The sequence below is a fragment of the Scatolibacter rhodanostii genome (assembly GCF_900197595.1).
In the GTDB taxonomy this organism is placed as follows: domain Bacteria; phylum Bacillota; class Clostridia; order Oscillospirales; family Acutalibacteraceae; genus Scatolibacter; species Scatolibacter rhodanostii.
The window spans coordinates 865,073-922,743 of the sequence record NZ_FZLO01000001.1; the positions used below are offsets into that span (position 1 = coordinate 865,073).

Genomic DNA, 57,671 nt, shown 5'->3' on the forward strand with positions numbered 1-57,671 from the left:
TTGCCCCTGCTAAGTCAGCAGAAAAGCCTTCATATTTTTCAAGCTTCACCATATCCATTCCCACGGATTTGATAATACGATAACCGCCGATTGAAGTACCCAATGCCATAACAGCAGAGCAAAGCACCATTAACCAAATCGGTATGGTAAAATCATGCACCTGACTGTTACCCTTTGCCAGAAACACTCCTAATAGGAAAACGCCCATAAACTTCTGTCCGTCTTGTGCGCCGTGCATAAACGCCATGGCCGCACCGCCACCAATCTGTGCTCCGTTAAAATAGCGATTGGTCTTGGTCCTGCTCACTCCCTTAAATAACAATTGGACCAGCTTAACAACTGCCCAACCCATACCAAAACCAAGCACAAGAGAAAGAATCAGGCCATAGACCACCTTAATCCATTCTTGACCGTTAATGCCCTTCATACCGCCTTGCAGCGCAATAGCAGCACCTGAAAGTCCGGCAATTAAAGCATGGCTTTCACTGGTTGGAATACCAAACCACCAAGCTGCCACCGCCCAAATTACAATGGCAAACATCGCTGCACAAAGAGCGGTTAAAGACTCATGTGCATCACCACTGAAATCTACCATGTTATAAATGGTTTGAGCAACTTTGGCATTCAGTCCTGTCATGACTAAAACACCTAAAAAATTAAATACGGCCGCCATTAGAATAGCGGGCCCCGGTGCCATTGCCCGTGTTGAAACACAGGTCGCAATCGCGTTGGGTGCATCTGTCCAGCCATTCACCAAAATAACTGCCAGCGTGAGCACAACTACAATTGCCAATGACGGATTACTGACGATAGAACTTAAAAAATCCTGCAAAGAAATCGTCATGTCTGCTGTCCTTCCTCTTTTATCTTCTCAAATATCCTCTTGTCTTTAAACGGCAAGAAAAGCATGCGAAAGAAAATCTCCTCTGACTTTCGCATTCCTTTACATAGGATAGCATTTATCGACTCTATTTGGCAAGTATTTTTAAAGAATATCTTAATTTTTCTTATAATTTTAACTTTTATTTAACTTTAAAAGTTATTATTTTACTTATATTTTATTTTAACTTTACACAAATTTTACAATCATGATTTAGCGTTATTTTAAAGCATATTTGCTCTCTTTTTTATCATTCAATCTCTTCGCTTTTTTGCTTTATTTATTTTGATAATTCTGATTATAATGATTACGGCCACTAAAACAATGATAACAGGAATTACATTGAACTGATTATAAACAGCTTGATTATAATGCACATAATAAGTAGGAATTTCTGCCTCAGACTCTGGGTTTAAATCAGATACAAGGCTAATAAGGACACGTACATATTTCTTCCTAACATCTAACTGAGAGCTATATAATTCAGCACCGTCAAGCTGTATAAACGTGTCTAAATCTCGAACAAACTGCCAATCTTCTTCCCCGTTTTTCACATACAATTTAGCTTCTTTCACTTGTAGCGGCCACAAATAATCATCAATTGTCATGGCAAATGTATCATTCCAAGAAAATTTTAATGCATCCAGTGTATAAAAATCAATTACAGTATATGCTTCGTTTTGTGAAGTAAAGGTATACGCCTTGGCGTCAACACTGTCCGCTATGCTATCCAAGTCTCTGCTCGCATTAATAATAAGCTTGTCTTCTATTTGTTGTGTATCTGTTGGGACGTTTTGTGCTATAAATTCACTGGCAATATTGTCAACAGACTGATTTACAGAGGAGGCTGCTTTTACAGGTAAATCGCTTAGAAAAAATCCACTCCATAATACTAACATACATAGTATCAGCTTATTCTTCATCATTTATTTTCCTCCCTATAAAAAGATTGGCTTTGGGTTTATCCCAAGCCAACCTTTTGTGTAATGCGTAAGTAAAATATAGTTCTTGCAACTTTTATGTTATAAGTTATATTATCGCATATATTTTTCCATTTATCAATGTGATTCTAAGTTTACTGTCTGAAAAAGCAAAAAGGATGTTTAAAGATTTGATAACATGGTTTTTCTTCATTAAAAAGATAATAGCGTAATAAATCATCCAAAAAGATAGCGACAAATGATAAAGGAATCCATAATATTGAATACAAAACAGATATCTGACCGAGAAAGTTTCCCGGCAAATTAGTATAATCCCAAATACCAAGCCCCATCCAAATATTTAGAATTAATCCGGCTGTTAGTTCTAGCAAGGTAATCATTACAACAGCCACCAAAACTTGCAAAAGCAAATCCATTTCCCACGGGAAGATTTCATTGAGAGAACCAATCAGCAAAAAGCAAAATCCTCCCAAAAGTCCCATCGTCCAGTGTGAATAACCTCTCCAAATTACCTCAATGGTGATGTAAAGCATAAACCCAACACAGAAGAAAAACAGATTTTTGCCTGTCTTAGGTTTTTGTACTGTTTTTTTCATCATCAACACTTCCCTTCTATGCTATACATATGCAAAGGATTAAGGATTCTTGTGAATTAATTGAATTTTAAAAAGAAAAGTTTTGCGGGCAATATGCTGTTAAACCGTCATTTTTAAACTCTTTTTTGCATATACTAAAAAGAACAAAGGCGTTCATTTTCGGAGGATTTTTAATCCTTTTGAAAAGAGCGCCTTTTTATGTGAAAGAAATGAGGTTTATTATGTGTGGAATTGCAGGATTTTGTAACTATACTGTTGATTTAATGAACAGCAGACAATATTGGCAAAAATCGCTCGTCGATATGCGCCTTGCCATTGCTCACCGTGGCCCAGACAGTTCTGGCGAATATTTGCGCCAACATATTGGTTTATCACACGCAAGGCTTTCTATTCGTGATTTAATGCTAGGTTCACAGCCCATGATACGCAGTCGCTTTAACCAAGAATATGCCATTGTCTATAATGGAGAAATTTACAATACTGACGAACTTATATCACCGCTTAAACAGGCCGGCTATCAATTTGAAACCACCTCTGACACTGAAGTTATCCTCTATGCCTACATGGAATATGGCGCCGATTTTGTTGAAAAATTAAATGGAATTTTTGCTTTTGCTATATGGGACGAGAAAGCGAATACCTTGTTTTTATATCGTGACAGGTTAGGTGTAAAGCCTTTATTCTATACAGTTCAAAATGGTTTTCTTGTCTTTGGTTCTGAACAAAAAGCTTTGTTTTCTCACCCAGAGATTACTCCTGTTATTGATAAAAACAGCATGTGTGAAGTCTTAGCACTGGGGCCGGCAAGAAAACCAGGCAGCGGTGTTTTTCGCAATGTCCATGAAATTAAACCCGGTCATTATGCTGCCTTCACCTCTGATGGGCTAAAAGAAATTCAGTATTGGGATTTATCTGCCAAAGATCATACCGATTCTTATGAGCAAACAGTCGAAACGGTATCGTTCTTAGTGCGAGATGCTATAGAACGCCAAATGATTTCTGACGTACCCGTTTGCAGTTTCCTTTCTGGCGGAATCGATTCCAGCATTGTTACAGCTGTTGCCTATCAATTCATGAAAGAAAACGGCACAAATCTCAATACATTCTCATTTGATTTTAAAGGAAATGATGATTTCTTCCAATCCAATGCCTTCCAGCCAGAACGCGATGTCACGTTTGTAAAAGAAATGCTAAAGCACTATCCGACCAACCACCATTTTTTAGAATGTGATGAAGAACACCTTGCTGCTTTGCTCCCTCAAGCTGTTGACGCCAAAGACTTGCCCGGCATGGCCGATATTGACTCTTCCCTGCTTTATTTCTGCTCTCTCGTCGCCAAGAACAACAAAGTATCTCTCACCGGAGAGTGCGCTGATGAAATTTTCTGCGGTTATCCTTGGTTTTATCGAGAAGACTTGCTCACAGCCAACACGTTCCCTTGGTCTCTTGATTTTCAAGCGCGCACTTCTCTTTTACGCCCTGAAGTCACCAAAAACCTCCATCTCTCTGATTTTATTCAAGAACAATATCAGAACACGCTTGCCGCTGTTCCTTACGCTTCAGGTGAAAAAGAAGCTGACATAAAATGCCGAGAAATCACTTATCTGAATATCAAATGGTTTATGCAAACACTTTTGGACCGTATGGACAGAACCAGTATGTATAGCGGTTTAGAATCACGTGTGCCCTTTGCTGACCATCGAATTGTGGAATATGTTTTTAATGTTCCATGGGAGATGAAATACAAAAACAACGTGGCAAAATCACTTTTAAGAGACGCCTGCCATGATTTACTTCCTGACTCCATTCTTAATCGAAAGAAAAGCCCTTATCCCAAAACCTATAACCCAAATTATGAACGGGTACTTGCCCACGATTTCTTAGCTATTTTAGAAAATCCTCACTCCCCCATTCTAGAATTTATAGACAAAGAAAAATCAATTGCCTTTGCAAGTGCTCCTGCTGAATATGGAAAACCATGGTTTGGGCAGCTTATGGCTGCTCCGCAAATGATGGCTTATATGATTCAAACCAATTATTGGCTCGAAAAACACGGTGGATATCAGCTATAAAAAAACAGGGACAGTTCACGGCGAACTGTCCCTGTTTCTATTTGCTTATCTTAGTTATTTCTTTTGCTTTTTGATATTCGACAAATTGTCTGGCTACTCGAGGACTTCTCCCCCCTTGCCTAGAAGCATGCGCTTCAGCGGCTTGCAGCAAAGCTGTACCTGCTAGCTGAATGCTATTTTGAACTGCCAAATGCTCCACAATTTCAGCGTACAAATCTTTGTCAGGGCGAAGAAAAGTTATCGTAAGCCCAAAGCGAGCAGACAAACTAGCCGATTCCTCTACCGTATCGCCAACATGAACGTCGTCACCTTGTCGTTCTGAAAAGCTTTGCTTGACCATATGGCGGCGATTACTGGTTGCATAGATAACAATGTTTTTAGGTCTAGCGGCAACCGTACCCTCTAAGATGGCCTTAAGGTCGGTAAAGTTTTGATCTGCCGAAGAAAACGATAAATCATCAATAAACAGAATGAATTTCAGCGGATTTTTTGCTAATCTATCCATTAGTGCTGGTATCAGATACAACTGATTTTTACGAATTTCAATCAGACGCAAGCCTTGCTCTTGATATTCATTGACAAGCACCTTTACTGTGCAGCTCTTGCCCGTTCCGGCATCGCCATAAAGTAAAATATTATTTGACGGCAAATTTTTGAGCAATGCCTCTGTATTAATTGTAATCTGCTCTCTTTCCCTTTCATATCCTGTCAAGTCAGAAAGCTTTTTTTCCTCTGGATGTTCTACCGGCAACAGCTGCCCGCTATCGCTAAGCGTAAACATATGGTATTGAGTGAATATGCCATACCCTCTGGTATGAATTTCTTGCAGTCGTTTTGTATATTCAGCCCCAAAATCATGTTTTGTATTCTCAAATTCAGGAAAATGACCTTCCTGCAAGGGAGCCATTTCCACTGGAGATAAAGAGGAAATGGCTGTGAACAAAGCTAGTTCTTGTTCTAGTGATTTTTGTAGAGCTACAGAAAGATTTTTCCCCTCGGCTTTTTCTATAACTGCCGGATTTTCACTTTCCATAACTTTTGCGTAGAGGTAATGGCCTAAGTCACAGCCATTTTTATAAAGTTCTGATACAAAATCAGAATAGGCATCTAATTTTGTGGTTAGATGATATTCATCAGTATCTAGATACTGCAGTAATTTTGCCATCACGGGGTTCGTGAGCAACCCCCGAAAAACAGCTAAAGAATGTAACCCATTTGAAAAATTTTGCACTTGTTTATACCTCTCTTTTAAATCGCACAGCACGCATTTGTCTCTGGTGATTTGACAATTATGAAACCTGCTTTTGCCAATCCTGCTTCAATATCTTTAATCTGCTGATGATCACGCGTCTCTAATGCCAATTTAATGAAGCAACTGTTGATAGCCATATCAGGATTACTTCTATCATACTGCACACTCACCACGTTGCCGCCATTCTCAGAAATAATTCTTGAAATACCTTCAAGCTGCCCTGGTTTGTCTACCAAGGCAATGGTTAGTGTCGCATTACGTCCGCTGTTAACAAGACCTCTGGTGATGACACGACTCAAGATATTAACGTCTATATTGCCACCCGAAAGCAGACACACTGTCTTTTCACTGTTGAGTTTTAACTTTCCGGACATCACAGCTGCAACGGAAACTGCACCGGCACCCTCAGCCACCAATTTTTGTTTTTCCATGAGAAATAGAATGGCACTGGCGATTTCATCTTCTGTCACTGTAACAATTTCATCTACATACTGCTGCACCATCGCAAAAGTAGTATCTCCCGGATGTTTCACAGCTATTCCGTCTGCAAAAGTAGCCGAATGACGTAAAGTGACCGGCTCTCCTTTTTTGATAGAACGCTCCATAGAAGCCGCTTTTGCTGCTTGCACGCCATAAACCTTGCATTTGGGAAAAAGAGTTTTGATGGTAAAAGCAACACCGCTAATCAACCCGCCTCCACCAATCGGTACAACCACAGCTTCTACATCAGGCATTTGGTCAATAATTTCAAGGCCGATGGTCCCCTGTCCGGCAATAACATCTTCATCGTCAAATGGATGAATAAAAGTTAGCCCATTTTGCTGCTGCAACTCTACTGCATAGGCATACGCATCATCATAGGTGCCGGGAACTAAAACTACCTCTGCCCCATAGCTTTTCGTGGCTTCTACCTTTGAAATAGGTGCGGAGTCCGGAATACAAATCGTCGCTTTAATCCCTTTTTTCTGGGCGGCCAGAGCCACTCCTTGCGCATGATTACCTGCCGAACAAGCGATAACTCCTCTTTCTTTTTCTTCGTCGGTAAGCTGTGATAATTTATAATAAGCACCACGCACTTTAAAAGAACCCGTCACCTGTAGATTTTCGGTCTTAAGCCAAATATTGCCCGCTTCATTCATTCCCTTTGCCGCAATTAAATCTGTTTTGCGAGCTACTTCTTTGAGTACATTGGCAGCATGATACACCTTGTCAATCATCAACATTTTATCATTTCCTTTCTTAATGCCGAGCATAAAAAAACTCGTCTCTTCTATATTAGAAGAGACGAGAAAATTCCCGCGGTACCACTCTTATTGCCCTAAAGGCCAACTCTGCACATCAAACAATGTGCCTGCCCTATAACGACGGCCAACCGTTCCGTTCTACTCACAACTGTTTTCGGCGGAAAGCTCCAAGGGGATATCACCAAATGATTTCTGCTGTTTTTCACCAACCAACAGCTCTCTGCAAGAAATTACATCTCGTTTTGTCCTTTTCACAGCTTTTATCTTGTGAAAATCATATCACCACAGATGAATAAAGTCAAGCTTTTCTACTCTATTCTAAAAACTTTATCGCTTTAACAGGCTTTGATACAAACTAATGTATTCATCTGCCGACTTTTTCCAGCTATTATCACACTGCATAGCATGGGCAACATACTCTTTCCATTTCTCGGGCTGGCTGTTATAGTCGTGAAGGGCACGGTGCAGTGTATTCACCATATCGCCTGTACTATAGGATGTAAAGGTATAGCCATTTCCTTTTCCATCTCCTACATCTGAAATTGAATCATTCAGACCGCCTGTCTTACGCACAACAGGAATTGAACCATAACGCAAGGCAATCATCTGCGAAAGTCCACAAGGCTCACTCTTGCTGGGCATGAGAAACAAATCAGAGCCAGCATAAATTTTTCGAGAAAGTGTGGGTACAAAGCCTACATAAATAACAAAGCGCTCTGGATATTTTTCCTGCATCCAGCAAAAATGCTCTTCATATTCTTTGTCGCCGCTGCCTAAAATGGCAACTTGTGCATTCGAATACTGCATAATGTTGTCAATTCCTTCTTTGACAAGGTCAAGACCCTTATGGGAAACCAAGCGAGTCACCATGCCAATCAGCGGAACTTTATCATTCTGCTGAAGACCCAATTCTTTTTGCAGCTCTCTTTTGTTGTCAGCTTTTTTTTGCAAGCTTTCTGTGGTAAATGGAGAGTGAATTACTTTATCTGTCTCGGGGTTATAGCTTTCGACGTCAATGCCGTTTAAAATACCGGAAAGCTTCCATGCCCGCTCTTTTAAAATAGAATCAAGTTTGTGAGAAAACCATGGGTCTAAAATTTCTTTTGCATATGACGGGCTAACGGTTGAAACCCAATTGGAGCATTCAATAGCACCTTTCATCAGGTTCACACTGTTGTCAAACTCAATCAAGTCTTTATCATGATAGGGAATTCCCAAAACGTCTTCAATCAAGTCCATTCCATATTGTCCTTGATATTGAATATTGTGAATGGTAAAAAGCGTTTTAATGCCGGAATACCACTCGCTATTTGCATAAAACAAGCGATAGTAAACAGAAACTAACGCTGTTTGCCAATCGTTGGCATGAATCACATCGGGTTTAAAATCGACATAAGGCAGCATCTCTAAAATCGCCCTTGAGAAAAAAGCAAATCGCTCGGCGTCATCGAAGTGACCGTAGATGCCACCTGTCCTCTTGAAGTAATATTGATTATCAATCAAATAATAAATTACATCACCCACACGAGCCTCATAAACACCACAATATTGTCGCCGCCAAGCCACCGGCACACTGATGCTGGTCACAAATTTCATCTTATCTTTCATTTCCTGAGAAATAGAATCATATAGCGGCAAAACCACACGACAGCTCACTTTTTTAGAGACAAGCGCTTTTGGTAAAGAGCCTGCAACATCGGCAAGTCCTCCTGTTGCTAAAAACGGAAGAGCCTCACTGGCACAATACAAAACTTTCATGAATCTAACTCCCTCCTTAACCAAGATAACATTAAACCTTACTGCCTTTCACGATATAAACAGGGTAGGTTGTGTGTCCCATAATGGTTGCGTTATCTGTAAATTCTACGTTTTTATCGGCCACCACAAAGTCAAGGCGGCTGTTTTCACCAACAATTGTATCTTGCATAATAACACAGTTTTTGAGCCTTGCTCCCTTTTTGACTTTTACCCCTCTAAACAGAACACAGTTCTCTACTTCGCCCTCAACCACACAGCCGTCGGCTACAAAAGAGTTCTGAATCACTGAACCAAGTCCATAACGAGTGGGCATATCGTCTCTCACCTTAGTATATACAGGACGAGAAGGGACAAACAACTGTGAGCGCACTTTAGGGTCCATGAGTGCCATACTGGCATTAAAATAAGCTTCAAAAGAAGTGATTGGATAAGCTGCACCCGTGAATTCATAGGCACAAATTTTCATATCTTTCACACCACGCTGAATGATATCTCTGTCAAAATCATAGAGATTGCGGCTCATGCAGTCGTCGACAAGTTCAATCAGCTTTTCTTTAGCAATGAGATACATTCCCATACCATAATTGCAGTCGAAATGACATCCTCTTTTAAGGTAGATTTCTCTGACGACATTGCTGGGATCTATGGTAAATACCGTATTCTTGTCCGTATCAGGCGAATTACCGTGGCGATAGACTACTGTAATATCAGCGTCATTTTTAGTGTGAAAGTCGTATAGCTCACGATAGTCAATGTTCGCTACGATATCGCAATCGCTAAGCAAGACATATTCTTCAGTTGCGGCGTGTAAAAAACGTTTAATCGTCGAAAGTGATTCTACTTTTCCTTCTGTACGAGAGATTTTAGCCCCAAAAGGAGGCAAAAGAGAAAGCCCCTTTGTCTTGCGTGACAAGTCCCATGCCTTGCCTGAGCCAAGATGATCCATAAGTGATTGATAGTTTTCCTCCGTCACAACACCAACCTGATTGATTCCTGAATTCACCATATTGGAAAGCGCAAAATCAACCAAGCGGTAACGTCCGCCAAACGGAACAGAGGCCATGACTCTATTTTCTGTCAAGGAGCGAATTCGCTCTTCGTGCACATAGGCAAATAAAATTCCGATTACATTGGTTCCGTGCATTATTCTTCCTCCTCATCTGCATCGAGCATGGCTTTGGGAGCAACCACAGTTTCAGGTGCAAGCCGATAATTTGGGCCTACCACTGCAACACCCCAATTGTCTTTGTCTTCCATATCCTCGGGGCGCTTGCCCACCACTGCATTTTTACCAACCACTGCGTTTTCGCCGATAATTGCATACTGCACCCTAGCATTTTCTTCAATCACCGCACCAGGCATGATGATGGAATCTGCCACTACTGCGCCGGCAGCAATATAAACACCTGATGATACCACGGAGAAATCGACTTTGCCATAGACATTGCAGCCTTCTGCAATAATAGAATTCTGTACACTGGCACTGGCAGATATGTAATGAGGCGGCAGCACTTCACTGCGAGAATAAATTTTATTGGCGTCTTGAATCAAATCACTGGTCACATTTTTGTCTAGCCAGTCCATATTTGATTCCCAAAGGCTATCAATCGTGCCAACGTCTTTCCAATACCCCGAGAAACGATAAGCAAACATTTTCTCTCCGTCATTGAGCATAGCCGGCAAAACATTTTTACCAAAATCATGTTGCGATTTCGGCATTTTATCGTCTTCTGTTAGATACTTTTTCAGCTTCTGCCAAGAGAAAACATAAATACCCATAGAAGCCAAATTGCTCTTTGGTACTTTCGGTTTCTCATCAAATTCATAAATGGTACCGTCCTCATTCGTGTTCAAAATGCCAAAACGAGACGCTTCTGCCATAGGCACTTCATATACAGCAATTGTACAATCGGCTTCTTTTTCTTTATGATAAGAAATCATTTTCGAATAATCCATTTTATAGATATGGTCACCTGAAAGCACAACCACATAGTCGGGGTTATATCTTTCTATAAAGCGCATATTCTGAAAAATGGCATTTGCCGTACCTTTATACCAATCCGAGCGCTTATTTTTTTGATAGGGCGGCAATACGTGAACCCCTGCGTGCATACTGTCTAAATCCCACGGTTGTCCGCTCCCGATATATTCGTTCAGCTCAAGCGGTTGATATTGTGTCAAAACACCTACAGCTTCAATTCCTGAATTAACACAGTTTGATAGCGGAAAATCGATAATCCGATATTTCCCTCCAAAGGGTACAGCCGGTTTTGCCTGATTTTTTGTCAAAACCCCCAAGCGGCTGCCTTGTCCGCCTGCTAAGAGCATTGCCACTACTTCTTGCTTTGGCAGCATAATTTTTCCTCCTTATGATTCAATTTTAACACTGTTTTTGTGTGACTTTTATTTCTTCTAAATCTTGTTTTTCCCATTTCTCTTTGGCCTCATTTAGTTTGAATTTCGGCCTTTTCATATATTTTTTTTCTACCTTTTGTACACATTTCAAGAAAATCACGCTGTTGCCAGGTAAAGTTAAAGAAACGCTTTGTTCAAACCCATGCATGGCCTTGTCCTCCGCTTGAATTTCTTTGCCATTACTGACTCCCTTGCCTCCATATTCCTTCTTATCAGAAGTAAATACTTCTTCATAAGTGCCTAAGCAAGGGACGCCAATCTCATAATTACGGCGTTCAATGGGTGAAAAGTTACACACGGCAATCAGCTCTTTCCCACTTTTACTTCTGCGAACAAAAGCAATCACATTTTGCGAATAATCATCATTGGCAATCCAGTGAAAGCCTTCCCAAGAAAAATCAATTTCCCAAAGCTCAGGATTTTGCAGGTAAAAATGATTCATTTCTTTGAAGAAACGATGAATTTGCTCATGTTCCTGATATTGCAGAAGTTTCCATTCCAACTCTTTTTCAAAATTCCACTCTGTTTTTTGGCCAAATTCTGTTCCCATAAAAATCAATTTCTTGCCGGGATGAGCCGTCATATACGCGATAAAACAGCGCAGTCCATCTGCCTTCATTTTATCTTCACCGGGCATTTTATTGATTAAAGAAGATTTGCCATGCACAACCTCATCATGCGATATTGGCAGAACAAAATTCTCTGAAAAAGCATAAAAGAACGAAAAGGTCAAGCTGTTATGATTGCCCCCACGATAAATCGGATCTAATGACATATAGCGCAGCATGTCATTCATCCAGCCCATATTCCATTTGTAGTTAAAACCTAACCCACCCATATAAACAGGTTTGGAGACATTGGGCCATGCTGTCGATTCTTCCGCAATCATCATAGCGTCTGGTGATTCTGCAAACACAGCTGTGTTAAGCTGCTGCAAAAAGGCAACCGCTTCTAAATTCTCATTGCCGCCTCTTTCATTGGGCAGCCACTCTCCGTTTTCACGATTATAATCTAAATAAAGCATAGAGGCTACTGCGTCTACACGTAAGCCATCAAAATGATATTCTTTCAGCCAAAAGACAGCACTTGAAATCAAAAAGCTTATCACTTCTTTTCGGCTATAGTCAAAAACGAGCGTCCCCCACTCTTTGTGTTCACCCTTTTTGGCATCTTTATATTCATAGCAACAAGTGCCGTCAAATTTACTGAGACCAGAAGCATCTTTCGGAAAATGTGCCGGCACCCAATCCATAATTACACTGATACCAGCCTGATGGCAGCGGTCAATAAACTGCATTAAATCTTCGGGGGTGCCATATCGAGAAGTCGGTGCAAAATAGCCAGATACTTGATATCCCCACGAGCCGTCATAGGGATACTCGGTGAGCGGCATGAATTCAATATGGGTATACCCCATTTCCTTGACATAGGGGATTAATTCGTCTGCCAATTTTTCATAGGAAAAAACACTGCCGTCTTTATATTTGCGCCAAGAGCCGGCATGCATTTCATAGATATTGACTGGCTGTGAATAGTGGGGATAGGTTTGCTTATATTTCTGCCACTGCGCATCTTGCCACTGATAGCCTGTAATATCATAGTATTTTGAGGCCGTTCCAGGTCTAGTTTCAATATGAAAAGAATAGGGATCTGTTTTTAGAACACAGTCACCGTCTTTATCTTGAACACTAAATTTATACAGCATAAAAGGTTTCGGTTTGAAGTCGGTATAAACTTCCCACACGCCACCGCTCAAAAGCTGCATTGGATATTTTGTTTCATCCCAGTCACAAAAATCTCCTACCAACGAAACAGCTTTAGCATTTGGTGCCCATACTCTGGCAACGCCAACTTCCTTGCCCTCTTCGATTGTTTTATGTAGTCCTAGATATTCATAAGCTCTTCGGTTTTCGCCCTTATGAAACAGGTATCTGGGAATATCTGTTTGCGTGGGTATCCTTTTATTATTTAAGTCCTGTTCCCGTACTGTCATGTTGTGACTCCTCTATATTCCTTTTTGACCATTCTTGCTCACTTTTTTGACCTAGCAGAAAGACTTTTCTCGTCAGCGATTTGGCGATTAGCTGTTTCGACTTGTTTGGCGTTATTATAACATTATTTCTTTCAAAACTCAACATAAATTTGGTAATATTCTTTAAATGTGGACACATATAATTTACTCATATTGTCTATTTTGTACACAATATGCTGATTTTTCTGTTCAGCGTGTAAAAAGATTTGTTTAACGCTCAAATTCTTCTTTCAAAACCTCAAGTGCTTTCTTTTCAATTCTGGAAACATAGCTGCGCGAAATCCCTAAACGTCTTGCTACTTCACGCTGTAATAAGGGCATGCGGCCACACAAACCATATCGCATTACAATAATTTCTTTTTCTCGCCTCGAGAGTCGGCTCTCCATATATTGATAGAGACGCTCCATCTTCATTTTCGTGTCGATTGTTTCAATTACAATGTCTTCTGTGGCCATCGTATCCATAATTGTCAGCGTGTTGCCGTCGCTGTCCGCTTCAATAGGTTCATTGATGGAAATATCCTGCGCGGTTTTCTTGCCACTTCTAAAAAACATTAAAATTTCATTCTCAATGCATTTTGAGGCATAGCTAGAAAGGCGAATTCCCTTAGAAGTATCAAAGCTGTCAATTGCTTTAATCAGCCCGATGGTTCCAATGGAAATTAAATCTTCTTGGTCATTGATATTGGAGTAGTACTTTTTAATGATATGCGCCACTAAGCGCAAATTATGTTCAATCAAAACACCCCTTGCTTTTTTGTCTCCCCTTTCCATTTTCTCCAACTGCTTCTTTTCTTCTGCAGAAGACAAAGCCTTTGGAAAAGACCCTGCACCTGTTACATGAAGAATGAGATAAATCACACCAGAAAGATATTCTAGCAGCTGCATCAACATACATCTTCGCCCCTTTTCATTTTAAATCTGACTATCTCCATTTACAATATGTATGAAGGTTTGTTGGAGATAGTGCCTGAAAGAGAAAATTAATTTCATTTTTCGCGATTTTTAGTTTTGCCTTTAATTTAGCTGTATTTTTTGTTATACTATAAAATATTAGGGGTTTGCAGAAAAGATAGCTTTGTCTTTTGGAATAAAATCGTACTGAATCGTATAGAAGCAAAACTATATTGTCTTTCTTGACTACTTCATTTCAATACTATTTTATTTTAAAATGAACACGCTCTTTTTTATGGATATCCTTTAATTTGAAAATTTTGTTTCAATGGGAGTGGATGAATTGAAAAAACTATTACGGTTTATCAAACCGTGGAGAGTTCCGTTTGTTTTGGGATGGATGTTTAAATTTTTTGAAGCTATTTTAGAACTGCTTCTTCCTATCTTTATGAAAGAAATCTTAAATAAAGGTATTCCTAACCAAGACAAAGACTATACTTTCTCTATGCTTTGGATGATTATGCTTGTATCAATTGCGGGGTTAATTTTTGCTCTTATTTGCCAATATGTTGCCTCAAAAACTTCTCAAGGTGTGGGGGCTGAAATTCGAAGTGAAATGATGAGAAAAATTTCTACCTTTTCTTATCGTGAGCTCGACCAATTTGGCAGTTCAACCTTAATCAACCGTATTACCGGCGATGTGAATAATGTGCAGCAGGCAATTGCTATGACGATTCGCCTTGTTTCACGGGCGCCATTTTTGTGCATTGGTTCTATCTTACTTTCGTTTACAATAGACCCTTTGCTTTCACTTGTGTTTGTGATACTCATGCCAATCCTTGGTTTATTGCTCTATTTTTTCACAACACATACCTCTAAGTTATATCGTGCCGCACAGAAAAAATTGGATAATCTGGGTGTTGTCATCAAAGAAAATCTATCTGGTGTGAGAGTTATTCGTGCCTTTGCAAGGTGGAATACAGAAAAAAAGCGCTGTGATGATACCACAGAAGAATTGTCAGACGCTTATATTCATGTTTCTCGCTTGGCCGCTCTCTCCAATCCTGTCACTTCTATTCTCATGAACTTCGGTATTATTGTCATTCTATATCTCGGCGGACAGGCTGTTAATGGAGGACGCCTGCAAAACGGAGATATTTTGGCACTTTCCACTTACGCCACTCAGCTTTTATTGGCACTGGTTATTGTTGTAAATCTAATTGTATTATTCACGAAGGCTGCCGCTTCTTCTGTCAGAATCAATGAAATTTTGGACACAGTCCCTTCGCTTTCTTTTCCTGAAGAACCTGTTGCAGTTTCTCGTGACAGCAAAAACATAATCGAATTTCAGCATGTTTCTTTTTCCTATAACGGAACAGAACCGGCACTGACTGACCTTGATTTTTCTGTAAAAAAAGGGGAATCTTTGGGTGTTGTCGGTATCACCGGCAGCGGAAAAACCTCTTTAATTAACCTCTTGCAGCGATTTTACGATCCCAATGAAGGCAGCGTTTTACTTTATGGAGAAGACGTTCGCCGCTATTCTCAAAAACAACTGCGCAGCCTAATTGGCATTGTTCCACAGCATAGCATTCTTTTTTCAGGTAGTATTGCCGACAACCTTCGTTGGGGCAACGCTGAAGCTACCGAAGAAGAAATGTGGCAGGCACTTGAAACAGCACAAGCAAAAGATTTTGTGGAAAATCTTCCGCAAACGCTTGATTTTGTCATTCAAGAAGGCGGCAAAAACTTTTCGGGCGGCCAGCGCCAACGTTTAGCGATTGCCAGAGCCCTGATCAAGAAGCCTGATATTCTCATCATGGACGACAGCTTGAGTGCTCTCGATTTTAGAACCGATTTGCTTCTCCGCCAGGCTTTGAAGCATAATTTACCGAACACCACCTTACTTGTTGTTTCACAGCGCATTAGCTCTGTTGCAGACGCTAAAAAAATCATCTTACTGGATGATGGTGAAATTGGCGCTATTGGCACGCATCAAGATTTATTTGAGAATAGTGAAATCTATCGAGAAATTTACCAATCGCAAACACAAATGAAAGGTAAGGAGGCTTAACTATGAAAAAGAAAAACAAACAAGAAAAAGCCGCCTTAATTCGCTTGCTTGGCATTATGTCTAGCTATAAGCTTCACCTTATCCTGCTCTTCGTCTGTGCAATCATCAGCAGTATCAGCTCGGTACTCAGCACCATGTATCTTGGTTCAGCACTTGACACTATGCTTGGTAAAGATAATGTGGATTTTAGAGCACTTTCACGCATTATTATTATACTTGCCATTCTATTTCTTTCTGCTTCTTTGTTTCAGTGGTTTGTTTCTTTAATCTCTAACTATGTTTCCTACCACACCGCCGAAACTTTGCGCAAAAAGATGTTTGCCAAATTCGGAAAACTTCCCTTATCTTATTTTGACCGTTCGGCTCAAGGTGATATGATTAGCCGTTTCACAAATGATTTAGACAATGTCTCTGATGCGCTTTCATTAAGTATCGTCAGTCTTTTCATGGGTATTGTTATCGTCATTTCTTCTCTTATCATCATGCTAATGCTAAATGTACAATTGGCGCTGACTATTCTTTTATGTACACCTTTAGTCTTTATTGCAGGTTTTTTAATTTCTAAATTCACTCGAAAAACCTATATTACTCAGCAGGCAACAGTTGGTAATATGTCTGCTTTTGTATCAGAAATGGTCGGAAATCAAAAATTAGTGAAAGCTTTTGGTTATGAAGATAGCAGCATAGTCACTTTTGAGACTATCAATCAAAGTCTTTTTAAAACGGCTACACGAGCTCAATTTGCTTCTGCTATTTTCAACCCTATTACTCGCTTTATCGACCATATTTCTTATCTACTAGTTGGTTTGGTTGGTTCTTTAATTGCGATTAGCAGCGGAGCTACTATTGGGATGATTTCTCAATTTTTAATTTACTCCTCCCAGTTTGCTAAACCTTTCAATGAAATTTCAGGAATCATGTCGAACATCCAAACAGGTATCGCCTCTTTGAAACGAGTCTTTATCGTCATTGACGCTACTGAAGAAAAGCAAGAAGACGGCACTGTTCCTGATTTAAAATGTGTAAAGGGAGCTGTTGAATTTAAGAATGTTGATTTCTCTTACACCAAAGGCAAACCTCTCATTCAAAATTTCAATTTAAAAGTTGCTCCTGGCAGCACTATTGCCATTGTTGGTTCTACCGGTGCTGGAAAAACCACCCTTGTTAACCTATTAATGCGGTTCTATGAACTAAACGGTGGTGCCATTTATGTTGACGGGCAAGATGCTTCTCAAGTTACTCGTGACAGCTTACGCCGGAGTTTCGGTATGGTTTTGCAAGATACTTGGATTTTTGCCGGTACCATTCGCGAGAATATTGCCTATGGAAAACCTGACGCTACAGACGAAGAAGTTGTTGCCGCGGCGAAGGCCGCTCATGCGCATTCTTTCATTCGCCGAATGCCAAACGGTTATGACTCTCTTTTAGAGCAAGACGGCGGCAACCTCTCTGAAGGCCAAAAGCAGCTCTTAACAATTGCCCGTATCATGCTGACCGACCCTGAAATGTTGATTTTAGATGAAGCGACTTCTTCTATTGATACGCTGACTGAAATTCGCATTCAAAAAACTTTCTTGGCTATGATGCAAGGACGCACCAGCTTTGTCATTGCTCATCGTCTTTCTACCATTGCTTCGGCAGATATGATTTTGGTTATGGACAAGGGTAATGTAGTAGAAACAGGTAATCACAATGAGCTTTTAGCCGCCGGCGGCCTTTACGCACAATTATATCACAGTCAGTTTGAACCCTCTTAACTTAAACATTTATCTTAAATTGATTGCCAAATCACGAAAAAGGTACAACCCGCAAATTTTGGGTTGTACCTTTTTCATCATCTATTCGTTCATCAAAATTTCATAATTAAGATTGAATATTGTGCTCTTTCTTGTTATAATACTTTCAGTTATATGATACCATTTTTCTTACAACTAAGCTTTTTATACAGTATAATTTACATGATAACCAAATAAGTAAAGGCTGAAATAGCGAACCCCAACAAAGCACCGCATACTACTTCAATCATTCGATGCCCCAGAGACTCATTAAGTGTCGGAATGAGCTTGTGTAAGCTTTCTTTATCAATACCATCTTCGTTTTCAAGATATTCTACAATATGATTGATTGCCTTTGCATGAAGCCCTGCTGACCACCTAACACCCGTGGCATCATACATGACAACAAGCGCTACCACAAATGCCAAACCAAAAATTGGAGAATGAAACCCATATAAATAAAAAGACAATAGCAGCACCGAGCATACTACTGCGGCATGAGAACTGGGCATTCCACCTGCACCGGCCAAACGTTTTTTATTAAATGTCTTATGTTTAAAGTAGTCTATTACATTTTTAATAATTTGTGCTAAAAGCCATGAAATGACGCCTACATTAATTAGTGGATTGGATATTATCACGCTAAGATTCATTTACTCCCTCATTTCCTCTATATCCTCTTTCCTATCTTATCGGTACTATCCTAAAAAGTCAATTGATTTTAACGATTCTTATAGAAATTTTAATAAACTCTTATGATATAGCCTAAAATATAAATTCAACTTGTTATTTGTACCAATACAATTTTAAGAAAGGAATTTTCACTTGAGCAATGGAAAATATGATTGATTTACACTTGCATTTAGATGGTTCTTTAACGGCTGAAGAAATCTTTATTCTCGCCAAGCAGCAACATCTCACGTTACCTTCTCAGTCAATTGACGAGCTTGCTTCTATGCTATCAGTATCTTCTAATTGTCAAGATTTAAATGAATATTTGCAAACTTTTGAACTCCCTTTGCTTGTTTTGCAAACTAAAGAAGCTCTTACTTTTGCCTTTTCTCACCTGCTAGCACGCCTAAAAAACCAAGGTCTTTCCTATGTAGAAATTCGCTTTGCCCCACAGCTTCATACTAGGCAAAAGCTTTCTCAATATGATGTTGTTGAATCAGCTGTGTATGCTCTGCACCAATCCTTATTACAATACCAAGGAGAAATACACGCACAATTGATTTTATGCTGTATGCGTGGTGAAAATAATCTAAAGCAAAACCTTGAAACCGTTGAAGTGGCCAAAGCATTCTTAGGGCAAGGTGTCTGTGCGCTTGATCTTGCTGGTGCAGAAGGACTATATAAAACCGCTCTCTTTAAGCCCATATTTGAAAGAGCGGCGGCTGAGGGAATTCCTTACACGATTCATGCCGGAGAAGCTGACGGTCCTGAAAGTATTTGGGAAGCCATCTCCATGGGTGCAAGCCGAATCGGACACGGTGTGCAAAGTATAAAAGATGAAAAATTGATGGATTATCTTGCTGAAAAGCAAATGCCCCTTGAGCTTTGTTTCAGCAGTAATTTGCAGACTAGAGCAATTGCATCTGCCAAACAATTTCCTTTACAAACTTTTCTAAAAAGAGGGATTCTTGCCACAATTAATACAGACAATATGACTGTTTCACGCACAACGTTAAAACATGAGTACAATCTCTTACAGCAAACGTTTTTGTTGTCCCCTGAACAAAATCATCAGTTACAATTGAATGCCATAAAAGCTGCCTTTTTGACATCTGTTGAAAAAGACATGCTTCTCAAAAATAGCTTTTGTCCACCAAGTTGATTTTTTTAATGCAAAAGCAGAATCAAGACCTCGTCAAGATTCTGCTTTGCCCCAAACATTTGCTTTTCTAATTGCTCGCATTCATCCCATTCGCATACTTTTGCTTAAGCATTTGAATCTTCTGTTCTTCTGCCTGTTCTGTTTTGTACCATCCTCTTGCAGACATCTTCTTGTAAATGTCACCCTGCATACAGAGTGAGTCATTCAATGCCTGACTAAAAGTCTGATTTACATTCTGCGTGCCAGATTCGATTGTGCCGTGCATATACAAATCGCAGATGCCTTTTTCAGTCATCAGCAGACTTTCCATTAAGGTTCTGTCATCCATCGTTTTTACCTCCTCTATATTAACTGGTAGAGCTGACCGAATAAAGTCTGGTGTTTTTCACACAGCTGTTGTGCACACTGCTTGAGTTCACCGTCCTGCAAATTTTGAACTACATTTTTACATTGCGTAATGCAAAATTCTTCATGTCCCAGTGCATCTTCAATATACAATAATTCTTTTGGACTCATTTTGTCATCACCTCCGTTTTTATTCTTCACAAAATGCTGGCAATTATGCGGTCTAACTTTCCTTAAAAATCTAAAATATAATAATAAAAAGGTGATTTTATGAAAAAATTATTTACAGAATTCAAAGAATTTATTTCACGAGGCAATGTGATTGATCTTGCTGTTGGTATCATCATCGGCGGCGCATTTACTTCTATTGTCAACTCGATGGTTAACGATGTTTTCATGCCTTTTATCGGGCTGATTACCAACAATGCTCTTGTCCCCAAAGATAAGGCTGCTCCGGTCTTTAATCCCACTGCTTTCATTTCAGCTTTAATTAATTTTTTCATCGTCGCTCTAATCGTGTTCTTTGTGGTAAAAGCTTTTAATCAGCTGAGTAATATCAACAAACTAAAAGATATTTTACATAAAGAAGAAATTGAAGCCGAAGCAGCGCCAGCTACTGAAAAAGAATGCCCTTTTTGCAAAACTACTATCAGTATTGATGCTGTTCGCTGCCCCCACTGCACTTCTCATTTAGTGGAAAGCGACCAACCTAAAGAAGAAGTTTAATCTTGCTGCTTAATAAAATATAAATATATTAAAAAAAGAAGAAACCGACTTTGCTTACTACTCGGTTTCTTCTCTTTTTATTTGCTGATTCTTGATAATATCACTTGTTGCTATTTCAAATCAATTTGTAGTACGCAAAAAAGAGAGCCTCGTTTGTGTAGGCTCTCTTTGATTTTATTATTCTTACAAAACATACCAGTATTTAGAATTTGTTAAATAGCTTCTTCTGTTTTTCGTTCACTCGATTCCTAATATCTTCTGTTTCTTCTTCATTCACTTTCAGTTCGCCATCATCCGTAATATCAATCACAGAACCAACCTTTGCATTTTCCGGCAATTCGGTAATTTCAATTGCATAACTTTTTTGCTCTGCATCTTCACAAATTACATATTTTCCTTCAAAACGATCAATAATTAATCTTCTCATTTTGCTATCCTTCCTTTTCTTCCATCAAATTTGAGCTTATCTATTTTATATAGAACGCTGTCACTAATATCATCCTGCTTTGCCAGCTTTTATAATCGTTTCTTCTCCGTTAGAAGAAACCTGAATTTTCCCGTCTAAATCTGTGCGATAAATTTCAGCGCCCAACGCTTCAATGCGTTTTAAAACTTCTGAACGAGGCAATTTATTACTATCAGCTCCTGTTGAAACTACTGCATATTTTGCCTGCACTGCCGACAAAAATTCTGCTGTTGATGACGTTTTACTGCCATGATGCGCAATTTTAATGCAATCGGCACGCAAATCTACATCGGTAGCTAGTAAATCAACCTCTGCTTGCGCTTCTATGTCACCGCAAAACAAAGCTGAAAAGTCTTTATACTGTAACTTGAGCACCAATGAATAATTGTTGGTTTCAGCATATTCTTCCACCGGACCAAGCACTTCTATCGTGGCGGTTCCAAGCTGAAATTTGTCACCTGCCTGTGCCTTCGTAATCGGTAACGCAAGTTCCTTTAATGTCGTTTCTAATTGCTGTTGTTCTGCATTATCGGTTACCAATTGATCTGGGAAATTAGGCTGGACAAACTGTTCTGCTGCAAAACTTTTGAGCAACCTGGAAAATCCTCCGATATGATCGCTATCTGGATGAGAAGCCACCGCAAGCTTAAGTTTATCAATGCCTAACCTACGCAGAACAACTTCAACCTCTTCTGACCGATCAAAGGTACCTGAGTCTAAAAGTGCATATTCATCCTCGCAGGCAATAACAATCGCATCCGCTTTACCAACCGATAAAAAATAAATATTTAGCGGATATTCTTCTTCAGAATTGACTTGTAAGTCAAGGGATTCAGCAATGAGGTCTACAAAGTCCTGTCCCATTGGCGTAACTGAAAAAACAAGAAAAATGACAGCTAAGCTAATAATCACATACCGACATTTTGTTTTACTCTGATTCTTCATCAGCGTTTCCTATTGTATTCACAACTTCGTCCTGCTTTTGCATGTTAGACTCAAGCCACTGAGCATAGGTCATCAGTACTTGACGGGGCTTAGAACCTTCGTGAGGACCGACTATGCCCATTTGCTCCATTTCATCAATCAAACGACCTGCTCTCGCATAGCCTAAGCGCAAACGCCTTTGCAGCTGTGAAGTAGACGCTTGTCCTGCTTCTACTACGCACTTTATTGCTTCGCTCAACATCGGGTCTTGATTTTCGCTCGTGTCATCCCCTATCTCGCTTTTCTTGGGTTCTGCTACTGCGTTTCTCTCAATCTCTTCGATTACCTTTTCGTCATATTTCATCTCACGAGCGCTTTTTACAAACTCTACTATAGATTCAATCTCGCTATCGCTGACAAAACACCCTTGAATTCTGTGTGGTTTTGATGCACCAACCGGAGCAAAAAGCATATCTCCTTGTCCCAGTAATTTTTCAGCACCGCCCGTATCTAAAATCGTACGGGAGTCAATCGAAGACGACACAGCAAACGCAATACGACTGGGAATATTGGCTTTAATCAAACCTGTTACAACGTCAACAGACGGTCTTTGCGTGGCAACAACCAAGTGCATACCTGCCGCACGAGCCATTTGAGCCAATCGGCAAATAGCATCCTCCACCTCGTTTGGTGCTGCCATCATCAAGTCAGAAAGCTCGTCGATGATGATAACAATCTGCGGCATTTTCAGCATAGGTTGTCCATTTTCATCTTCATAATTCTGCGCTTTTGCCAATGCATTATAGCCGTGCAAATCACGCACATTACATTCTGCAAACATCTTATACCGATTGAGCATTTCTGTGACTGCCCAACCAAGCGCACCCGCTGCTTTTCTAGGATCGGTCACAACCGGAACAAGCAAGTGCGGCACACCGTTATAAATACCCAGTTCTACCACCTTGGGGTCAATCATCAAAAAACGAACTTCATCGGGCGTTGACTTATAGAGCAAACTTACAATCAACGAGTTAATACAAACTGATTTTCCCGAACCCGTCGTACCGGCTATCAAAACGTGCGGCATTTTACCTAAATCTGCCACCTGAACCTGTCCGGCAATGTCTCTGCCCAGTGCTACAGTAAGCTTACTTTTCGCCGTGATAAAGCTGTTTGACTCAATCAACTCTCGCATTCTGACCGTTGATTTTGTTTTATTAGGCACTTCTATGCCAACCGCTGCTTTGCCTGGAATTGGTGCTTCAATTCTAACACCAATCGCTGCCAAATTCATCGCTAAATCGTCAGACAGATTGGTAATTTTACTGATTTTCACACCGGCCGCCGGCTGAAGCTCATAACGAGTGACCGAAGGACCTCGGCAAATATCCAGAATTTTGGTCTGCACACCAAAACTCTTAAGCGTTTCTACCAGAATACGTCCGTTGGTCTGCAGCTCTTCACTTTCAACCGCGGGGTTCAGTCTTTTTCCGACTTCTAGCATGGTGATAGGCGGAAAAGAATAAGTACCGGGAAGATCTTTTATGCTATTATACATATTCAAGCCACTGAGCTCTTTTTTTTCATCTTCAGCATGCTTCTTAATAAATTCTGCTGCTGCTTTTTCTGCCTCTCTGGCTACTTGTACGTCCGCTGTTGGATCAATGCGCGTTGCTGTGGCAGAAACAGGTACAATAGGCTCTGGTGCAGATTCTTCATGAATTTCTCTTTTCATCGGCTTTATAGCAGGAATTGACTCATGCAAAACATCTTTTTCTTCAGGCTCAGGAAAAACAACAGCTGTGTTCTCAACAGGTGGCTGTACATGCTGCTTATCGGGATGTTCTGCAATGCCAAAGACTTCTTTGAGCTTTTCCAGTTTTTCACTCGGCTGCTTTTTAACCTTTTTCTCCGGCTGTGCCTTAGGGAATAACGGAGAAGATTCTGAACGTACAGGAGAACTTGGCAGTTCATCCTCAAGCGGAATATTAATCTCTTGTGAGCGAAGAATTTCTCGTTCTTCCTCTCTGCGCTGTCTAGCATTTTGAATACCATCTGACACCACATCTACCGGTTTTTTAATGGTTTTGAAGAGCTGAATGAGATTAGTGCCCGTCAAAATCATCACTGAGACAAATAAGAACAGCACAATTAAAATTTTAGAGCCTAACTCGCCTGCTGCAGCAACAATCGGTTTGCCAATTAGCCCTCCAATGACACCACCTTCAACACCTATATGGTTCTGGTAGAGATAAGGGATATACTCTGTCCACTTAATTTCGGTTTCAGGCATTTTGGCCGCAAATATGTAACCTGTTGTGCAGCAGATTAAAATAATCAGCACTGTCATCCATACTTTAAAACGCATAGAACTGCGATCTGTTTCCAGTGTACTCGCAATCGAAACATAAATCATCAAAATCGGCGCAATAATTGCCCAGCCGCCAAACACACCTAGCAAAGCCTTATGTGTCCAATTCCAAAGGCTTTCTCCCGGAATTAAAATCAAGCTTCCTAAAAGTATGGCCACTGCAAAAAGGACAACCGCACGCACCTGATTTAACTGTCTCGCCTTTTCTATTGTCATCCTCTGCGTGCCTGTTTTTGTTCGAGTTGCTGTCCGCTGATTTCTCGCTTTGGCACTCTTAGCCGTAGAAGATTTTTTTGCTAATGCTTTTTTGGTAGCAACTGTCTGTTTTGCCCCCAAAATGATTCACGCCCCTTTTGTTTAGTTCTGACTTTATATTAAAAGTCCGATAAAATTATTTTGACTTGAGTTCTTACTTAAAATTTATAGCAATGTTCCTGTAAACAAATTTTTGCCAAGTACATGTTCTGCTATACCTACGATTAATACAATACCACCCGCAATCAACGTATAATAAGCAAAAATTTGCAGACGGTCTGATTTTAAAAGCCATCTTAAAAGCTTAATCGCCAAAAATCCAACAACCGCTGATACCACAACACCAATACCCAGTATGACAACGCCGCCTATTTGCTCGATATCGCCAGGAGCAACATCACTCACAGACACAACAGCCGCGGCCAAAATAGCAGGAATTCCCAAAACGAAAGAATAGTCAAGTGCTGTTTGTTTATTTAACCCACTCATCAGTCCCGCTGACAGTGTCGAACCAGAACGTGAAATCCCGGGAAATAATGCTGCAAAAAATTGTGTGATACCGATAATAATCGCATCTTTCACCGTAACCGCTGTGCGTCCTTGAACGGGATCAGGCCTTGCGTGTGCACCAATCCGTCTAAGCGGTTTTGTTCTCTTGGAAGAACGAATCCCCAAAAACAAAAGCAAGGCTGTTACAAGAAGTGCTGCCCCTTCCACAACAATATCATTGTCGGTAGAGAAAAGCTCTGATAAATCTTTAATCTTCATATCCGTACCAGGGATTGGGATGAAAAGAAAGAACAACGGCACGAGGCCGATAACGAGCATAATTAAAAGGCGTCTTGCCTCGCTCATTTCGCTCCATTTAAATTTTCCACGCACAATATCGCCAATGCACTTAAAAAATTCGAGAATTAGACAGCCTATTGTCTCTCTATATACAAAAACAACAGCAACCAGTGTGCCTAAGTGAAGCATAATGTCAAATAAAATACCGGGCATATGTATGTCAAAAATATGCTTTGATATGGAAAGGTGACCACTGCTAGAAATCGGCAAAAATTCTGTGATTCCTTGTATAATCCCTTGTATAATTGCTTCAATCGGTGACATAAAGTCCTCCTGCTATCTTTAATGATACATAGCAGAGTTTTACAATACTACTCTGTAAAACTCTGCTCTGTTCGAGGTTAAAATTTATTTTTCGTCTTTTGGCACTTCTTTTTTTGACTCTTCTGTCTGTTTCTTCTCTGCTTGATTCTCTTCGATCATCTTCACCAAACAGTCCATCGCATCTGACAAGGAACCCAATGAGTCAATCAGGCCTTCTTCTACAGCTTTTGGACCATCCAGAATAGAACCAACATCCATTACAAGTTCTTGTGTATTCATTGCCAGCGTGACAAAGCGTTCTTCAGACATCTTCGAATTTTCAGCTACGAAATGAGAAATTCTATCTTGCATGCGCTGAAAGTATTCTAGCGTTTGAGGGATCCCCAACACCAATCCATTCATACGCACTGGGTGAATTGTCATCGAGGCAGATTCTGCAATAAAAGATTTTTTTGTTGCCACCGCCAAAGGTACGCCAATGGAATGTCCCCCGCCCAACACAAGCGAAACCGTAGGTTTCTTCATGCCGGCAATCAGTTCAGCAATAGCAAGACCCGCTTCTACATCACCGCCAACGGTATTGAGTAAAATGAGCAGCCCATCAATGGTATCATCTTCCTCAACGGCTACAATCTGCGGAATAACATGCTCATATTTTGTCGTCTTATTTTGTGAAGGTAAAATATAGTGTCCTTCAATTTGACCTATAATTGTCAGACAGTGAATCGATTTTCCTCTTGTTATCGCTGTAACAGCGCCAAAATCCATGATTTCTGTTTTTTTGGTATCAGGATCTTCATGTGTTTCCGTGTCACTATCTGTTTCATCATTATCGGTATCTGCATCATTATTTTGGACATTCAGTTTTTCATCTTTATCTGGTTTTTGAAGTTCAAAAGTATTTTCACGCATTTCATCATCTCCTTTATAGAGATATTCTCTCTGAAAGAAAGCGATTCATACAAAAAAATAATAGAATCTTTGATTTTGCTATTGGATGAGGTTATTATAGCATGATTTTATCCATTCATCAAGAAAAAGTAGCTTGCTATTCATGTTTTGTTAGGATTGCTAGCATCGCTTTTTAGTGTTATAATTCTTTAAACAATATGGTATCAAGGAGAAAGAAAAAATGGTGAATTTTATATCCGTTCTCAAAGTGATATTTCCTGTTTTTGCACTGATGCTCATAGGATATATTCTTAAAAGCGCATCGATTATTAATGAAAACACAGTACGCCAGATAAATAAAATGATATTTTGGGTCACTTTGCCACTTTTTGTTTTCAGCAATATTTATGCTTCTGGGATTAGCAGTATCCTTCCTTCTACCATGCTCATTTTCATTTTATCTGCTGTCGTCGGTGAATTTTTAATCTCTCTCTTTTTAGTGATGGCTTTTGAAAAAAACAATTCAAAAAGAGCAGTTATGTTACAAGCGGTTTCTAGCAGTCAATTTGCACTTTTAGGTATTCCTATTTTAACAGCCGTCACCGGCATTACTCCTGCTATTGTTTCTGTTATGATTTTATGTCTTGTTCCTCTTTTGAATCTTCTTTCTGTCGTTTCTTTAGAGGTCTATCGAGGTAATCGACCGAACTTATTCAACGTTTTAAAAGGTATTTTCACTAACCCTATGATTTTGTTCTCCATTCTAGCGATTGCTCTTCTCTATTTTCATGTTCAAATTCCATCTTACATCGTGTCTGCTGTCGAAAATGCAGGCAATTTAAGCACACCGCTGGCTTTTATTATGCTTGGTGCCTATTTTAGCTTTAGTGACACGGCTTCTTATTTCAAACAAATTGCACTTACCATTCTTCTGAAAATCCTTTTATTCCCTACTATTATTCTTGCTGTTGCTATATTCATGGGACTGCGAGGCGCCGATTTAATTTTAATTCTTTGTATCTTTATCGCTCCCTGCGCAGTTCATTCGTTTGCGATGGCACAAGAGCTAAACGGCGATGAACGTTTGGCGAATCAACTGGTAGTACTTACTTTCTTTCTATCCATTGGCGCAGCATTCTTATTTTCTTTTATTCTAAAGCAAATGGGAATGATTTAAAATGAAATGAAATGATTCGATTAAAACTAATTGTAAAATATATTTTTGCCATTACAAGGCAGTCAATGAAATAAATCTTGCAATTTTATTTCATTAGCTAACTGAACTGCGCTTGACAGAAAATACATTTTATTAGATAATAATAAGATGATAATATGTTATTAAATGATGACAAGGAGAGATTTTTATGGGAATGACGATTGCTCAAAAAATCATCAAAGCTCATTTGCGCAGCGGTGAAATGAAACCCGGAGAAGATATTGGTCTGCACATCGACCAAACTCTCACGCAAGATGCTACAGGAACAATGGCCTATTTGGAATTTGAAGCAATGGGTGTTCCTCGTGTAAAAACCGAACGCAGTGTGGCTTATATTGATCACAACACCTTACAATCAGGTTTTGAAAATGCTGATGATCACGCCTTTATTCGTACTGTTGCCCAAAAGCACGGTATTTATTATTCACGTCCCGGCAATGGTATTTGCCATCAAGTTCATCTTGAGAGATTTGGTGCTCCGGGCAAAACACTAATCGGTTCTGACAGCCATACTCCCACTGGCGGCGGTTTAGGCATGCTGGCTATGGGCGCAGGCGGTTTGGATGTTGCTGTTGCCATGGGCGGCGGCGAATATCATATTCCGATGCCTAAAATTACAAAAATCAACTTGACCGGCAAGCTTTCTCCCTGGGTATCTGCAAAAGACGTAATTTTGCGTGTACTGCAAATTCTCACGGTAAAAGGCGGCGTTGGTAAAATTATGGAATATACCGGTGAGGGTGTCAAAACCTTGACGGTTCCAGAGCGTGCTACCATTACGAACATGGGTGCCGAACTGGGTGCTACCACCTCTATTTTCCCTTCTGATGAAAACACAAAACACTTTTTAGAGGCACAAGGCCGCGGTGACGTTTGGATTCCTCTCGAAGCCGATGCTGATGCTGAATATGATGAAGTCATTGAGATTAACCTTTCTGAGCTTGAGCCAATGGCTGCTTGCCCGCACAGTCCTGATAAAGTTGAGTCTTTGTCTGAAATCGGCAAAATGCGCATTGACCAATGTTGTATCGGTTCTTGCACCAACTCCTCTTTGCTTGATATGATGCGCGTCGCTTCTATTCTCAAGGGCAAAACAGTTGCCCCCAATGTTGATCTTACCATTTCCTGCGGTTCTAAGCAGGTTTACAATACCCTCGCACAAAATGGCGCTTTAGCTGATATTGTTGACGCTGGTGCTCGTATTCTTGAATGTGCTTGTGGTCCGTGTATTGGTATGGGACAAGCGCCAAAATCCGGTGGTATTTCTCTTCGTACATTTAATCGTAACTTTGAGGGTAGAAGCGGCACAAAAGACGCTCAAGTTTATCTAGTCAGCCCTGAAGTAGCTGCTGTCAGTGCCATTGCAGGCTACTTAACCGACCCCAGAACCTTAGGCGAGCCAATCGAAATCAAACTGCCTGATGAATATCTCATCAATGATAATTTAATTGTTCCGCCCGTACCTGAATCTGAAATGGATTCTATCGAAGTCATGCGCGGCCCGAACATCAAACCTTTCCCCACCTCAGAACCACTTACCGATTCTATTGAAAAGAAGGCAGTTTTGAAAGTCGGTGACAACATCACCACAGACCATATCATGCCTGCCGGTGCTAAAATTCTGCCTTACCGTTCCAATATCCCCCACCTATCACAGTTCTGTTTTGCTGTTTGCGATGAGACTTTCCCAGAACGCTGCAAAGCTGAAAATGGTGGTATTGTCATCGGCGGCATGAACTATGGACAAGGCTCTTCTCGTGAGCACGCTGCCCTTGTACCAATGTATTTGGGCATTAAGGCTGTCATCGCCAAATCGTATGCCCGAATTCACTGTGCTAACTTAGCTAATGCGGGTATTATTCCCCTCCAGTTCAACAATGAGGCTGATTATGACGGCATTGACCAGATGGATGAGCTTTCTCTGCCAAACGTGAAAGCCGAGCTCGCTGCCGGAACTGCCGTAACATTGAAAAACATCACAAAAGGAACAGATATTGAACTGACAGCTCTTCTTACAGACAGAGAGCGTGCCATGGTCATTGACGGTGGCTTGCTGAATTATACTAAAAACCACTAAGCTTTTTCAATCGCTCGTTTAGCCGCATTCACGAAAGGATGATTGTATTAATGGAAAACTGGACTAAAATTACAATGAAAACACCGCTCGTTGAAATGGACGGAGATGAAATGACCCGCATCATCTGGAAGATGATTAAGGACATTCTGCTGACTCCTTATGTTGATTTAAATACCGAATATTATGACCTCGGTCTTGAACATCGTGATGCTACCAACGACCAAGTAACTATCGATTCTGCACTGGCAACAAAGAAATACGGCGTTGCTGTTAAATGCGCTACTATCACAGCAAACGCAGAACGTGTTACAGAATATAATCTAAAAGAAATGTGGAAATCTCCCAACGGTACTATTCGTGCTATTCTTGACGGAACCGTTTTCCGTACCCCGATTCTTGTAAAAGGAATTACTCCTTTCATTCCTAGCTGGACAAAACCAATTACCATTGCCAGACACGCTTACGGCGATGTTTATAAAAACGTGGAAGCAACTGTTCCTGCCGGAGCAAAAGCAGAACTACTCATCACTAAAGAAGATGGCAGCGAAGAAAAGATTTTGATTCATGAATACAAGGGTGCCGGTGTTTTACAGGGACTTCACAATTTAGATGACAGCATTGAAAGCTTTGCTCATGCTTGTTTCCAATATGCATTGGATTTAAAGCAAGATTTATGGTTTGCCACAAAAGATACAATCTCCAAAAAATATGATCATCGCTTTAAAGACATTTTTCAAGAAATTTATGACCGTGATTATAAAGAGAAGTTCGAGACTGCCGGCATTGAGTATTTTTATACACTCATTGATGATGCAGTCGCTAGAGTGGTCCGCAGCGAAGGTGGCTATATTTGGGCCTGCAAGAACTATGACGGCGATGTCATGAGTGACATGGTTGCCACAGCATTCGGCAGCCTTGCGATGATGACTTCTGTATTGGTTTCGCCTGAAGGCTTCTATGAATATGAAGCTGCACACGGCACTGTTCAACGTCATTATTACAAACACCTCAAAGGCGGCTCTACCTCTACCAACTCCATTGCAACTCTGTTTGCGTGGACCGGTGCTCTGCGCAAGAGAGGCGAGCTAGACGATAACCAATCTTTGGTTGACTTTGCTAACAAGCTTGAAAAAGCTTCTATCGACACCATCGAAAATGGCATTATGACAGGCGATTTGGCTTCTATGTCAAATCTGCCCAATGCAAAAACTGTAGGTACAGAAGAATTTTTGCTGGCTGTGCGTGACACGTTAGAAACTCTTTTATAATCACATTGATATTAAGAGAATAAGGAAGGTATGACATGCAAAAAAGAGAAAACATTTCAATGTCTGTAATCCGCAGACTGCCCCGCTATTATCGGTTTTTGAATGAACTGCAAAGAGCTGGCATCTCAAAAATTTCTTCTAAGGATTTATCCGAAAAAATGGGATTAACGGCTTCGCAAATCAGACAAGATTTCAACTGTTTCGGCGGATTTGGGCAGCAGGGATATGGCTATAATATTTCTCACCTGTGCGATGAAATTGCTACTATTCTGGGCATTACCAAAATGCATAAATGCATTTTAATCGGTGCCGGAAACCTTGGGCGCTCCGTTGCCGCACACGTTCCTTTCCAATCACTCGGTTTTGAACTTATCGGCATTTTTGATAACAAAGAAAAGCTTTTTGGTGAAAAGATCCGTGATTATACGATTCTTCCGGAAGATCAAATGCTTAGTTTTGTAGAAAGAGAAAAACCGGCAATGGCCATTTTATGCGTACCTCGTGAGCCTACTGAAAAAATTGTAGAGTCTTTACATTCTCTTGGCGTTCATGCCTTTTGGAATTTTAGTCATTATGATATCAGCATCAACTACCCGGATACGATTGTCGAGAATGTTCATTTGAACGATAGTATGATGACACTCTGCTATAAACTCTCCGACTATTCTGCAACTTAACTGCGCTTTCTTTAAAAGAGCCACGGAAAATATCCCGTGACTCTTTTATTTGTGTTCTATAGCAACAAAAAAGACGTCTGCATTTACAGGCGCCTTTTCCGAAAGATATCGGAGGTCTGCATAATGATTTCATTTCATAGACTCATATTTCTTCTTAGTCGCCATCCCTCCTCGAATGTGACGTTGAGCCTTATTAAGATCCAGTATGTCTTTTACATCACGATAAAGACTGCTGTTAATACTTTTCAGCCTTTGTGAAACATCCTTATGTACGGTGCTTTTGCTTACCCCAAATTGCTTGGCAGCACGTCTAACAGTCGATTTATTTTCTACAATATACTCGCCTAGACGTGTCGCTCTGTCATCGATCAGATTCACAATTAACACTCCCCCAAACACAGAAACACAAGTCTGCCATTGACGGCAGAAAATAGCATTAAGGCATTCCATGTTCTCTTAAGTTATGTGTTAATGTATATGTCAAAATGAGAACATTTAGTACAGGTAGAAACTCTTTGTAGATTTCAAAGATTATTTCTGCCTATTTTTTTGCAAGAATCACTATTCCTAACAAGAAAGAAAGGAAAATAGATATAGGAACCTATCCTTCAAGGGTTATCTTTAATTTCTTGTTAAATATAAATATAATTTTTATTTAACATTGACACTGTTTTATATATGCAGTAGAATTTAAGTATCTTGCTGGAGAGGAGCTTTTGCATGAATATTAAATACTTAGGAACTGCCGCAGCAGAAGGCTGGCCAGGCATTTTCTGTCATTGTGAGGCCTGTGAAAAGGCCCGAAAACTAGGAGGAAAAAACATTCGCAGCCGTTCTCAAAGTTTGGTGGATGATTGCTTATTGATTGACTACCCCCCCGACGGTTACTGGCACATGATTCGCAATAATCTATCTTTTGGAAAAATAGCTACACTTCTTGTGACTCATTCACATCAAGACCATTTTTATCCTCTTGATTTGATACTGCGTGCCGAACCTTATTGCTATAAATTGCCAACACCTTTGCTAACAATTTATGGCAACCGCCATGTTGAAGAAGAATATCACCATGCCTTAAAAGAAGTCGACTGCAACGGAATTGCACAATCACTTCATTTTCAAAGAATTGAACCTTTTAAATCTTTTACGATTTCTGAGGGATATACCATAACACCGCTTTTAGCAAATCATGGAAGTGCTGAAGAAGACTGCTTGATTTACCTGATTGAAAAAGACGGAAAAACACTTTTTTATGCTAACGATTCAGGGCTTTATCCTGAAGCTACTTGGGAATACTTAAGAGGTAGACATCTCGATTTGATAAGCTTTGACTGCACAGGAGTTATTGCTTCTGCTGGAAGCACTCACATGAATTTAGAAACCAATCGTGTTGCCAAAAAAAGACTGATTGAGCTTGGCTGCGCCGATGAACATACCACTTTTGTTATCAATCACTTTTCTCATAATGGAATTCTCATGCACGATGAGATTTTAGATGCTACAAAAGAAGATGCTTTTCTTGTTAGCTATGATGGTTTTTCGGTCGACTTCTAATTCTATGTCTATTCAAAAGATTTAATGAGAATAATTTCTTATTTAACAGCCAACATTTTACGGTGGGTAAATATCACTCAATAACAAACAAAAAGAACCCTACTCTTACACTAGAGTAGGGTTCTCATATAAATCAGTAGTTTTTTCTCTTTTCGGCTAACTTGTACTTGAGTCATATCAAGCAGGTTTGCCGTTTCTTGTTGCGTCTTATTTTGAAAATACCGATATTTTAACAGTAGCCGGTCTTTCTCTTCCAATGTCTCTAAAATTTGGTACAATGTCATTCGTTCTGTCATTTGTTCTTCAGGTGCTTCTACGGGAATTTGAATTTCTCCGCTTTCTTCTCCACCAGTGAGAGAAATCGGCGTGACCGAAGCGCCCAAAGCCATGGCTGCTTTTTCGGTGCTAATACCCAGCTTTTCGGCAATTTCAGAAACAGTGGGCATAACGCCTGTTTCTTCACGCATAGAATCGGCTTGCTGATGTACTTTTCGAGCAAGTTCTCTTACACTTCTCGAAACTTTAACAGCTCCGCCTTCACGGAATAATCCTTTCATCTCCCCTAAAATCACAGGAACCGCATAGGTGGAGAATTTAAATCCTTTTTCAGAGTCAAAGTTATCCGCTGCTTTTATCAGCCCTACACAGCCGGCTTGAAAAATATCGTCATATTCTAAGCCGCGCCCCATAAATCTCTTCGCACACAAATGCACAAGTCCGATATTCTCTTCTACTCTATTTCCAGAATCCGTTCTCATTGTATTATCCCGCATCTATTCTTTTTTAGCAAAGAACTTTGTCAGCGTAACACTTGTCCCGCGACCTTCTTTTGAGCTCACCTTTACGCCGTCACAAAAGCTTTGCATAACAGCAAAACCAAGTCCGGCACGTTCGTCTCCTCCCGTAGTGAAAAGTGGCTCCATAGCTTGCTTAATATCAGGGATTCCACATCCTCGATCTCTTACACGCACGACCGCTCTGCCATTTTCAAAAATCTTGATGGTTATGTAGACGGTGCCGATTGTATCACGATAACCATGAACAACGGCATTGGTCACTGCTTCTGAAACAGCTGTCTTAATGTCTGTCAAATCGGCAACTGTTGGATCAAGCTGTGCTAAAAAAGAAGAAACCACCGCTCGTGCAAAACCTTCATTCACCGAGTTGGAAGGAAAATTAATCTCCGCTTTATTCACCGGTTTCAACATTTCAGCCAACCTCCTTTTCGATGACCGCCACCGACCCAATGCCGGAAAGCTCAACCATCTTATTTAAACTGCCCGTAAGCCCTGAAACAACAACATGTCCTTTCCAAAGTTTATAGAGCTTTACACGCCCTAAAATGAGCCCAATCCCAGAGCTATCCATAAAAGGAACTTCTGAAAAATCTATTTTTAGGCAATAGGGCTTTAATTTTTGAGAAGTTTCATCTATACTTTCTCTGATTTCTGCTGCTGAATGGTGATCTACTTCTCCATTCACTTTTGCCGTCAAGACCCCTTCTTTATATAAAAGGCGCACATTCATTTTTGTTACATCCTTTCTTCATTCAGTAGGCGCTCTCAGGCTTGAAACCGGCACCTTGTGTTTATTGTATAAAGAGAAGGTTAAATTTTTTGCAGAAGCTTGTCACTTTTCTAAATTTTTATTAAAATGATTCAATATTGTAGTCCGAACCTCTCCAGCAAGATAAAAAGAGCCGCAAATAATAATTGCCGAACCATTTTGCCAGTCTCTAAAAGCCTCCTGCAGTGCCTCTTGCTGGCTCTCGGCAGCCAAAATATCTTTACACCACACTTGCGCTTCTCTCTTTAATTCATCTGGTTTTTGCGCACGAGGCATGGCAGCTGACGTCATAATCATTTTATCAAAAAGAGGGGCCAAAATCCCTAGCGCAGCCTTGCTGTCTTTATCTTTCATCATGCCAAACACGGCGGTACGTTTTTGTGTTTTTGGTAGCTGTAAAATTACTTCTTTTAGTGCTTTTGCAAAGCCGACATTATGACCGCCATCCAACAAAATCAATGGTTTACGAGCCAAAATCTCCATTCTGGCGGGGATAAAAGCTTTGCTGAATCCTTGCAGAATTTGTTCGTCTGTCAAGGCAAATCCACTTTTTTTCAGAATTTGCAATGCTTCGTAGGCTGTTACAGCATTATGCACCTGATGTTTGCCCATAAACGGTGTAAATAGGGCTTTGTTGCGATAGATAAAATGAGTTCCAAAAATTTCTTCTTTTTCAATTTGCAAAGTTGACAAATCGGGAATCGTCAGCCGGGCGTTTCTTTCTAGGCAAGCTGTTTCTATCACCCCTACCGCTTCATTTTCTTGCAGCGGGTAAAGTACGACTTCTCCCCTTGGCTTAATAATACCCGCCTTTTCAAATGCAATTTTAGGGATGGTGTCACCTAGCATTTCTGTATGATCTTTGGAAATTGAAGTGATGACAGCTACTTCAGGCTTCTGAATGACATTGGTGGCATCAAAACGTCCGCCAATACCCACTTCAAGCACAACGATATCACATTTTTGCGCCAAAAACCACTCAAACGCTACTGCTGTAATAAACTCAAATTGACCGATTGTGTCTCCGTTTGTGCGCATTTCTTCTGCAATAGGAGCAATTTTTTCCACGATTTCTGTCAGCTCATTTTTCGGAATCATTTCATCGCCAATTTGAAAGCGTTCTCGAAAGTCAATGACATAAGGTGACGTATAAAGTCCCACCTTCAAGCCGCTTTCTGTTAGTGCTGAGGCAATCAGTGTACAGGTTGTTCCTTTTCCGTTTGTACCGCCAACATGAACAAAGCGCAGTTTGTCCTGTGGATTCCCTAGTTTTGCAAGCAATTTATAGATACGATCAAGAGCAGGTTCTTTTCCCACCCTGATTTGGCTGTTAATGATTTCGAGTGCCTGTTCGTACGTCATACTGCCTCCATTTTTAAAGAAGGTCACCGGATTTTTCCAGTGACCTTCCCTTTTTACTTTTACTGAAAAGCTTTGAGCGATTCTTCAATCATTCTTATTTTTTCTGTTAGCTTTTCTCCGTTCTGTCTGACACCGTCTACCACATTCTGCGGTGCTTTTGACATGAACGTATCGTTTTTTAGCTTTACATTCACATTATCAAGCTGCTTTTGTGCGCCCTCTAACTCTTTGGTAAGTCTTGCTATTTCTGCTTGCTTATCAATCAGCTCGTCCATTGGCAGATAACCTTTACAAGCATTGGTAACCACTGCTACTGCTCCGTCCATTGGCTCAACTTTGTCACTAATTGTGACCTCGGTGCAGTAAGCCAAACGAGCAATAGACTCTTTGAGTGCTTCAAAAACCGTACCGTCTGCTGTTTCAATCAGCAAGCTTGCTTTCTTTGACGGCGGAACATTCATCTCACTTCTTCTGGTACGAACAGCCGTAATCAACTCCATGACTTTCGCCATGTCTCCAGCTTCTGCTGTGAAGTTCAGCTTTTCATCATACACAGGCCACTCGGCAACAATCAGTGCTTCGCCATCATGCGGCAGACTCTGCCAAATTTCCTCGGTGATAAATGGCATAAATGGGTGCAAAAGCTTCAGAATATGGCTCATTACCCAAGTCAGAACATGACGAGTATTATTCGCCACTGCTTCGTCTTCACCGTTCATACGGATTTTAGCCAGCTCAATATACCAATCACAGAACTCGTCCCAAACAAAGTCATACAGCTTTGCCGCCGCAATACCAAGCTCATACTTGTCCATGTTGTCTGTCATATCTTTGGTGACTTCATTAAAGCGGTGCAAAATCCATTTATCCTCGGTTGTCAACGATTCAGGTAGCTTGCAGGCAACATCTTTATCGTCAATATTCATATGAATAAAACGAGCAGCATTCCAAATTTTATTGGCAAAATTGCGGTTTGCTTCCACTTTTTCTTCACGATAGCGCATATCATTGCCGGGGCTGTTGCCGGTAATCAAAGCCAACCGCAGCGCATCTGCACCGTATTGGTCAATGACTTCTACAGGGTCAATCCCATTGCCCAAAGATTTACTCATTTTGCGACCTTGCGCATCACGAATCAAGCCATGGAACATAACAGTCTTAAACGGAATTTCGCCCATATGCTCAAGACCGGAGAAAACCATTCTGGCAACCCAGAAGAAAATAATATCATAACCTGTGACAAGTGTATTGGTTGGGTAGAAATATTTCAGTTCTTCTGTATTATTCGGCCAGCCAAGTGTTGAGAAAGGCCAAAGTGCAGAAGAGAACCAAGTATCAAGCGTATCTTCGTCTTGATGAAGATGTGTGCTGCCGCATTTCGGGCATTTTGCTACGGACCCTTCAGACACAATGGTTTCGCCGCAGTCGTGACAATACCATGCCGGAATACGATGTCCCCACCAAAGTTGACGAGAAATACACCAGTCCTTGATATTTTCCATCCAGTTATAATAGATTTTTTCCATTCTTTCCGGAATAAACTCTATTTCTTTATTGCGAATAACTTCAATGGCTGGCTTCGCTAGTTCTTCCATTTTCATGAACCACTGGGTTGAAACTCTTGGCTCAATCACGGTTTTACAACGGCTGCAAGTACCGACATTATGCTTAATCGGCTCGATTTTAATGAGGAAACCACCCTCGTCTAAATCCTTGACAATTTGCTTTCTGGCGTCTTGTGCCGTCATGCCCTCATATTTGCCGCCATTTTCATTGATAACAGCTGTTTCTGTCATCACGTTGATGACTTCAAGACTATGACGCTTGCCGACCTCAAAGTCGTTCGGATCATGGGCAGGTGTAATTTTCACCACACCAGTTCCGAAATCCATTTCAACGTATTCATCGGCAATAATAGGAATTTCTTTGCCCACAAGCGGCAATGTGACGGTTTTGCCAACCATATCTTTGTAGCGTTCATCCTCGGGATGAACAGCAACGGCCGTATCTCCTAGCATCGTTTCAGGACGAGTGGTAGCAAGCTCAATATAGCCACTGCCATCTGTCAGCGGATAGCGCAAATGCCAGAAGGAGCCCTCTTTCTCTTCAAAATCCACTTCGGCATCAGAAATAGCTGTTTTACAGCTAGGACACCAGTTGATGATACGCTCACCACGATAGATTTTGCCCTCGTTATAGAGCTTGACAAAAACATGGCGCACAGCATCACTACAGCCTTCATCCATGGTGAAGCGCAGTCTGTCCCAATCACAAGAAGAACCCAAAAGCTTGAGCTGCTCAACAATTCTGTTTCCGTATGTCTCTTTCCACTGCCATGCTCTCTCTAAAAAAGCATCTCTTCCGATTTCTTCTTTAGTAATGCCTTCGGCACGCATAGCTTCTACAATTTTAGCTTCTGTAGCAATAGAGGCATGGTCGGTTCCCGGCAACCAAAGTGCAGAATATCCTTGCATTCTTTTCCAGCGAGTCAATATATCCTGCACGGTTTCGTCATAGGCATGTCCCAAGTGCAGTTGACCTGTAATATTTGGCGGTGGAATGACAATGGAAAATGGCGGTTTTTTAGCATCTACCTCTGCATGAAAATAACCACCCTGCATCCAAAAATCATAAATTCGTTGTTCCACCTCTTGAGGCTCATAGGCCTTGGCAAGTTCCGTGTTCAATCGTTTCCCTCCATATTCTAAACGTTTGCAAACGTATCTTTCTAAACAAATATTATTTCATTTTTACCCTGTTTTGTCAATGTTTTTTGCCATAATCAGGTCAAAAAAGCGTAAAAACATTTTTATTCTTCTCTAAAACGATAAAAGCTTAGTAAAATGGCAAAGTAGCCCTTGAAAAATAAGCAAAAAATGAGTATGATAATAGACATTGAAATATAAAAGAGATTAGGAGGCAGCGGCTCAATCATTGAGTTATTGGGCCGTGACAGCAACAATATGAAAAGGACAGAAGTCACAGAACTTTACCATAACTCTTCTGCTTTTGCCGACAAAACCATTACCGTTGGTGGTTGGGCAAGATCAATTCGAGATTCTAAAACACTTGGCTTTATTGATTTACACGACGGGACCTGCTTCAAAAGCATTCAAATCGTGTTCGAAGAAGCTAATGTGGATAACTTCAAAGAAATTGCCGCACAAAATGTGGGCGCTTCTCTGATTGTAACCGGCAAATTTATCGAAACACCAAACGGCAAACAGCCTTTTGAAATTCATGCTGAAAAAATTGAGGTAGCCGGCACTTCTACCCCTGATTATCCCCTGCAGAAAAAACGCCACAGTGTTGAATATTTGCGCACCATTGCTCATTTGCGCCCCAGAACAAACCTGTTTAACGCCGCTTTTCGTGTGCGCTCTGCTGCTTCTTTCGGCATTCACAAGTTCTTTCAGGAGAGAGGCTTTGTCTATTCTCATACCCCTTTGATCACCGCCAGTGACGGTGAGGGTGCAGGCGAAATGTTTAAGGTCACTACACTTGACTTTGACAATCTTCCCCGAACAGAAGACGGTCAGGTTGACTATAAGCAAGACTTTTTCCAAAAGCAAACTTCATTAACCGTAACAGGCCAGCTCGAAGCCGAATGCATGGCAATGGCTTTCTCGAAGGTTTATACCTTTGGCCCTACTTTCAGAGCTGAAAAATCTTACACACAGCGTCATGCTGCTGAATTTTGGATGATTGAACCTGAATTTGCTTTTGCAGATTTAAATGATGATATTGAACTCATTCAAGACATGATTAAATATGTCATTCATTATGTCATGGAAACTTGCCCGCAGGATTTAGAGTTCTGCAACACTTTTGTGGATAAGGGTTTGTTAGAACGCCTGAACCATGTAGTTGATTCTGACTTTGCTCGAGTCACCTATACCGAGGCAGTCGAAATTCTTAAGAAAAACAATGACAATTTTGAGTTTAAAGTAGATTGGGGAACCGACTTACAAACCGAGCATGAAAAATATCTGACCGAAAAACACTTTAAGAAACCTGTCTTTGTCACTGACTATCCGAAAGACATTAAGGCTTTCTATATGCGCCAAAATGACGACGGCAAAACCGTTGCTGCTGTTGACCTTTTGGTGGCCGGCATTGGCGAAATCGTCGGCGGCAGTCAGCGTGAAGAACGCTACGATTTGCTGCTCAACCGAATCCACGAACTAGGTCTGAAAGAAGAAGACTATTGGTGGTACTTGGACTTGCGCAAATTTGGCGGCAACAAGCACGCCGGTTTCGGCCTTGGATTTGAGCGCTTGGTTATGTATTTAACGGGTATCTCAAACATTCGTGATGTCCTCCCCTTCCCTAGAACAACTGGCTCCGCTGAATTCTAATTTCATTGTCATTTATCATAGCTGAAAGTAAAAGCCACCTCACGAAGGTGGCTTTTTTGGTGCATTAAAAAAAGGTCAATCACTAAGTTGAAGTGACTGACCTTTTTTATTTAAAAATGGCTGATTTACTTAATACATGCCACCCATGTCAGGAGCTGCCGGAGCTGCTGAAACTGGCTCTTTAATGTCTGCTACCAGTGATTCTGTTGTCAGAATCGTGGAAGCAACAGAAGAAGCATTTTGCAAAGCAGAACGAGTAACCTTTGTTGGGTCAACGATACCAGCTGTAATCATGTCAACAAATTCGCCTGTCAAAGCATTGTAGCCGTAGCCTACTTTAGCAGTTGTTTTTACGCGCTCAACGATAACGGAGCCTTCAACACCTGCGTTATTGGCAATTTGGCGAACCGGCTCTTCTAATGATTTCAGCACAATCGCTGCGCCTGTTTTCTCATCGCCTTCAACAGAATCTACATAAGCTGAAACAGCAGGGATAGCATCCATCAGGGCTGTACCACCGCCGGCAACGATACCTTCTTCAACAGCTGCTTTCGTAGCGGCCAAAGCATCTTCAATGCGGAGTTTTTGCTCTTTCATTTCGATTTCAGTTGCAGCGCCAACTTTGATAACAGCAACACCGCCTGCCAATTTAGCCAAACGCTCTTGCAGTTTTTCTTTATCAAATTCAGAAGATGTTTCTTCAATCTGAGAACGAATCTGGGCAACACGTGCCTTGATATCATCAGATTCGCCTGCACCATCAACAATAATAGTGTTCTCTTTATCAATCTTCACCTGACGAGCTTGACCAAGCTGTGAAAGCTGTGTATCTTTCAGTTCAAGACCCAGTTCATCAGAAATCACTTCGCCACCTGTCAAAATAGCAATATCACGAAGCATTTCTTTTCTTCTGTCGCCAAAGCCCGGTGCTTTTACGGCAACACACACAAAAGTACCGCGCAGTTTGTTCAGAATCAAAGTAGTGAGAGCCTCGCCCTCAATGTCTTCAGCAATAATAACTAGCTTTTTGCCGGTTTGAAGAATTTGTTCCAGAATCGGAAGAATATCTTGTGTTGTAGAAATCTTCTTGTCTGTAATCAAAATGTAAGGATCATCTAAATCAGCAACCATTTTATCGGTATCTGTTGCCATGTAAGGAGTAATGTAGCCTCTATCAAACAGCATACCTTCTACTACTTCGCTATATGTTTCAGCTGTTTTGGATTCTTCAACAGTGATGACCCCATCTGCTGTTACTTTTTCCATTGCATCAGCAATCAACTCGCCGATTTCTTCGCTACCGGAAGAAACAGCGGCGACTTTGGCGATATCTTTTGTACCAGAAACTTTTTGTGAATTATCGCTAATTGCTTTTACTGCAATTTCAGTAGCTTTTTGAATGCCCTTACGCAAAACCATTGGATTTGCACCCGCAGTCACGTTTTTCATGCCTTCACGAATCAGTGCCTGTGCTAAAAGAGTACCGGTTGTGGTACCATCGCCGGCAACGTCATTGGTTTTGGTGGCAACTTCTTTAACAAGCTGAGCACCCATGTTTTCATAAGGATCTTCCAGCTCAATTTCTTTTGCAATGGTAACACCATCATTTGTGATAAGAGGTGCACCAAATTTTTTATCTAGCACGACATTTCTGCCTTTAGGTCCAAGTGTGATTTTCACAGTATCTGATAACTGGTTTACACCGCTGAGCAGTGCTTTTCTTGCTTCTTCACCAAAAAGAATTTGCTTAGCCATAATTCTCAATCCTCCGATTCAATTTATTCTACAACGGCCAATATTTCTGATTGACGTACAATGGTATATTCTTCGCCGTCAATTTTAACATCAGTTCCTGTATATTTTGCACTGATGACACGGTCGCCAACGTTCAAATACATCTTCACTTCTTTTCCGTCGACTTCGCCGCCAGGTCCAACTGCTACAACTCTGGAAACCTGAGGTTTTTCCTGAGATTTGCCGGCAAGCACAATGCCGCTCTTGGTTGTTTCTTCTGCTTCTTCAGCCTGGAGAAGAACTCTGTCTAAAAGTGGTTTAATAGTCATAATCAAACACCTTTCTGCCCTGTTTTTTGGTTATCTGGGCTTCCTTTTTTCTCCCCGACTTAAAAAATACGCTGAACTCGTCTCGGGGGAAGACTGAACAGCCTTTATCAAACATGATAAATTGAAAAACCATATAGCTTTTCAATCACTTAGCACTCTATAACCTCGAGTGCTAAGTATCATTTTAGTTATATAGTCAGTAAAAGTCAAGCACATTTTATAAAAAAAGATTTTTTTTACAAACTCTTCATATTTTTGTCTTGATTAGCCGATTATTTACCTGCTTTTTTGCGTTGAATACAACAGCTTTGTGCAGCAAATACTCTTCACGCAGAATAGCATAAAAGCACTCGTCTAAAATCATTCCATCACAACGTTTAAAAGCAAATGAAGAAACCCCTTCTAAACGAAAACCACATTTTTCTATCACATTTTGAGAGCGATAATTGCCTTTAAAATGAGAAATAGAAACAACATCGCACTTCTTTTTTTCGAATGCGTACTGAACTAGTGCCTGAAGTGCTTCGGTCATATAGCCCTGACCCCAATATTCTCGACTCAAAGCGAAACCAACAGAATAACTATTAATACGAAAACGTCTTGCATCTTCCTGCAATTTAATCTGCCCGATAATAGTATTGTCTTTTTTCATAATGGCATAGGAATCAGCCGCATGACGATAATTTTTAAACAATGTTTCTCCTTCTTTAATCGAGTGAACACTGTCTAATCCCAACGGCAGCATCACTTGTTCGTCAGAAGCAAATTGCATAAAGCTCTCAAGGTCACTCTTTTTCCATTTACGCAGAACAAGCCTATTTGTCTTGATACTTCCAATCATTTTCTCACCTAATACACTCTTTTCTATTACATTATATAGGAATTATGGATTGACCTACCCAGCAAGCTATCCTATCTCTGCTCTCTTTTAAACTCCTGTTCTCACGCTATTGATTCCATTTTGTAAATATATTCATAAAAATGAATATATTTACAATTATAGTGATAATTCTCACAATTTATAGAGTATTTGCTAAAATACGTCAAGATAATATCTTTAATACAATTGATAATTTATGTATTTTTCCCATTTAAAGAAAATTTATCCAATTATTCTAAATTATATGATTTGTTCTCGCTTTTAATTGTATAAAATGTGAAATTATTCCGCTTGACTAACCTATACTTCATCCGTATAATGAAGCATGTCTTTGGAATACTATTTGATTTTTCAGTTTATTTTCCAACCCGAAATCAGTAGAATCCTCTATCTCAATAAACAGTATTTTTACTCATACTTCTTATGCTACTTTAGCCCCCTCCGAGCCCTATTCTTTAGTATGTGCTGATACACATACTCGCATACACTTTCTGTATACTCTTCCAAAACATATTATTAGGAGATGCTTTCATGATGAAAAAAAAGACAACAAAGCGTGTAAAAAGAACCATTCTTTCAGGCGTATTGGCCGTCGCAGCTGTTGCCCTCTTTGGTGCCTCTGCTTCTTTTGCAGCAAATATTTTGAATTGGGGCGGTGAATCTGATATTCAGCGCATTAAAACCAACCTTGAAACATTAGATGTTCAATTAACACAAGATAAGGCTACTATCACTTCTTTAGAAACCGATCTTGGCACCACACAAAACGATCTTTCTGAAAAGACAGCTTATGTGGCAGAATTACAATCTAAAATCGGTGGTTTAGAAGGACAAGTAAATACACTTACTTCTGAAAAACAGGTACTGGTAAGCGAAAAAGAAACGTTGACCAATTCCTTAAACAACCTACAAAATGATTTGAACAATCTGAAAAGCCAGTTGACTTCTCAAAATAATGAAGTAACCAGTTTGAAGAATCAGCTTGAATCAAAAAACCAAGAAATCCGTAATAAAGAAGAAGAAATTCAACAAAAGATTAGAGAAATCAATGAAAAAATTGCAGAAGGCAATCGCAAAGTAGAAGAAAAACAACGCGAAGTTGACGCAAAACAAAGAGAGATTGAGCAAAAGCAAAGCGAAATTGACGCCAAACAACGCGAAGTTGACAGTAAACAATCTGAAATTAACACTTTGAGAGACCAAGTAAATCAATTGAATGAGCAAATTAGAACATTAACAGAAAAGAACAATTCCTTACAGAGCCAACTTGATGCTTCTCAATCGAATTATCAAACCCTACAGCAAGAAAAAAATAGAGCTGAAAGTGAATTGAACGAAGCACAAACTAAGCTAAACAATAAAGACCAAGAAATTTCAGACCTGCGAGCACAACTGGAAAAAGCAAAAAATGATACAAATGGTTTAGCAAATCTTTCTGACGAAATTGTTGCCAAACACAGATAAGCACTGACTATATAAAAAGCATAAAAAAGGAATGCAATATTGCATTCCTTTTCTTTATTTAAAGCGCCATCATTTATTTATAATACATATAAAGCTGACAAGGAATCATACCGTTGTAGAGTTTTCTGCGACGATCTGCTTTCTTTGTAAACAGCTTTTCGAACTGATCTTCAGGTGTAATAATTGAATAACTCCAACCGCGCTTTGGTGTAAAAACTTTGCCCATAACGCGATAAAGCTCTGCGGCACCCTCTCTATCCAATAACCTCTCTCCGTATGGTGGATTGGCTAAAACACAACCATAGTCTGTTTCTGCTTTAAAATCGCGAATATCTCGTTTTTGAGCTTTCAAGTGAGCAAATACTCCTGCTTTTTTAGCATTTGCTATCGTCAACTCAATTGCTTCATCCTCAATATCAAATCCAAATGCTTGCACTTTAGCATCTTGTAATACTAAGCTTTCTGCTCGCTCACGTTCTTCGCGCCAAATCTTTTTAGGAATGTTCAGCCAGTCTTCTGCATTGAATTTACGTTTTACACCCGGTGCCATATTTTTTGCCAGCATAAGTGCTTCAATCAAAATTGTTCCTGAACCACAGAAAGGGTCGATAATGGTGCCATCACTGCGTACACGAGCCAATTTCGCCACAGCCGCTGCCAATGTTTCTTTAATGGGGGCTTCCAAAGCATTTTTACGGTAGCCTCTTTTGTGCAAACCGTTTCCGCTTGTATCAATCATAATACTGACTTGATCTTTCATAATCCAGAACCGCACTTTATGCAGCGGCCCAGTTTCTTCAAACCAACTGATATTATATTTTTCTTTTAATCTTTCTACAATTGCTTTTTTAATAATCGCTTGGCAATCTGATATACTAAACAGCTGACTCTTGACAGAACTACCGCTAACCGGAAAAGTATCCTCTTTTAAAAGAAGCTGTTCCCACGGGATAGATTTTACGCCCTGAAAGAGTTCTTCAAACGAAAGTGCCTGAAAATTCTTTAGCAAAATCATTACTCGTTCTGCATATCTTGCATTGATATTAATGCGAGCCACCGTCTGCATATCTCCATCACAATATACACGTCCATTTTCAGAACGAACATTTTCACACTGCAAGGCGCGCAGTTCATCTGCTACTAACCCTTCAATGCCTAATAAACATGGGCAAACTAACGTCAATTTCATACTATAATTCCTATTCTTTCCTAGAAAATTTATTTACACTTATGCCTACTTTGATTTCCAATAAATCACGCGCCGTCAATTTCTATTTCAATATAGTGTCTATTTAAAAATGGTCGCTACTTGTAGTAAGAATCAATTCATTGTTACCGATATAGAACTTTATCACTATTTTACCACAAAAAAGCCGAGGTGGCAAAAGCACCCCGGCTTCTATCTTATTGTATCTTATCTTTCTGGAACAAGCAAGCCATAATTGCCATCTTTGCGGCGATAAACTACATTAATATCTCCCGTAGTATCTTCACGGAACATAAAGAACTCGTGGTTCAGCATATCCATTTGCAAAATAGCCTCTTCAGGTGTCATAACTTTCACAAAAAATTCTTTTGTTCTGACAACACTGCCAAGCTCCTCGTCTTCTGAATCCTCATGATCAAGGAAATTGAAGTCAACATTTTCCTGTACTTTCTTTGCTCTTTGCAGTTTTTTGCGATTGCGATGAATTTGTGTGGCGAGTGCCGATACGACACGGTCGAGCGCATCGTTCATCTCAATTTCGGTGGATTCTGCGCGATATATCATGCCACGCTGTGCAATTGAAATTTCTACTGTCTGCCGGTTCTTTTCAACCGTTACAATTACTGTTGCCTGAGCATCTTCGTCAAAAATTTTATCAAATTTGGAAATCTTTTTTGTAGCTAGGTCTTTAAAATGATCTCTTAGCGTAACTTTCTTTCCAACAAAATTAATCTTCATAATGTTTACCTGCTGCCCTAAACGGTAAGGTCGTGTGACCCAATGGGCAGACACTTCCTTTCGCCAGTTTTTTTTAAAACAGGGTGTTATAAATCCTATCTCCCTATTCTTTTGACACCTACAGTATAACATATTGACTATAATAATTCAATGAACAAAATTTAAATTGTTTGACTTTTATGTCTGGTCACATGACAACCCATATTTACCGCCACGGGTAACCCCGCAATATGCGTAGGATAGGCTTCGATCATGACTGCCAGAGCAGTTGTATTTCCCCCAAAACCTTGCGGTCCAACATCCAAAGTATTAATCTCATCTAGCATTTTTTGTTCTAAATCAGCATAGAATTCATCTGGATTTCGTACAGATACATCTCGGCAAAGTGCTTTTTTGGCAAGAAACGCGCAATATTCAAAATCTCCGCCGATTCCTACGCCAACAACAACAGGAGGACACGGATTACTGCCTGCCACTTCTACAGATTCTTTTACAAACGCAACAATATCTTCCACTTTCGCAGAGGGATTAAACATTTTCATGCGGCTCATATTTTCACTGCCAAACCCTTTAGGAGCAACTTGCAAGTGAATTTTGTCGCCAGGAACAAGCTTGGTATGAATAACGGCTGGTGTATTATCATCCGTATTGACACGGCGCAGCGGATCTCCTACAACAGAACAGCGCAAAAGACCTTCCACATACCCTTTGCTGACGCCTTCGTTGACCGCTGCTTCAAAATCGCCTTGAATATGCACTTCCTGGCCAATTTCCGCAAAAATAACGGCCATTCCTGTGTCTTGGCAGATTGGAATCTGCATTTGTTGTGCTGCTTTTAAATTATCTGTGAGGTCTTGCAAAATGGCACGAGCCGAAGTGTTTTCTTCTGTTTTTCGGCTATCCTCAATTGTTTTTTCCAAGTCACAAGGCAAATATACATTTGCTTCAATACACAAATTTCTGATTACTTCAGTAATTGTTTCTGCTTTTATTTCTCTCATTTTCAACAAGCCTCTTTCTATAAAAATAAAAAAGAGCCAACAGGCTCTTTTCATTTGTAAAATTAATATATGACTATTTGTTGCCAGTGCCTCGTCTGGAATAGCCCCGTTTTGTTTCTGTTCCCTTTTTTAAATCGGAAATTTTTTCATCACTGGTTTGTTTAAAACGAGAGAGCATATCTTCAAAGCTCCCCGAATTATTCTCTTTGCTTTGCCATTCGAAATCACCCGGTCTTGTCACCGGCGGCTGCGGAGGAGACGAACGTCTTTGGTTGTAACCACCACGGTTAGGAGAACCGCCCTGATTATTGCCACGACGCTGAAAATCCCGCTTATTTTCGTGCTGTGAAGTTTGCTGTTCAGGAGGCAATGCTTTTTTAATTGACAAACTGACTTTACCATCATCAGAAATACCAATTACTTTTACCTTCACTTCTTGCCCATCTGAAAGAAAATCTTTAATTTCTTTGACAAACGCTGCGGCAACTTCTGAAATATGAACCATGCCTGTCTGTCCGTTTTCAAAGCTGACAAATGCACCAAACTTGGTGATGCCTGTCACTTTGCCTTCATAAATTCCTCCAACCTCAAGCTGCATAGACTTTAAATATCCTCCTTGGCTAAGCCAATAAAAATAGCAAACTTATTCTACTCCACCGATGTTTATGTAAACCCGCTCATCTGGTTTTGCATAGTTATAGTCATTTCTGGCTGTTCGCTCAGCATACTCTTTCATGTCTTGTTCATTATCGAGAGAATGCTGAAGTTCTTCGTTTTTCACCAACTGAGTCTGCATATCTTCACGAATTTTTCCCAGATGATTTTTTTTCTCTGCAATTTGAAATTGCTGTGTTGTAATTAAAAAAGCAAAAAAACCGGCCATACAAAGAATGGATATTTTCAATAACAGACTGCCGCTTGATTTTTTTATCTTAACTTCTTTCACAAGCGACACCTCCTAAAATCCAAACGTCCTGTGCAAGTTAAACTTATCATAATATAGAAATAACATATGAGTGTATTATATACTAGTATACATAAGTTTTTCAAGTACTTTTTCGTTTTTCTTTTATTTTCGGACGATGTTTTTTTACCTTTTTCTGATTTGCTTTGGCTTTATTTTCTTTTTTCTCTTTTTTCTTTTCTTTTGGCTTAATGAAACGCTTAAAGATTTTTTTGACACCCGACAAAAAGAAACGTCTTATCTTTCGAATGCCATACCAAATCTTTTGAGAGATAATTTGCACAAATGGGCCTAATGACAAAATGACTGCTGCCGCTCCAATGATATGCAGTAGCAACTGAAAAAAACGGATGCGCCCGCTGTCAAAAACCAGTGCACAAAGAAAAACCGACATAGCCGCCATTAAGCAAAGCAACATATCAAAAAACGCTTCTGCAATTTTGCCAAAGCCAAACATAATCCTGACAATTTTCATCATCAAGAAAAGAAGCCCCCACATCACACCCACTACTAAAAAGAGAATTGCCGCTTCTGCTGACAGCACTTGCTCCGTCATTTAAAAAGCCTACCAAAAAACGAGAGTGCCGGGCCGTTATCTGTGTAAGATACCGCCTCCGTTTTGCCTGTTACAAGCATATCTCCTGTCTCAGCACTGAGTGTTTCAATATGCAGTGATTTTCCTTTAATATTTAGTTGCCCTATATCAGTTTGCGCAGTAATTAACTCATCACTGAAAAAATCAACCCGCACAATACCTGTCGCCATCAATTTTTCTCTATTATGAATGGTTAAAACATGATTTTTCGGTGCTCTTTGTGTTTCTGCCATGATAATCCTCCCCTAAGTTCAGTCCTACTCATGAAAAGATATGCGGCAGATTCTGTTTTTATTCTTCGATGACTTGATACATCAGTGCTGCTTCTTCTTTTTTGGCATATTCATTCACAGACAGCACTTTGCATTTAATAGCTCTTGCACCCAGCTGCACTTCAATTTCATCGCCAATTTTAACATCATAAGAAGCTCTTGCCACTTTGCCGCCAACCAGAACACGTCCGGCATCGCAGGCTTCATTGGCAATGGTTCGGCGCTTGATAATTCTGGCAATTTTTAGATATTTGTCTAATCTCATGTCATTTTCCTCCGGATAAAACAAGGCAGACTCGAAATTCGAGTCTGCTGAAATCGCTGATCGTAAAACTTATTTCTGATTAACTGTCTCTTTCAAGGCTTTACCTGCTTTAAATGCCGGTGCTTTTGAAGCTGGAATCTTAATTTCCTGATTAGTTCTAGGGTCACGGCCTGTTCTTGCTCCGCGCTCACGTACTTCAAAAGTACCAAAACCAACCAATTGCACTTTGTCGCCCTTCTCAAGAGCTTCTGTAATAGACTCGATTACTGCATTGACAGCTGCATCTGCATCTTTCTTTGTGATTTCAGCTTTTGTTGCTACCTCAGCAATAAGTTCCGATTTGTTCATGTTTAAACAACCTCCATTTTTTCATTCAAACAGCTCGCTAAATATGCATTAGCTGCCGATTTAAGCCACTATAACTTTCACATTAAAATGATAGAAAGCCAATAACAAGCACAATAATATCACATCCTTATGCGCTTTTCAAGTATTTTCACAATTTTTTCTCCTTTTGGAAGCAGCAAAATATCTTTTTTATTTATCCCTCTTAAAATACCTAAAAAAGCGACATAAACTGCCCCTCCAAGCAAGATTCCAACCACGCTTCCGAGCAACCCTGTGAGTCGTCCTCTGTCGCCGACAAAAATCGCAACTAAAGTACCTGTAACATAGGCCGTTAATCCACAAAAAACAGCCGCAACAAATGGCTTGCCGATTACTGCTTTTAAGCTAATGGATACTCCCGTTACTTTTACGAGCAGATAAAGCTCTGATACCACCAAAAAAATATAGCACAGCAAAGTTCCGATTCCTGCACCGAAAACGTTAATTTCGGGTGTGCCGCACAGCACATAATTTACCGCTATTTTAATGGCCATGCTCACAATCAACATTTTCACTGGCAAATCCATACGTCCTACTGCTTGCAATAAGCTGCTAACGGGTGTAGAAATAGCAGCCGCAGCCGCTGCAAATCCAAGCAAAAAGAGAATTCCCGACGTAATCGGTGCAGATTGATTGCTGCCGTAAAGTAACGTTACAATATAAGGCGACAAAGCGCTGATTCCAATACCGGCCGGTAAACTAAAAATAGCGGTAATACGAATAACGGATTCAATGCTCTCTTTTATTTTTTTAGGGTCTTTTTGCGTCCAGACAGCGGTCACGTTGGGCAGTGCACTAGTACTAAACGCTTGTGTAATCGTTGGTACAAGCATATAGACGGTCAGTGCCATGCTATAACAGCCAAATAAAAAATTAGGTATCGTAGACGGCTGTCTGACATATTCATCTGGAATTTGACCGTTAAACATTTGTAAAACAGCATTGGGATTTTGCGCCATAATATCCCCTATGCGACTTTGCAGAAATGTTGTATCAATCAGTCCTGCCAAATTGGTGGCGATTGCCCCAATACCAATTGGCAAAGCCGAAAGCACCAGTCGTTTTGTCAGTGTACGATTGCGAAAAGGCTTGGGGGAATTTTGCAGCATCTGCTTTGTGATTCCGTCTCCTTTGAGGCGAAATCGAATGGAAAGATATAGAAAAGCAAAAAAGGTACCCAATGTCACACCTGCGATAGCACCTGTTACTGTAAAAGAGAGCGTGAGTAAGGCAGCTTCATCAGCAGAAGGCACTAACTGCCCAAACAAAGTACCGCTTTGTTGATATTCCTTTGCCAGATAGATACTAATTCCCAGTGCAGCCGAAAGCCCAAAAGCCATTTTAGTAACGGCTTCAATCACTTCTGATATGGCCGTGGGGTACATATTTTTCAGCCCTTCGCAGTATCCACGATAAACTGATGCCAAACACCCGAAAAAAATAGCAGGAGCGAGCATCCACATTGGCAGCAAGGCATTGCTGTTGGCAATGATATAGCGGCAATAATACGGGGCGCCAATGACCATGAGAAGTGTACCAACTACGCCCAGACCCACAAAAATTGGAAACGAAACCTTCTTTATTTGACGTACATCACGAAATTTGCCTTGCGAGTAATTCTCAGAGACCATTCGTGAAATAGCAATGGGCAGTCCGGCAGTAGCAAGACTATGAATCGGTCCGTAGAAATTGTAAGAAACATTAAAAAGGCCCATGCCATATGCGCCGATTACCGATTCAAGCGGCACTTTAAAAAGAGCCCCCACTACTTTTACAATCATCATACCTACGGTTAAAATCAGAGCCCCATGAACGAAGTTTTGCTTACCAGAATTTTTTTTATGCAACGTATTGCTATGTAATGTATCTGTTTGTTTATTTCCCATCGCTTTCCTCTCTTTAAGCCTCTGTGTAAAATCAATTAAGATTTGAACTTTACAAATAAAACCCATACAAGCTAACGAACTGCATGATTCTTAATAATATGCAGAGAAATGCTTATTTAGGTTGTTTATGCCCATACTTTACATAGATTTTACAAATAGCCGATTTTAGATTTTACATAACTGATTTATAGTAGAAAGCAGTAAAGAAAATGTAAAATCAAGGGGCAGTATTACAAAACCTGTCTAAAAGCACAGTTGCAATAGCTTTACAGAACTTTCAGCCGGTAGCTAAGAAAATAATTACCAAAAAGGATGGTTAAAGATACATGAAAAAGATTTTGGCGATAGGATTTGCGTGCTTACTGATAAGCCAGCTTGCTTCTTGCAAAGCGGCAGACAACCAGCTCATTAATGTCATCTCTCGCGAAGATGGCTCTGGTACGCGAGGTGCCTTTGTTGAACTCTTAGGCATAGAGGAAAAAAATGATAAGGGAGAAAAGATTGACCACACCACTTTATATGCTGAAATTACCAACAACACAGCCGTTATGATGACTTCTGTTATGAGCGACCGTAATTCCATTGGCTATATCTCTTTGGGGTCGCTGAATGAGATTGTAAAGACTGTAAAAATCAATGGCGTTACCCCCTCTATTGATTCAATCAAAGATGGCTCTTATCCTCTAGCTCGTCCTTTCTTAATTGCCGTAAAGGACAATTTAAATCCTCTCGCTCAAGATTTTATTGATTTCATCGTCAGCAAAGATGGGCAAACCGTCGTGCAAGATAAAGGCTATGCCCCCATTGACGCAGAAAAAAGCTTTTCAGGCGGTAAGGTTTCAGGAAAAATTGTGGTTGCCGGTTCTTCATCAGTAACACCTGTTATGGAATCTCTCAAAGAAGCTTATCTATTTCATAACCCCGATGCAGAAATTGAAATTCAGCAAAGTGATTCTACTACCGGAACAAACTCTGCTATTGAAGGTATCTGCGATATTGCCATGACTTCTCGTGCTCTAAAAGACAGCGAAGTCGAAAAGGGTCTTTCCCCTATCACAATCGCTATGGACGGCATTGTCATTATTGTTAACCATGACAATGTTGTAGATGAAATGACACCGGAGCAAGTGAAGGATATTTATGTTGGAAAAACAACTTCTTGGTCGCAACTGACGACAAGTGATTGATAAAAGTCTCTTATTTGTCCATAGAAAGGAATGGTATTTGGGAATGAAGAATACAGGCAAGAAAAAAGAAACGGTGATGAAATATGTTTTTCTCGTCGCAGCTGCTATAAATGTGTTATGTGTCGCACTGATTTGTGTGTTTTTATTTGCTAATGGTTTTCCTGCCATGGCAAAAATAGGCCCTTTGAAATTTTTGTTAGGCACTGAATGGCGGCCCGGAAATGATATATACGGTATTGCTCCCATGATTTTGGGTAGTCTATACGTAACCGCCGGGGCTATATTGATTGGTGTTCCACTTGGTGTACTGACGGCTATTTTTCTTGCTAAATTTTGCCCTGATGGGCTCTATCGGTTCTTTCGCCCTGCCGTGTCACTTATGGCTGGGATTCCCTCCATTATTTACGGTTTCTTCGGTCTTGTGCTGCTTGTGCCAATTACAAGAAATGTTTTCGGCACAGGAAAAAGTATTTTGACAGCTTCCATTCTTTTAGGAATTATGATTTTGCCCACGGTCATCAGTGTTTCAGAAACAGCCATTCGTGCTGTACCTTCTAGTTATTACGAAGGCTCGCTGGCCTTGGGTTCTACTCACGAGAAAAGCGTATTCTTTGCCGTTGTTCCCCCTGCTAAATCAGGAATTTTAACCGCTGTTGTTTTGGGAATTGGGCGCGCTGTAGGCGAGACCATGGCGGTCATTATGATTGCGGGTAATCAAGCGATTATGCCGGAAAGTGTCGTAAAAGGAGTGCGAACTCTCACAGCTAACATTGTCATTGAAATGGGATATGCCGCTGATTTACACCGTGAAGCCCTCATCGCCACTGCTGTGGTTCTATTCATTATGATTTTACTAATTAATCTGCTATTGTCACTCGTCAAAAAGGAGAAGAAAGCATGAAAAAAACTTCAAAAAAGAAATACTCTTTTTCTTCTCTTATTCTTCGTATTCTTGTCTATACCGCCGCTTTCATCACACTGGCTGTTGTCGTTTTACTGATAGGCTATATTGTGATTAAAGGGGTTCCTAACCTTTCTCCCAAGCTTTTTGAGTGGGAATATAACAGCCAAAATGTCACTTTAATGCCAGCTTTGATTAATACACTACTTATCACCTTGCTCGCTATGCTAATTGCTGCTCCTATCGGTATTTTCAGTGCTATTTATCTCAGTGAATATGCTAAAAAAGGGAATCGCCTTGTCGAAATCATTCGGCTTGCTGCTGAAACACTTTCAGGCATTCCCTCCATTGTATACGGACTTTTCGGCATGATTTTCTTTGTTATCACGCTTGGTTGGGGTTATTCTCTTCTTGCCGGTGCATTTACTCTGGCGATTATGATTTTGCCGCTTATCATGCGCACCACAGAAGAAGCACTGCTTTCTGTTCCTGATTTCTATCGGGAAGGCAGCTTTGGTTTGGGTGCAGGCAAGCTCCGCACCGTGTTTGCAATTGTTTTGCCTTCCGCCATTCCCGGTATTCTCTCCGGCATTATCTTGGCCATTGGCAGAATTGTCGGCGAAACAGCCGCTCTCATTTTCACAGCGGGAACACTGGCTAAAATCCCAAACAGCCCGCTTGCGTCTGCACGTACCCTTGCTGTGCATATGTACAGCCTTTCCAGCGAGGGGCTATATCTTAATGAAACCTATGCGACTTCGCTTGTTCTGCTTATTTTAGTCGTCATAATCAATTATACTTCTGAATTTTTGGCAAAAAGGATGGTTAAAAAGAGAAATGGATAAATTTACAGTAAAAAACCTGAATCTATACTACGGCAGCTTTCAAGCACTTAAAGAGATTCAAATCAATATTCCAGCCAATGAAATCACTGCCCTAATCGGTCCGTCGGGCTGTGGGAAATCGACTCTGCTAAAGACTTTAAATCGCATGAATGATTTGGTCGAAGGCTGTAAAATCGATGGCACAGTTCTTTTAGATGGCAAAGATATTTTTGGCAACATGGACGTCACAGACTTGCGCAAACGAGTCGGTATGGTGTTTCAAAAGCCGAATCCGTTTCCCATGAGCATTTATGACAATATTGCTTATGGTCCTCGCACACACGGCACTCGTTCAAAAGCCACACTCGACCTTATCGTGGAAAAATCTCTTCGTGCCGCTGCTATTTGGGAAGAAACCAAAGACCGCCTCAAAAAGAGCGCACTGGGTATGTCAGGCGGCCAGCAGCAACGATTATGTATCGCCAGAGCCTTGGCGATTGAACCCGAAGTGCTTTTGATGGATGAACCTACCAGTGCGCTTGATCCAATTTCCACTTCTAAGATTGAAGACCTTGTCAGTACACTGAAAAAAGATTATACTATAGCTATGGTCACTCATAATATGCAGCAGGCAGCCCGTGTGTCGGATAAAACTGCCTTTTTCTTAATGGGTGAAATGGTTGAATTTGACGCAACCGACAAAATTTTCTCAATGCCGAAAGATAAAAGAACAGAAGATTATATCTCAGGGAGGTTCGGATAATGCGTGAGCGCTATACCAAACAGCTGGATAATTTACACAACAACTTAATTCACATGGGTTCTCTCTGCGAAGAGGCTATTGCCTGTGCTGCCAAAACGCTCATTGACGGTAACCTTGACATGAAAGAAAAAGTGTTGTCTGTTGAAAACGACACCAACATGGCCGAAAGAGACATTGAGCAGCTTTGTGTGCGCCTTTTGCTCTTAGAACAACCTGTTGCCAGTGATTTGCGGCAAATTACCGCTGCACAAAAAATGATTACCGATATGGAACGTATCAGCGACCAAGCCGTTGACATTGCTGAACTGTCTGCCTATATGAAAGGCAACTCTGTTAAAAGCGATATTCATATTGCGGAAATGTCCCGTGCCACAATCGGCATGGTTACTGCCAGTATTGATTCTTTCGTCAGCAAGGATTTTGCCAAGGCTCGAGAGGTTATTGCCTCCGACGATGTCGTAGACGACCTTTTCTTGAAAATTCGCAAAGAGCTGATTCAGCATATTACAGAAAACCCTGCCGTTGCCAGTGAATGCCTTGATTTGCTCATGGTAGCAAAATATTTTGAACGTATCGGCGATCATGCCGTGAATATAGCCGAGTGGGTTCTCTATTCTCTCACCGGTGACCGCTATGCCACAACGCTGGAATAAGGAGTTTTCATGATTTATTTAGTTGAAGATGAAAGCAACATTCGAGAGCTGGTGATTTACACCCTGCAGAATACTGGCTTTTCTGCCACAGGATTTTCTTCCTCAGAAGAATTTTGGCCTGCTTTGTCTAAAAAAATGCCAGAGCTTGTTTTATTAGACATCATGCTTCCCGGTGAAGATGATGGTCTTACTATCCTTAAAAAATTGCGCAGTGACCCTAAAACAGAGCATCTGCCCGTCATTATGCTCACTGCCAAAAGCACAGAATACGATAAAGTTTTGGGGCTTGACTGCGGTGCTGATGACTACCTCACCAAACCCTTTGGTATGATGGAGCTTGTCGCGCGTATCAAACGTCTTCTTCATCGTATCACGCCTACCAAAACTTCAGAAACCTATCTCTGCGCTAATCTTTCTATGAACTTGCCCCAACATCATGTTGAAGTAGACGGAGAAGAAGTTACTCTCACACTTAAAGAATTTGAGCTGTTAGCTTATCTCTTCAAAAACCAAGGTATTGCTCTTACAAGAGATCAGATTCTGTCTGCTGTTTGGGGCTATGAATTTAATGGCGAAACCAGAACGGTTGATGTGCATATTCGCAGTCTGCGAGGCAAGCTGTTGAGCGCCGCCGATTTAATCGAGACCGTGCGCGGTGTGGGTTATCGCATAGGGGGCAATTCAT

General features: G+C 40.5%; 56 protein-coding genes and 1 other annotated feature (3 of these 57 only partly in view). Of the genes, 19 read left to right on the forward strand and 37 right to left on the reverse strand.

The window, feature by feature from the left end:
* From CS931_RS03925 to CS931_RS03935, 3 genes are all read right to left on the reverse strand, one after another.
* On the reverse strand, positions 1-844 hold the 5' portion of the coding sequence (locus tag CS931_RS03925; protein WP_099204436.1) for an inorganic phosphate transporter. 209 nt of this gene lie to the left of the window's left edge; 844 of the gene's 1,053 nt are visible here — the first part of the coding sequence; it begins with the start codon at positions 842-844; its stop codon lies off the left edge, out of view.
* A 290-nt stretch (positions 845-1,134) separates the two neighbouring features.
* Positions 1,135-1,806, reverse strand: coding sequence for a hypothetical protein (locus CS931_RS03930; protein ID WP_099204437.1), 672 nt, complete (start codon positions 1,804-1,806; stop codon positions 1,135-1,137).
* A 149-nt stretch (positions 1,807-1,955) separates the two neighbouring features.
* On the reverse strand, positions 1,956-2,420 hold the full coding sequence (locus CS931_RS03935) for a putative ABC transporter permease (RefSeq protein ID WP_242964892.1): 465 nt from the start codon (positions 2,418-2,420) through the stop codon (positions 1,956-1,958).
* A gap of 218 nt (positions 2,421-2,638) precedes the next feature.
* Here CS931_RS03935 and asnB point away from each other — a divergent pair, with 218 nt between their 5' ends.
* Positions 2,639-4,489: an asparagine synthase (glutamine-hydrolyzing) gene (gene asnB / locus CS931_RS03940; protein WP_099204438.1), complete on the forward strand. Its 1,851-nt coding sequence runs from the start codon at positions 2,639-2,641 to the stop codon at positions 4,487-4,489.
* 37 nt (positions 4,490-4,526) lie between these two features.
* On the opposite strand, the gene CS931_RS03945 is transcribed toward asnB, so the two are convergent.
* From CS931_RS03945 to sigK, 7 genes are all read right to left on the reverse strand, one after another.
* The gene (locus CS931_RS03945) at positions 4,527-5,720 is read right to left on the reverse strand and encodes an ATP-binding protein (RefSeq protein WP_242964893.1); all 1,194 of its coding nucleotides are present in this window, start codon (positions 5,718-5,720) and stop codon (positions 4,527-4,529) included.
* A 17-nt stretch (positions 5,721-5,737) separates the two neighbouring features.
* On the reverse strand, positions 5,738-6,964 hold the full coding sequence (ilvA, locus tag CS931_RS03950) for a threonine ammonia-lyase (protein WP_099204601.1): 1,227 nt from the start codon (positions 6,962-6,964) through the stop codon (positions 5,738-5,740).
* A gap of 54 nt (positions 6,965-7,018) precedes the next feature.
* Positions 7,019-7,249 (reverse strand) — a binding site (T-box leader).
* Between the two features lie 63 nt (positions 7,250-7,312).
* Entirely contained in the window at positions 7,313-8,743 is a 1,431-nt protein-coding gene (gene glgA, locus CS931_RS03955) for a glycogen synthase GlgA (protein ID WP_099204439.1), read from the reverse strand.
* A 31-nt stretch (positions 8,744-8,774) separates the two neighbouring features.
* A complete protein-coding gene (glgD, locus tag CS931_RS03960) occupies positions 8,775-9,887 on the reverse strand; it encodes a glucose-1-phosphate adenylyltransferase subunit GlgD (RefSeq protein WP_099204440.1) in 1,113 nt (370 codons plus the stop codon).
* Positions 9,887-11,098, reverse strand: a complete 1,212-nt coding sequence (locus tag CS931_RS03965) for a glucose-1-phosphate adenylyltransferase (protein ID WP_099204441.1) — start codon at positions 11,096-11,098, stop codon at positions 9,887-9,889. Before CS931_RS03965 ends, glgD begins: the two co-directional genes overlap by 1 nt.
* 25 nt (positions 11,099-11,123) lie before the next feature.
* The gene (glgB, locus tag CS931_RS03970) at positions 11,124-13,151 is read right to left on the reverse strand and encodes a 1,4-alpha-glucan branching protein GlgB (protein WP_099204442.1); all 2,028 of its coding nucleotides are present in this window, start codon (positions 13,149-13,151) and stop codon (positions 11,124-11,126) included.
* A 249-nt stretch (positions 13,152-13,400) separates the two neighbouring features.
* Positions 13,401-14,084, reverse strand: coding sequence for an RNA polymerase sporulation sigma factor SigK (gene sigK, locus CS931_RS03980; RefSeq protein WP_099204444.1), 684 nt, complete (start codon positions 14,082-14,084; stop codon positions 13,401-13,403).
* 343 nt (positions 14,085-14,427) lie between these two features.
* Here sigK and CS931_RS03985 point away from each other — a divergent pair, with 343 nt between their 5' ends.
* Together CS931_RS03985 and CS931_RS03990 are read left to right on the forward strand one after the other, a co-directional pair.
* Positions 14,428-16,158 carry an ABC transporter ATP-binding protein gene (locus CS931_RS03985; RefSeq protein WP_099204445.1) on the forward strand — a complete coding sequence of 577 codons (1,731 nt, stop codon included), beginning with the start codon at positions 14,428-14,430 and terminating at the stop codon, positions 16,156-16,158.
* A gap of 2 nt (positions 16,159-16,160) precedes the next feature.
* Positions 16,161-17,915: an ABC transporter ATP-binding protein gene (locus CS931_RS03990; RefSeq protein ID WP_099204446.1), complete on the forward strand. Its 1,755-nt coding sequence runs from the start codon at positions 16,161-16,163 to the stop codon at positions 17,913-17,915.
* A gap of 197 nt (positions 17,916-18,112) precedes the next feature.
* Here the strand turns inward: CS931_RS03990 and CS931_RS03995 are convergent, their stop codons facing one another.
* Complete coding sequence (locus tag CS931_RS03995) at positions 18,113-18,586, reverse strand: divergent PAP2 family protein (protein WP_099204447.1); 474 nt, start codon at positions 18,584-18,586, stop codon at positions 18,113-18,115.
* Positions 18,587-18,765: 179 nt separating this feature from the next.
* Between CS931_RS03995 and add the strand changes: the two genes are divergently transcribed.
* The gene (gene add / locus CS931_RS04000) at positions 18,766-19,767 is read left to right on the forward strand and encodes an adenosine deaminase (protein ID WP_099204448.1); all 1,002 of its coding nucleotides are present in this window, start codon (positions 18,766-18,768) and stop codon (positions 19,765-19,767) included.
* A 67-nt stretch (positions 19,768-19,834) separates the two neighbouring features.
* On the opposite strand, the gene CS931_RS04005 is transcribed toward add, so the two are convergent.
* On the reverse strand, positions 19,835-20,095 hold the full coding sequence (locus tag CS931_RS04005) for a spore coat protein (RefSeq protein WP_099204449.1): 261 nt from the start codon (positions 20,093-20,095) through the stop codon (positions 19,835-19,837).
* 14 nt (positions 20,096-20,109) lie between these two features.
* The gene (locus tag CS931_RS12775) at positions 20,110-20,283 is read right to left on the reverse strand and encodes a hypothetical protein (protein WP_200814933.1); all 174 of its coding nucleotides are present in this window, start codon (positions 20,281-20,283) and stop codon (positions 20,110-20,112) included.
* Positions 20,284-20,382: 99 nt separating this feature from the next.
* On the opposite strand from CS931_RS12775, the gene mscL reads away from it, so the two are divergent.
* On the forward strand, positions 20,383-20,838 hold the full coding sequence (mscL, locus tag CS931_RS04010) for a large conductance mechanosensitive channel protein MscL (protein WP_099204450.1): 456 nt from the start codon (positions 20,383-20,385) through the stop codon (positions 20,836-20,838).
* A gap of 202 nt (positions 20,839-21,040) precedes the next feature.
* On the opposite strand, the gene CS931_RS04015 is transcribed toward mscL, so the two are convergent.
* The 5 genes from CS931_RS04015 to CS931_RS04035 all read right to left on the reverse strand — a co-directional run bounded on the left by CS931_RS04015 (position 21,041) and on the right by CS931_RS04035 (position 26,735).
* Complete coding sequence (locus CS931_RS04015; RefSeq protein WP_099204451.1) at positions 21,041-21,265, reverse strand: DUF3006 domain-containing protein; 225 nt, start codon at positions 21,263-21,265, stop codon at positions 21,041-21,043.
* Positions 21,266-21,334: 69 nt separating this feature from the next.
* Complete coding sequence (locus CS931_RS04020; protein ID WP_099204452.1) at positions 21,335-22,249, reverse strand: ComEC/Rec2 family competence protein; 915 nt, start codon at positions 22,247-22,249, stop codon at positions 21,335-21,337.
* On the reverse strand, positions 22,233-24,935 hold the full coding sequence (locus CS931_RS04025; RefSeq protein ID WP_370738178.1) for a DNA translocase FtsK: 2,703 nt from the start codon (positions 24,933-24,935) through the stop codon (positions 22,233-22,235). The genes CS931_RS04020 and CS931_RS04025 overlap by 17 nt, the downstream gene beginning before the upstream one ends.
* A gap of 84 nt (positions 24,936-25,019) precedes the next feature.
* A complete protein-coding gene (locus tag CS931_RS04030) occupies positions 25,020-25,967 on the reverse strand; it encodes an undecaprenyl-diphosphate phosphatase (RefSeq protein WP_099204453.1) in 948 nt (315 codons plus the stop codon).
* An 84-nt stretch (positions 25,968-26,051) separates the two neighbouring features.
* Positions 26,052-26,735, reverse strand: a complete 684-nt coding sequence (locus tag CS931_RS04035) for a ClpP family protease (RefSeq protein ID WP_200814944.1) — start codon at positions 26,733-26,735, stop codon at positions 26,052-26,054.
* Positions 26,736-27,099: 364 nt separating this feature from the next.
* On the opposite strand from CS931_RS04035, the gene CS931_RS04040 reads away from it, so the two are divergent.
* From CS931_RS04040 to CS931_RS04055, 4 genes are all read left to right on the forward strand, one after another.
* Positions 27,100-28,035 carry an AEC family transporter gene (locus CS931_RS04040; RefSeq protein ID WP_099204455.1) on the forward strand — a complete coding sequence of 312 codons (936 nt, stop codon included), beginning with the start codon at positions 27,100-27,102 and terminating at the stop codon, positions 28,033-28,035.
* Between the two features lie 187 nt (positions 28,036-28,222).
* A complete protein-coding gene (locus tag CS931_RS04045; protein WP_099204456.1) occupies positions 28,223-30,151 on the forward strand; it encodes an aconitate hydratase in 1,929 nt (642 codons plus the stop codon).
* A 50-nt stretch (positions 30,152-30,201) separates the two neighbouring features.
* Entirely contained in the window at positions 30,202-31,419 is a 1,218-nt protein-coding gene (locus CS931_RS04050; protein WP_099204457.1) for an NADP-dependent isocitrate dehydrogenase, read from the forward strand.
* Positions 31,420-31,454: 35 nt separating this feature from the next.
* Entirely contained in the window at positions 31,455-32,096 is a 642-nt protein-coding gene (locus CS931_RS04055; RefSeq protein ID WP_099204458.1) for a redox-sensing transcriptional repressor Rex, read from the forward strand.
* A gap of 129 nt (positions 32,097-32,225) precedes the next feature.
* Here the strand turns inward: CS931_RS04055 and spoIIID are convergent, their stop codons facing one another.
* Positions 32,226-32,477, reverse strand: coding sequence for a sporulation transcriptional regulator SpoIIID (gene spoIIID / locus CS931_RS04060; protein ID WP_099204603.1), 252 nt, complete (start codon positions 32,475-32,477; stop codon positions 32,226-32,228).
* A gap of 339 nt (positions 32,478-32,816) precedes the next feature.
* Here spoIIID and CS931_RS04065 point away from each other — a divergent pair, with 339 nt between their 5' ends.
* Positions 32,817-33,650, forward strand: a complete 834-nt coding sequence (locus tag CS931_RS04065) for an MBL fold metallo-hydrolase (RefSeq protein ID WP_099204459.1) — start codon at positions 32,817-32,819, stop codon at positions 33,648-33,650.
* 110 nt (positions 33,651-33,760) lie between these two features.
* Here CS931_RS04065 and CS931_RS04070 read toward each other — a convergent pair whose 3' ends face one another.
* The 5 genes from CS931_RS04070 to CS931_RS04090 form a co-directional block, all read right to left on the reverse strand.
* On the reverse strand, positions 33,761-34,408 hold the full coding sequence (locus tag CS931_RS04070; RefSeq protein ID WP_099204604.1) for a sigma-70 family RNA polymerase sigma factor: 648 nt from the start codon (positions 34,406-34,408) through the stop codon (positions 33,761-33,763).
* Positions 34,409-34,423: 15 nt separating this feature from the next.
* The gene (gene spoIIAB, locus CS931_RS04075) at positions 34,424-34,855 is read right to left on the reverse strand and encodes an anti-sigma F factor (protein ID WP_099204605.1); all 432 of its coding nucleotides are present in this window, start codon (positions 34,853-34,855) and stop codon (positions 34,424-34,426) included.
* A 4-nt stretch (positions 34,856-34,859) separates the two neighbouring features.
* Positions 34,860-35,177 (reverse strand): anti-sigma factor antagonist, encoded by a 318-nt coding sequence (locus CS931_RS04080; protein ID WP_099204460.1) that lies wholly within the window; start codon positions 35,175-35,177, stop codon positions 34,860-34,862.
* A 102-nt stretch (positions 35,178-35,279) separates the two neighbouring features.
* The gene (locus CS931_RS04085; protein ID WP_099204461.1) at positions 35,280-36,578 is read right to left on the reverse strand and encodes a bifunctional folylpolyglutamate synthase/dihydrofolate synthase; all 1,299 of its coding nucleotides are present in this window, start codon (positions 36,576-36,578) and stop codon (positions 35,280-35,282) included.
* A 59-nt stretch (positions 36,579-36,637) separates the two neighbouring features.
* On the reverse strand, positions 36,638-39,265 hold the full coding sequence (locus tag CS931_RS04090; RefSeq protein WP_099204462.1) for a valine--tRNA ligase: 2,628 nt from the start codon (positions 39,263-39,265) through the stop codon (positions 36,638-36,640).
* Positions 39,266-39,541: 276 nt separating this feature from the next.
* On the opposite strand from CS931_RS04090, the gene asnS reads away from it, so the two are divergent.
* Positions 39,542-40,936, forward strand: coding sequence for an asparagine--tRNA ligase (gene asnS, locus CS931_RS04095; RefSeq protein ID WP_099204606.1), 1,395 nt, complete (start codon positions 39,542-39,544; stop codon positions 40,934-40,936).
* 129 nt (positions 40,937-41,065) lie between these two features.
* Here asnS and groL read toward each other — a convergent pair whose 3' ends face one another.
* The 3 genes from groL to CS931_RS04110 form a co-directional block, all read right to left on the reverse strand.
* A complete protein-coding gene (groL, locus tag CS931_RS04100; RefSeq protein ID WP_099204463.1) occupies positions 41,066-42,691 on the reverse strand; it encodes a chaperonin GroEL in 1,626 nt (541 codons plus the stop codon).
* A 23-nt stretch (positions 42,692-42,714) separates the two neighbouring features.
* Positions 42,715-42,999 (reverse strand): co-chaperone GroES, encoded by a 285-nt coding sequence (locus CS931_RS04105; RefSeq protein ID WP_099204464.1) that lies wholly within the window; start codon positions 42,997-42,999, stop codon positions 42,715-42,717.
* A gap of 247 nt (positions 43,000-43,246) precedes the next feature.
* The gene (locus CS931_RS04110; protein WP_099204465.1) at positions 43,247-43,840 is read right to left on the reverse strand and encodes a GNAT family N-acetyltransferase; all 594 of its coding nucleotides are present in this window, start codon (positions 43,838-43,840) and stop codon (positions 43,247-43,249) included.
* 570 nt (positions 43,841-44,410) lie between these two features.
* Between CS931_RS04110 and CS931_RS04115 the strand changes: the two genes are divergently transcribed.
* Positions 44,411-45,343 (forward strand): coiled-coil domain-containing protein, encoded by a 933-nt coding sequence (locus CS931_RS04115; RefSeq protein ID WP_099204466.1) that lies wholly within the window; start codon positions 44,411-44,413, stop codon positions 45,341-45,343.
* Between the two features lie 73 nt (positions 45,344-45,416).
* Here CS931_RS04115 and CS931_RS04120 read toward each other — a convergent pair whose 3' ends face one another.
* The 10 genes from CS931_RS04120 to CS931_RS04165 all read right to left on the reverse strand — a co-directional run bounded on the left by CS931_RS04120 (position 45,417) and on the right by CS931_RS04165 (position 52,658).
* On the reverse strand, positions 45,417-46,532 hold the full coding sequence (locus CS931_RS04120; protein ID WP_099204467.1) for a THUMP domain-containing class I SAM-dependent RNA methyltransferase: 1,116 nt from the start codon (positions 46,530-46,532) through the stop codon (positions 45,417-45,419).
* A 225-nt stretch (positions 46,533-46,757) separates the two neighbouring features.
* Positions 46,758-47,288 carry a ribosome hibernation-promoting factor, HPF/YfiA family gene (hpf, locus tag CS931_RS04125; protein WP_099204468.1) on the reverse strand — a complete coding sequence of 177 codons (531 nt, stop codon included), beginning with the start codon at positions 47,286-47,288 and terminating at the stop codon, positions 46,758-46,760.
* A 161-nt stretch (positions 47,289-47,449) separates the two neighbouring features.
* Positions 47,450-48,289: a fumarate hydratase gene (locus CS931_RS04130; RefSeq protein WP_099204469.1), complete on the reverse strand. Its 840-nt coding sequence runs from the start codon at positions 48,287-48,289 to the stop codon at positions 47,450-47,452.
* 73 nt (positions 48,290-48,362) lie between these two features.
* On the reverse strand, positions 48,363-48,887 hold the full coding sequence (locus CS931_RS04135; protein ID WP_099204470.1) for a S1 RNA-binding domain-containing protein: 525 nt from the start codon (positions 48,885-48,887) through the stop codon (positions 48,363-48,365).
* A gap of 45 nt (positions 48,888-48,932) precedes the next feature.
* Positions 48,933-49,235, reverse strand: a complete 303-nt coding sequence (locus CS931_RS04140; RefSeq protein WP_099204471.1) for an FtsB family cell division protein — start codon at positions 49,233-49,235, stop codon at positions 48,933-48,935.
* Between the two features lie 100 nt (positions 49,236-49,335).
* On the reverse strand, positions 49,336-49,809 hold the full coding sequence (gene yabQ / locus CS931_RS04145; RefSeq protein WP_099204472.1) for a spore cortex biosynthesis protein YabQ: 474 nt from the start codon (positions 49,807-49,809) through the stop codon (positions 49,336-49,338).
* On the reverse strand, positions 49,806-50,081 hold the full coding sequence (locus CS931_RS04150; protein ID WP_099204473.1) for a YabP/YqfC family sporulation protein: 276 nt from the start codon (positions 50,079-50,081) through the stop codon (positions 49,806-49,808). Before CS931_RS04150 ends, yabQ begins: the two co-directional genes overlap by 4 nt.
* Before the next feature lie 58 nt (positions 50,082-50,139).
* A complete protein-coding gene (locus CS931_RS04155; RefSeq protein WP_099204474.1) occupies positions 50,140-50,385 on the reverse strand; it encodes an RNA-binding S4 domain-containing protein in 246 nt (81 codons plus the stop codon).
* Positions 50,386-50,454: 69 nt separating this feature from the next.
* Positions 50,455-50,733 (reverse strand): non-specific DNA-binding protein Hbs, encoded by a 279-nt coding sequence (gene hbs, locus CS931_RS04160; protein ID WP_099204475.1) that lies wholly within the window; start codon positions 50,731-50,733, stop codon positions 50,455-50,457.
* Between the two features lie 119 nt (positions 50,734-50,852).
* On the reverse strand, positions 50,853-52,658 hold the full coding sequence (locus tag CS931_RS04165) for a putative polysaccharide biosynthesis protein (protein WP_099204476.1): 1,806 nt from the start codon (positions 52,656-52,658) through the stop codon (positions 50,853-50,855).
* A gap of 326 nt (positions 52,659-52,984) precedes the next feature.
* Between CS931_RS04165 and CS931_RS04170 the strand changes: the two genes are divergently transcribed.
* Complete coding sequence (locus CS931_RS04170; RefSeq protein WP_099204477.1) at positions 52,985-53,845, forward strand: substrate-binding domain-containing protein; 861 nt, start codon at positions 52,985-52,987, stop codon at positions 53,843-53,845.
* A 43-nt stretch (positions 53,846-53,888) separates the two neighbouring features.
* Positions 53,889-54,746 (forward strand): phosphate ABC transporter permease subunit PstC, encoded by an 858-nt coding sequence (gene pstC / locus CS931_RS04175; protein WP_099204607.1) that lies wholly within the window; start codon positions 53,889-53,891, stop codon positions 54,744-54,746.
* The gene (pstA, locus tag CS931_RS04180; protein ID WP_099204478.1) at positions 54,743-55,591 is read left to right on the forward strand and encodes a phosphate ABC transporter permease PstA; all 849 of its coding nucleotides are present in this window, start codon (positions 54,743-54,745) and stop codon (positions 55,589-55,591) included. The genes pstC and pstA overlap by 4 nt, the downstream gene beginning before the upstream one ends.
* Complete coding sequence (pstB, locus tag CS931_RS04185; RefSeq protein ID WP_099204479.1) at positions 55,584-56,333, forward strand: phosphate ABC transporter ATP-binding protein PstB; 750 nt, start codon at positions 55,584-55,586, stop codon at positions 56,331-56,333. Before pstA ends, pstB begins: the two co-directional genes overlap by 8 nt.
* Positions 56,333-56,986 carry a phosphate signaling complex protein PhoU gene (phoU, locus tag CS931_RS04190; RefSeq protein ID WP_099204480.1) on the forward strand — a complete coding sequence of 218 codons (654 nt, stop codon included), beginning with the start codon at positions 56,333-56,335 and terminating at the stop codon, positions 56,984-56,986. The genes pstB and phoU overlap by 1 nt, the downstream gene beginning before the upstream one ends.
* Before the next feature lie 9 nt (positions 56,987-56,995).
* Positions 56,996-57,671: the 5' portion of a response regulator transcription factor gene (locus CS931_RS04195; protein ID WP_099204481.1), read on the forward strand. The gene runs 2 nt beyond the window's last position; 676 of the gene's 678 nt are visible here — the first part of the coding sequence; its start codon is at positions 56,996-56,998; its stop codon straddles the right edge of the window (only 1 of its three bases is visible, at position 57,671).
* Positions 57,670-57,671, forward strand: a 2-nt sliver of a protein-coding gene (locus CS931_RS04200) for a sensor histidine kinase (protein WP_099204482.1). The gene runs 1,657 nt beyond the window's last position; a 2-nt sliver of its 1,659-nt coding sequence is all that appears in the window; the start codon is cut by the window's right edge — 2 of its three bases fall inside, at positions 57,670-57,671; the stop codon falls past the right edge of the window. The genes CS931_RS04195 and CS931_RS04200 overlap by 4 nt, the downstream gene beginning before the upstream one ends.

What these genes read in the sequence shown, in the direction of transcription:
- CS931_RS04015 (WP_099204451.1), bottom strand. Translation starts at nt 21,265, where the DNA reads ATGAGAAGATTAATTATTGATCGTTTTGAAGGAAAATATGTAATTTGT.
- pstB (WP_099204479.1), top strand. Translation starts at nt 55,584, where the DNA reads ATGGATAAATTTACAGTAAAAAACCTGAATCTATACTACGGCAGCTTT.
- CS931_RS03930 (WP_099204437.1), bottom strand. Translation starts at nt 1,806, where the DNA reads ATGATGAAGAATAAGCTGATACTATGTATGTTAGTATTATGGAGTGGA.
- CS931_RS04110 (WP_099204465.1), bottom strand. Translation starts at nt 43,840, where the DNA reads ATGATTGGAAGTATCAAGACAAATAGGCTTGTTCTGCGTAAATGGAAA.
- CS931_RS03965 (WP_099204441.1), bottom strand. Translation starts at nt 11,098, where the DNA reads ATGCTGCCAAAGCAAGAAGTAGTGGCAATGCTCTTAGCAGGCGGACAA.
- CS931_RS04105 (WP_099204464.1), bottom strand. Translation starts at nt 42,999, where the DNA reads ATGACTATTAAACCACTTTTAGACAGAGTTCTTCTCCAGGCTGAAGAA.
- CS931_RS04055 (WP_099204458.1), top strand. Translation starts at nt 31,455, where the DNA reads ATGCAAAAAAGAGAAAACATTTCAATGTCTGTAATCCGCAGACTGCCC.
- CS931_RS04035 (WP_200814944.1), bottom strand. Translation starts at nt 26,735, where the DNA reads ATGGATTTTGGCGCTGTTACAGCGATAACAAGAGGAAAATCGATTCAC.
- yabQ (WP_099204472.1), bottom strand. Translation starts at nt 49,809, where the DNA reads ATGACGGAGCAAGTGCTGTCAGCAGAAGCGGCAATTCTCTTTTTAGTA.
- CS931_RS04045 (WP_099204456.1), top strand. Translation starts at nt 28,223, where the DNA reads ATGGGAATGACGATTGCTCAAAAAATCATCAAAGCTCATTTGCGCAGC.
- CS931_RS04050 (WP_099204457.1), top strand. Translation starts at nt 30,202, where the DNA reads ATGGAAAACTGGACTAAAATTACAATGAAAACACCGCTCGTTGAAATG.
- CS931_RS12775 (WP_200814933.1), bottom strand. Translation starts at nt 20,283, where the DNA reads ATGAGTCCAAAAGAATTATTGTATATTGAAGATGCACTGGGACATGAA.
- CS931_RS04080 (WP_099204460.1), bottom strand. Translation starts at nt 35,177, where the DNA reads ATGAATGTGCGCCTTTTATATAAAGAAGGGGTCTTGACGGCAAAAGTG.
- CS931_RS04120 (WP_099204467.1), bottom strand. Translation starts at nt 46,532, where the DNA reads ATGAAATTGACGTTAGTTTGCCCATGTTTATTAGGCATTGAAGGGTTA.
- CS931_RS04170 (WP_099204477.1), top strand. Translation starts at nt 52,985, where the DNA reads ATGAAAAAGATTTTGGCGATAGGATTTGCGTGCTTACTGATAAGCCAG.
- ilvA (WP_099204601.1), bottom strand. Translation starts at nt 6,964, where the DNA reads ATGTTGATGATTGACAAGGTGTATCATGCTGCCAATGTACTCAAAGAA.
- glgA (WP_099204439.1), bottom strand. Translation starts at nt 8,743, where the DNA reads ATGAAAGTTTTGTATTGTGCCAGTGAGGCTCTTCCGTTTTTAGCAACA.
- CS931_RS04115 (WP_099204466.1), top strand. Translation starts at nt 44,411, where the DNA reads ATGATGAAAAAAAAGACAACAAAGCGTGTAAAAAGAACCATTCTTTCA.
- glgB (WP_099204442.1), bottom strand. Translation starts at nt 13,151, where the DNA reads ATGACAGTACGGGAACAGGACTTAAATAATAAAAGGATACCCACGCAA.
- pstC (WP_099204607.1), top strand. Translation starts at nt 53,889, where the DNA reads ATGAAGAATACAGGCAAGAAAAAAGAAACGGTGATGAAATATGTTTTT.
- CS931_RS04155 (WP_099204474.1), bottom strand. Translation starts at nt 50,385, where the DNA reads ATGAGATTAGACAAATATCTAAAAATTGCCAGAATTATCAAGCGCCGA.
- add (WP_099204448.1), top strand. Translation starts at nt 18,766, where the DNA reads ATGGAAAATATGATTGATTTACACTTGCATTTAGATGGTTCTTTAACG.
- hbs (WP_099204475.1), bottom strand. Translation starts at nt 50,733, where the DNA reads ATGAACAAATCGGAACTTATTGCTGAGGTAGCAACAAAAGCTGAAATC.
- CS931_RS04030 (WP_099204453.1), bottom strand. Translation starts at nt 25,967, where the DNA reads ATGTCACCGATTGAAGCAATTATACAAGGGATTATACAAGGAATCACA.
- CS931_RS04135 (WP_099204470.1), bottom strand. Translation starts at nt 48,887, where the DNA reads ATGCAGCTTGAGGTTGGAGGAATTTATGAAGGCAAAGTGACAGGCATC.
- asnB (WP_099204438.1), top strand. Translation starts at nt 2,639, where the DNA reads ATGTGTGGAATTGCAGGATTTTGTAACTATACTGTTGATTTAATGAAC.
- mscL (WP_099204450.1), top strand. Translation starts at nt 20,383, where the DNA reads ATGAAAAAATTATTTACAGAATTCAAAGAATTTATTTCACGAGGCAAT.
- asnS (WP_099204606.1), top strand. Translation starts at nt 39,542, where the DNA reads ATGAAAAGGACAGAAGTCACAGAACTTTACCATAACTCTTCTGCTTTT.
- glgD (WP_099204440.1), bottom strand. Translation starts at nt 9,887, where the DNA reads ATGCACGGAACCAATGTAATCGGAATTTTATTTGCCTATGTGCACGAA.
- CS931_RS04165 (WP_099204476.1), bottom strand. Translation starts at nt 52,658, where the DNA reads ATGGGAAATAAACAAACAGATACATTACATAGCAATACGTTGCATAAA.
- CS931_RS04005 (WP_099204449.1), bottom strand. Translation starts at nt 20,095, where the DNA reads ATGGATGACAGAACCTTAATGGAAAGTCTGCTGATGACTGAAAAAGGC.
- CS931_RS04150 (WP_099204473.1), bottom strand. Translation starts at nt 50,081, where the DNA reads ATGGCAGAAACACAAAGAGCACCGAAAAATCATGTTTTAACCATTCAT.
- CS931_RS04020 (WP_099204452.1), bottom strand. Translation starts at nt 22,249, where the DNA reads ATGAAGAATCAGAGTAAAACAAAATGTCGGTATGTGATTATTAGCTTA.
- CS931_RS03935 (WP_242964892.1), bottom strand. Translation starts at nt 2,420, where the DNA reads ATGATGAAAAAAACAGTACAAAAACCTAAGACAGGCAAAAATCTGTTT.
- groL (WP_099204463.1), bottom strand. Translation starts at nt 42,691, where the DNA reads ATGGCTAAGCAAATTCTTTTTGGTGAAGAAGCAAGAAAAGCACTGCTC.
- CS931_RS04065 (WP_099204459.1), top strand. Translation starts at nt 32,817, where the DNA reads ATGAATATTAAATACTTAGGAACTGCCGCAGCAGAAGGCTGGCCAGGC.
- CS931_RS04130 (WP_099204469.1), bottom strand. Translation starts at nt 48,289, where the DNA reads ATGAGAGAAATAAAAGCAGAAACAATTACTGAAGTAATCAGAAATTTG.
- pstA (WP_099204478.1), top strand. Translation starts at nt 54,743, where the DNA reads ATGAAAAAAACTTCAAAAAAGAAATACTCTTTTTCTTCTCTTATTCTT.
- hpf (WP_099204468.1), bottom strand. Translation starts at nt 47,288, where the DNA reads ATGAAGATTAATTTTGTTGGAAAGAAAGTTACGCTAAGAGATCATTTT.
- CS931_RS04085 (WP_099204461.1), bottom strand. Translation starts at nt 36,578, where the DNA reads ATGACGTACGAACAGGCACTCGAAATCATTAACAGCCAAATCAGGGTG.
- CS931_RS03995 (WP_099204447.1), bottom strand. Translation starts at nt 18,586, where the DNA reads ATGAATCTTAGCGTGATAATATCCAATCCACTAATTAATGTAGGCGTC.
- phoU (WP_099204480.1), top strand. Translation starts at nt 56,333, where the DNA reads ATGCGTGAGCGCTATACCAAACAGCTGGATAATTTACACAACAACTTA.
- CS931_RS04040 (WP_099204455.1), top strand. Translation starts at nt 27,100, where the DNA reads ATGGTGAATTTTATATCCGTTCTCAAAGTGATATTTCCTGTTTTTGCA.
- CS931_RS04070 (WP_099204604.1), bottom strand. Translation starts at nt 34,408, where the DNA reads ATGAGAACGGATTCTGGAAATAGAGTAGAAGAGAATATCGGACTTGTG.
- CS931_RS03990 (WP_099204446.1), top strand. Translation starts at nt 16,161, where the DNA reads ATGAAAAAGAAAAACAAACAAGAAAAAGCCGCCTTAATTCGCTTGCTT.
- sigK (WP_099204444.1), bottom strand. Translation starts at nt 14,084, where the DNA reads ATGTTGATGCAGCTGCTAGAATATCTTTCTGGTGTGATTTATCTCATT.